Raw genomic sequence first — 57,671 nt, 5'->3', positions numbered from 1 at the left:
GGGGGTGCGCACTCGCCCCCTGCTGCGTGGAGGAGCGATTGATGGCGACGCCGCTGCATCATCTGAAGTCGGACCGTGTCGGCACCTCGGAGCACGCGATGCTGCTCGGCGACGCGCCCACCGAACCGGTCGAGGACTCACGGAGTCCGGCGGAGGTACCGGGGGCCGGAGCGTGAGCGCCTCGGCGGGTGGCGCCTCAGGCGCGCGCGGGCGTGGACTTGTTCACCAGATCCGCCGGATCGGCCGAATCGCGGAAGCGGAACCGGTGCCGCCCGCCGGTCCCGGTGGCACCGCCGCCGACGGCATGGTGGAGCCCTTCCTGCCGGTGACCGGATCGATCCAGGTTCGCCATGTCGACGCCGGCTCCTGCAACGGCTGCGAAGTCGAGATCGCGTCCGCGTTCGGCCCGGTGTATGACGCGGAACGGTATGGCATCCGGTTGGTCGCGTCCCCGCGCCACGCGGACGTGCTCCTCGTGACCGGTCCGGTCACCCATAACATGGCAGACCCGCTTCGGGCGACGTACGAGGCGATGCCGTATCCCAAACGTGTTGTCGCCCTGGGTGACTGCGCACGCGATTGTGGTGTGTTCGCGGGCGGTTTCGGGGTGCTCGGAGCGGTCCGGGAGGTCATTCCGGTCGACCTCGAGGTTCCGGGATGTCCGCCGACCCCCGAGGCCATCGTGGCCGCGCTGCGGCGAGTGTCCGGCCGATGAGCCCGGTCGCCGCCGGTATGGCGATTGCCTTCATCGCGGCCGGAGCTGCCGCCGCGGCGGCCATGACGATGCCCGCTCGTGCGCGCCGGATCCTGGTCGGCCTGCTGACGACGCTCTCCGGTGCCGGTGGTGTGCTGGCGGGTCTCGGCGCTCTGGGGGGCCGGCCGTTCTCGCTGACGCTGCAGCAGGTGCTCCCGTTCGACGGGATCGAGTTGCACCTTGATCCGCTCTCGGGGTTGTTCCTGGTCCTGATCGGCGCGGTCGCGGCCGCGGTCGGGGTGTACAGCGTGGGATACACCAGCCCGGGCGGTCACCGCGGACACCAGGATCTTCCCCCCGGCGGTGGGGCGGGATCGCGCACCGCCCAGACCATGCTCCCGGTGTTCGTCGCCGCGATGCTGCTGGTGCCCGCGGCCGCCAACGTCACGACCTTCCTGGCGGCGTGGGAGTTGATGGCACTGGCGTCGCTGACGTTGGTGCTGGCCGAATACCGCTCACGAGAGCAGGTCGGCGTCGCCGGGCTGTGGTACGCGGCGATGACGCAAGCGGGGGTCGTGGCCATCATGGTGGGCTTCGCGTTGCTCGCCGCGGGTGTCGGCGGGGAGTCCTTCGACGCGATCCGCGAAGGTGCGCCGGACCTCTCCCCGCTCGTGCGGTCCACCGCGTTCGTGCTGGTGTTCATCGGGTTCGGGTCGAAGGCCGGTCTCGTTCCGCTGCATGTGTGGCTGCCCCGGGCGCACGCCGAGGCGCCGAGCCACGTCTCGGCCCTGATGTCGGCGGCGATGGTCAATCTCGGGTTCTACGGCATCATTCGGGTGGGTTTCGACCTCCTCGGTGGCGGTCCCCGGTGGTGGGGGTGGCTCATGCTCGCAGTGGGCACCGTGTCCGCGCTGTACGGGGTGCTGCAGGCGAGCGTCGCGACCGACCTCAAACGGCTGCTGGGGTATTCGACAACGGAGAACCTCGGCATCATGGTGATGGGCCTCGGCGCCGGTGCCGTCTTCGCTGCGGAAGGCAACCGAGTGCTGGCGAGCCTGCTCGTGGCGGCGGCGCTGCTGCACGCACTCAACCACGGCGTGTTCAAGGCGCTGTTGTTCCTCGGTGCAGGATCGGTGATGCGGTCGACCGGAACACGCGACCTCGACCAGCTCGGCGGGCTGGCCTCCCGGATGCCGGTGACCACCGCCATGGTCGCAGTGGGCGCACTCGGAGCCGCCACCCTGCCCCCGGGAAACGGATTCGTCTCCGAATGGCTTCTGCTGCAGGGATTCACCCACAGTCTCGGGATGGACGGTGTGACCGACACGGTGACCACCGTCGCGATGCCCCTCGCGGTCGCCGCCCTCGCGTTGACCACCGGGCTCGCGGTCGTCGCCTTCGTCAAGGCATTCGGGATCGGGTTCCTCGCCCGTCCGCGGACCGCCGAGGCGGCGGCAACGGTGGAAAGCCCGTGGAGTATGCGGCTGGCGATGGGCGCCGCGGCGCTGGTGTGCGCGGGCCTGGCGTGGTTTCCCGCCCTGCTCGGTACGTCGCTGGTGCGCGCGATCTCGGTGCTGCCCAGCGTGCGGGACGGTAATCCGATCGGCCGCGACGGGGTGACGATCCGGTTGGCCGGTATTTCCGGTTCGATGTCGCCCTTCCTGGTGGCGGTGGCACTCGTGGCCGGGATGGCCGCGGCCGCGGCCGGTGCGCGGTGGGCGCAGACCCGGATGCCGGTGCGGCGCGCCGTGCCGTGGGGGTCGGGGCGGCGCAGCCTGACACCGCGGATGGAGTACACCGCCACCTCGTTCGCGGAACCGTTGACCCGCGTCTTCGACGATGTGCTGCGCCCCGAACACGACGTGAACGTGACCCCGCACGTCGAATCCCAGTACCTGATCGAAAGTGTCAGCTTCCGGCAGAAGGTGCCGGACCGGATCGAGGCCCGGCTGTATCCGCCGGTGATCTCCGCGGTGCGCCGGTGGGGCGAGTGGGCGCGACGGGCGCAGAACGGTGACCTGCACCGGTACGTGGCGGTGGGATTCGTGGTGCTGATCGGTGTCCTCGTCGTGGTGGGGGTGACGGCGTGAGCGCCGGCCTGGGTGTCGACCTCGCGGCCGTCGCGATCCAGATCGCGCTGGTGCTCGTCGGCGCACCGCTGCTGGTCGGGTTCATGCGGCAGATCACCGCGCGGCTCGAGGGCCGGGCGGGCGCCGGGGTGGGGCAGCCGTGGCGCGACCTGCGCAAGCAGATGGGGAAGGAGCGGATCACCCCCGAGGGAAGCAGCGTCGTCTTCACCGCTGCCCCGCTGATCGTGTTCTCGACGGTGTTCGTGATCGCGGCGGTCTCGCCGTTTCTCACGACCCGGTCCCACCTGGACGGGGTGGCAGACCTGTTCGCGGTCGTGGGCCTGCTGTTGCTGGGCACGGTCGCGCTCGCGCTCGGGGCGTTGGACACCGGCACAGCGTTCGGTGGGATGGGCGCCAGCCGGGAAGTGATGGTCGCCGCCCTCGCCGAGCCGACCATCCTGGTGGCCGGGTTCGCGTTGTCGACCCGGGTGAACTCCTCCAACCTGGCGGCCATGGTCGAGGGTGTGGTGCATTCCCCCGCCCCTGCGCTGACACCGGCGAATCTTTTCGCCGCGGTGGCGATCGGCATCGTCGTACTCGCCGAAACCGGTCGGCTGCCGGTGGACAACCCGTCCAGCCATCTGGAGTTGACGATGCTCCACGAGGCGATGGTGCTCGAATATGCCGGCCCGCGGCTCGCCATGGTGGAGTACGCGGCCGCAATCCGCCTGACCACCCTGATCGGGCTGTGGGTGAGCCTGTTCCTCCCGTGGGGTGTGGCCACGGCGTCGACACCGGGGGCGGTGCTTGTTGCGGTGGCCGCGTTCGTCCTCAAGGTTGCGCTGCTCGGTGGCGCGATCGCTGTCGTGGAAGTATTCCTCGCCAAGTGGCGGTTGTTCCGGGTTCCCGAACTTCTCGCGGTGTCGTTCCTGTTCGGTGCCCTGGCCGTGTCGACCGCGTTCTTCCTGGGCGGGTGAGGCTGACGATGAGTTCGACGATGTTCAGTGAGCTGCTCGATCTGGCGTGTGGGGCGTTTCTGCTCACCGCGGCCGCGACGCTGTGGCGGCACAACCTGGTGGCGATCGTGCGGCTCACGGCGGCACAGGCCGTCGCGCTGGCCGTGGTGGCGGTGCTGATCGGGATACACGACGGGAACGGCGGCATGGGCGGTGTGGCCGCCGCCATCGGTGTACTCAATGGTGTCCTGCTGCCCACCGCCCTGCGGCGCGTCGTGCGCGAACAACCGTCGCCGGCCGCGCAGTCGCTGGTCAACGTGGCCGCGTCGATGGTCGCGGCCGTGCTGCTGACCCTGCTGTCGTACGCGGTCAGTCGCCCGGTGATCGGGTCGGCCCCCACCGAGACCGCGGCGGTGATCCCGCTCGCCCTGGCCGTGGTGTTCGTGGGGTTCTTCGCCGTGATCACCCGTCGGCCCGCGATCGCGCAGACAGTGGGATTCCTCTCGATCGTCAACGGGGTCATCGCGACGGCGCTGCTGACCACCGGCAGCGCGACCATCGTGACGATGACGGTGAGCCTGGATCTGCTGCTGTGGGTCTGGGTGCGCACCATCGACGATCGGGCCGCATTCGACGGCGCCGACCCGGACACGCTGCGGCAGCTGCGCGACTGATGGAGGACGAGCGAGTGACGTGCGAGGAGGGTGGCCGTGCTGCCCGTGTATGAAGTGGTGGCCCGCGACTGGACGGCGACCGATTCCGCCGCACCGATCGCGTTGATGCTGCTGCCCGTCCTCGTCCCGCTGCTCGTGGCGGGGGCAGCCCTGGCCGGGTGGCGGCGACGTCTCGGATGGATGACGGTCGGGGCGAGCCTGGTGATCGGACTGGGCGGTGTGGCCGCCGCCGTGATCACCTCCGACGGCTCGACGGTGACCGCCGGACCGCTGCGCGCGGACGCCCTCACCGCGGTCATGCTCCTGATCATCGGCGCGGTGGCCGTCGTGGCCACCTGGGCCGGGATCTACCACCTCGACGCGCACCAGCGGGCAGAACGCAGCACCGAGCAGCAGGTTCGGATCCACGGTGCGGGGGTGCCGCTGTTCCTGGCGGCGGCCGCCCTCGCGGTACTGGCCGGTAATCTCGGGCTGCTGTGGATCGCGATGCTCGCGATGACCGTGGCCACCGCCTTCCTGATCGGATCGGCCCGCACCCGCGCCTGCTGGGAAGCGCAATGGAAATACGTGGTGATTGTCTCGATCGGTCTCACGTTGGCCGGACTGGGAACGGTCCTCGTCCATGTCGCCGCGGCACACGGGTCGATGATCGAACACCGTTCGCTGGACTGGGCCTTTCTCTCCGCGCACGCCGCCCAGCTGGACCCGGGAGTGCTGCGCATCGCGACACCGCTGTTGCTGATCGGGTTCGGAACCGCAGCCGGGCTGGTTCCCCTGCACAGTTGGCTGCCCGATGCGCACGGCCAGGCCCCGGCCCCGGTCGCGGCCCTGATGTCGGGGTGCCAGTTGCCGGTGGCGGTGTACGCGTTGCTCCGCTGGAACCGTGTGGTCGCGGCCGGGCTGGATACCGGATTCCTGCGCGCACTGCTCATCGCGGTTGCGCTGGCGTCGCTGCTGTTCGCGATGTCGATGGTGGTCGCCCAGCGGGACTACCTGCGGCTGCTCGCCTATTCGAGCATGCAGTACATGGCGTTGGCGGTGTTCGGACTCGCGATCGGCACCCCAGTCGCGGTGGCCGCGGCCCTGCTGCATCTGCTCGGTCACGGTCTCGGCAAGGCCGTCCTGTTCTGCGGGGCCGGCCAGCTCACCGGCCCCGGCGGCAGCACCGAATTCGATGATCTGCGTGGCCTGCTCAGCCGTCACCCCGCCGCGGCCGGGGTATCGGCCCTCGCTCTGGCCGCCCTCCTGGGCTTTCCGCCCTTCAGTCCCTTCGCCAGCATGCACTCACTGCTGAACGCCGGCATGGACTCGGGACTCCTGGCGGCAACGGCGGTGGTGGCCGCCGCCGTGGTGGTCCTCTTCATCGCGGTCGCCGCCCGGGTAACCCCGATGTTCTTCGGTTCCGCCGGGCAGTCGGCACAGCCGGTTGTGACCGGGCGGGCGCAGAGCGTGCCCTTGGTGCTGGGCCTGATCGGGTTGGCCCTGCTCGGGGTCCTCTCGTTCCCGCTGCACGATCTGCTGATGACCGCAGGCACGTTGGTGGTCGAGCGATGACCGGCAACCTCCCTGAGCGCTTCCCCATGAACCTGCGCAGCAACCGCGGTACCCGCGCTGTCACCGCCGACGAGCTGGTCCCGGTGACCGAAACTCTTCTGCGGCACGGTTTCCGGCTCACTCTGGTTGCGGCGCACGAAGATGCGGACGAGTTCCGGATCGTATACCTGTTCACCGCCGGCCAACCGGACCGGCGGGTCGAGGTGGTGCTGCGGACCGGCAAGACGACCCCCGTGATCCCCACCCTGGCCGCGGCATCGTTTCCTGCGGGCCGGTTCGAACGCGAAATCCGCGACCTCTACGGCATCACTCCGGAGCACCATCCGCTGGCCCGTCGACTCGTGCGGCATCAGCACTGGCCGCAGGGCTGGTACCCGATGCGCGCCGATGCCGGATCCGCTCCCGATTTTGCCCCCGCGGACGAGCCCTACCCCTTCGTCACCGTGGGCGGGCCGGGCGTGTACGAGATTCCGGTCGGACCGGTGCACGCCGGGCTCATCGAACCCGGCCACTTCCGGTTCTCCGTGGTGGGGGAAACCATCCTCAAGCTCAAGGTGCGACTATGGTTCACGCACAAGGGCATCGAGAAACTCGCCGAGGGCAGGAGCCCCGAAGACGGGCTGACCCTGGCCCAACGCATCTCCGGCGACACCACCATCGGGCACAGCCTCGCCTACAGCCTCGCCGTCGAGGACACCGCCGGATGGGAGGTTCCCACCCCGGCGGTGACCCTGCGGGCGATCCTGCTCGAGATCGAACGCATCTACAACCACGTCGGCACCCTCGGCGGCCTCTGCAACGACGTCGGATACGCCATCGTGAACAGCCACGCGATGAGAGTGCGTGAACAACTCCTGCGACTGGGCGCCGAAATGACCGGACACCGGCTGATGCGGGGCGCCGTCTTCCCGGGCGGTGCGCAGGTCCGCACGCTGCCCGATCGGGCGCAGCTATCGGCAATCGCCGCGGACATCGACGCGATCACCGACCTGGCCCTGCGGAACAGCATCGTGCGTGACCGGTTCACCGGCACCGCGGTCCTGGCCGCGCAGTCCGTCCGCGACCTCGGCGCACTGGGCCCCGTCGCGCGGGCCTCCGGTGTCGACCCCGACGCCCGCCGCGATCATCCATTCTTACCCGATACCGCCGGCGTCGGATCGGCGACCCAGACCGCAGGGGACGTGATGGCCCGGTTCCTGGTGCGCGCCGAGGAGGTCACGCACTCGATCGAGTTGCTGCAGCGCCTGCTTCCGATGGCAGCACCCGGCGTCTTTGCGGGTGCACGCCCCTCGCTCGCCGGCCCGGGATCGGGAGTCGGACTGGTGGAGGGCTGGCGTGGCACCATCGCGCATCGGGTGGAGATCCGCGACGCCGCCCTGACCCGCCTCAAGATCGTCGATCCCTCGTTCATGACCTGGCCGGCACTCCCGGTGGCCCTCGCCGAGACGATCGTGCCCGACTTCCCACTGACCAACAAAAGCTTCAACCTCTCCTACGCGGGAAACGATCTGTGATCGAGGAGATAGGTGTGATCGAGGAGATTGGACGAGCAATCTTCTATCGGTATCTCTCCGCCACCTCTTCGTAACGGCAGACTGCACGACAGCGACAAGTCGTACCTGGTGCACAACACTTCTGACCGGCGGAGAGACAGAAGACTTCTGCACGGATCAAATCCGCGAACGGGGGAGTGGTCAGAAACTGGAACGTGCCATGTGGTGTCGGGGGGTGCCCTCCCTATTGCCTCACGTCAAGATGCGCGCGAAGTCTGATTCGTTGACTGACCCGAAAATCCCCTTCACCACGGGCGTACGTCGGTGACCCGGCGTAGCTTGTGGAGCCGGGTTTTATTGTGGCGGTGTTGGCTTCGGTTAGGCGGCGGTGTCGTCGATGAGTGCCTTGCCGTCGCGGATGGTGATCTTCTGGCCGGTGAGCGCTTGCAGCTGGGTGGCCAGGCTGCGGGCTCGGCGCTCGGCGTTGATCCGCGATTGGAAGTGGCCGGGCCCGAGATCGGTGAACCGCGCGGTGGGGTCGGACAGCAGGTGCCAGGCGGCGATGAGCGCGCTGTTGCCGGTGGCCACGACCGCTTTGGGCTTGCCGCGGCGTTTGGCCAGCCGCCGGTAGCGTTCACCGAGGAAGGTGTCGGTGCGGGACAGGCTGAACACGATCCGCCCGACGGTGCCGGCGATCCACGGGTTGCCCTTGCCGCGGCCTTTCTGTTTGGACCTGCCCGCCGACTCGTGCACCTGGGGGCAGGACTTGGCCCACGACACCAGATGCCGCGGGGTCGGGAAGCGCCTCATATCGACGCCGATCTCACCGATCAGTTCGGCGGCCGCGATCGCGTCGACCCCGGGCAGGTCGCACAGCCGCGCCGCCTGCCCGGAGAAAGGGGCGATCGCCACCTCGATCTGGCTGTCGAGTTCGGTGATCTGGGCACTGATGCGGTCGGTGTTGTCCAGCATCATCCGCAGCATGGTCGCGTGGTGGTCGGTGAAGAACCCGCGCAGCGCCTCCTGCAGTTGGACGGTCTTCACCCTGGCCCGCCCCTTGGCCAGCGTGGCCAGCGAGTGCGGGTCTCGCCGCCCGGCGACGAGCGCTTCCATCATCGCGCGGCCGGAGACGCCGTGGATGTCGGTGAGCACCGTGCCGATCTTGATCTGGGCGTCCTCGAGCAGCTTCTCCACCCGCTGCCGCTCCCGGCTGCGGTCGCCGACCAGGGCCCGCCGGTACCGGGTCAGATCCCGCAGCCGCCGGATCTCGGGCGGGTGCACCAACGACGGGCGGCACATGCCCCGCTCGGCTACCTTCGCCAACCAGACGGCGTCGAGCTTGTCCGTCTTGGCCCTACCCGGGGTGTTCTTCACTTCCCGGGCGTTGACCAGCCAACACTCGAAGCCCTCGGCCTCGAGCAGGTAGTACACGCCCTTCCAGTAGTCGCCGGTGGCCTCCATCACCACCCGCTCCACCCCCCACTGCCGAAACCACACCGCCATCGCCAGCAGCTCGGCGGTCGTGGTCGGGTACTCGCGCACCTCCTGCATCCGCCGGCCCGGCCTCGACCGGTGCGGCACCCGCACACACGCCACCAGTGCGGCCTTGCCCAAATCCAGCGCCGCGATCCGCTCCACGTGCAACTCGACCTCGTCGACCTCTTCCATTGACCTCACATCCTCGAATCGTGAACCAACACTGGCGGTGGCCGCCCGCAGGAGCCGACAGGGATCGGGTGTGAGTCGGACCCTCGTGCTCGTAGCGACATTGCGCGGCCCCACAACACGGCTCCCAGGATCAAGCTGACCGACGGGCTCATCCGCGCCAAGAAGACACCGACCTAGCCGAGCGGCCGCACCGATTTTCCCGCATGCGCGGCGTCCCCGGCGGGACTGTCCGGTAATCGGTTGATCTGAGTCTGGCCGACACGCCGAGCTTTGCTTGGCGGGAAGGCGGAATCATGACCGAGACACTCGATCCTATGGATCAGACGAAGATCGATCACCAGAAGTTGGCGCAGCAACTGCTGGCGCAGGCCAAGGCGGACGGCGTGGAACTGGTCGGACCGAACGGACTACTCAACCAACTCACAGCGAACGTGCTCGAAACCGCCCTCGAAGCAGAGATGGAAGAGCACCTCGGCTACGAAAAACACCAGGTCGAAGGGAGGAACGGAGGGAACTCCCGCAACGGCAGACGAGCGAAAACGGTGCTGACGGAGATCGGACCGGTCGAAATCCAAGTACCCCGTGATACCGATGCCTCGTTCGATCCACAGATCGTCAAGAAACGACAGAGACGGCTCACCGGTGTCGACGAGATCATCTTGTCGCTCTCATCGAAAGGCCTCACCACAGGCGAGATCGCCGCCCATTTCGACGACGTCTACGGCGCCTCGGTGTCGAGGGAGACGATCAGCAAGATTCCCCCGAGCACTGCGTGCAGGGAGGTACCCCCACCGACAAAGTTCTCGCGGAGATGGCCGAATGGTCCGTCCGGCCCCTGGACCCGGTGTACCCGGTGATCTTCATCGACGCCATCCATGTCAAGGTCCGGGACGGTCAGGTCACCAACCGGCCGATCTATGTCGCGATCGGCGTCACCGTGAACGGGGAACGCGACATCCTGGGACTATGGGCCGGTGACGGTGGTGAGGGATATGGAACGCGCACAGGTTCCTTTCCGGAGTTTCGTGCTGCTGCCTGAGGTTTTCCCACTGATCGGCGTGTCGTTGATCTTCGAGGTGTAAGCCCGCAAGTTAAGGTACTGCCATGAAACCCCAGGTGTGAGGAAGGTGTGCGGTGGGTGACGGGCGACTGCGGGTGATCCCGGGCGAGGTCGCGCCGGTCGTGGCGACGCGAGATCCGCTGCGGTTCCAGGCCGAATGCGTGGAGGCGTTCGTCGCGTCGTGGACCGTGCGTGGGTTCGCGGACTCGACGATCGCGAACGATGTCGGTGTGCTGGAGCGGATGCTCGCGGGGCTGGGTCGGCCGGTGTGGGAGGTGACCGCCGCCGATGTCGACCGGGTGGTGGGCGAGCTGGCCAGCTCGGGCCGGGCGGTGTCGACGCGGCGGAACTATCTGCAAGTGTTCAAGGGGTTTCACCGGTTCTCGAGGTCCGCAAAGCGGCGGAGATCGAGGCAGCGTTCGGGGTGCGGCTGGCCTGTCCGCTGGACGAGTTCAACGCCGCGCGCCACGTCAGCGACGACGCACCGGCCGCGGAGGCGCCGCCGGCGCCGGAGCGGGTGGCGGCGTTCTTCGAGTTCCTCAAGGCGCGGATTGCGACCGCCCGCAAGTACGGCCCGGCCGCCCGGGACTATGCGTTGTTCCGCACGCTGTATCACGCCGGGCTGCGCGCCGAGGAGGTCGTGATGCTCGACCGCGGTGACGTGCACTTCGGGCGCGGCACGTTCGGCAAGCTGCATGTGCGGTTCGGGAAGGGCGCCAGGGATCCGGGCCCCGGCCCCGGTGGGTGCCGATGTTGGACGGGCTGGATCTGGTTCTGCGTTGGTATCTCAATGACGTGCGTGGCCGGTTCCCGGACAGCTCGGTATTGCTGTGCGACGAGTCCGGCGGCCGGATGGCCGCGGCCACGATCCGCAACCGGCTGCGGCACCTGATGGGTGTGGAAGGACGGCCGGAAGCGGAGTGGTTCAGCCCGCACGCGATGCGCCGTGCCTGCGCCACCCACAACTACGAGCGAGGAGTGGATCTCGTTGCTATCCAACAACTCCTAGGCCACTGGACGGTCGCGTCGACCATGCGGTACGTGCGCCCGTCGGAAACGTTCATCGAAGACGCCTACCAGCGCGCGATCTCGTCGACGCTGACCGAGTTGACCGGACAGGAGTGAGCATGCAGATCAGGTGGAAACTCCGGATGGCCGCCGCTCAACGCGAGGTCTGGACCGGCACCCAGCTGCAACGGTTGCTCGCCGAGAAGGCCGGATTAGAACTGTCCTCGGCGTCGGTGTCGGCGTTGTTCACCAAACAACCCAGCCAACTCAAGCTGACCACCCTGATCGCGCTGTGCACCGCCTTGGACTGCACACCGAACGACCTGTTCGACATCGATACCACCCCAGTCGCACAACCGATCTCGTCGAACCCGGCCAAGATCGCGGCGAACGACACACAGGCGTCGCGGCGAGGCCGGTCGATGCCGCCGATCTGAGCATGACCCGCCGGATCCGGGACTGCCGCCGCTGCGGTCGCGCGGTCGGCAAACCCGATCGGGACCTGTGTGCACGCTGCCACTGGGCGGCCTCGCACGCTCCGGCCAAACATCGTTGCCCAGGCTGCGGTGCCGACCGGGTGCTGCAGCCGGGCACCGGTCGTTGCGTGCGCTGCTCGCGCACCTGCCGACAGTGCCAGGCCCCGGTGTTGTTCGTCGACCGTGACCTGTGCAAGGAATGTCTCCGACGTCAACGGCGAGACGCCGATCGAGCCGACTGCCCACGCTGCAGCAAACGCAGGATCTTGCGATCCGACACCGGCTGGTGCGGCCCGTGTTCACATCCGGGCCGGCCACCAAATCCGGATGCGGCCTGCGTCGACTGCGGCCGGGTCACCCGGCTCTACGGTGCCGGGCGGTGCCGATACTGTTGGGAACGCTCGCCACACAGGATTGCCGTCCGCGCGGCCAATCTTGCTGAAACACTGAATACTCCGCCAGGCTGGCTGTGTGCCTTCGCCGCCTACCTGATCGGCCGCCATCACCCCAGCCGCGCGTGCGCCATGCTCACCCGACTCGGCAAGCACCTGACCAACGATGCCCCGGTGCATCCGCAGGTACTACTGGACGCTGTCGCCACCGATGTGCCCCTCGCGCGGGCCCTCGAGGACTTCCTCACCACGAGCAAGCTGGCTCTGCCGCCGGACCGGGACGAACGCCGCGCCGCCGTCCGCCGACAGTCCCGCATCGACGCGGTCCCCGCACCCCTGCAACCAGCCGTGGCCGGATTCGCCGAGCACCTGGTCGCCGGCCGCGACCGCGCCCGCCGCACCGGCACCCAGCCCCGCGGGCACGCCACGCTCGAAGCGCGCTTGACCGCCCTGCGCGACTTCACCGAGTTTCTGACCACCCGCCGCGGCAAAACCGACTGGGCCGTCGTCGATGTCGGCGACGTCGAAGCGTTCCTGCACGCGCATCCCCGCCGGCGCTCCTTCTATCTGACCGGAGTGCGGCAGTTCTGCCGCTACGCGCTGCGCCGACGGTTGCTGCTCATCGACCCCACCGCAGGGGTGCAAGCGCCGCAGACCATGGCATTCCGCGGACCGACGCTTCCCGTCGACCGCCAGCGCGAATTGTTCCGGCGATGGAGCACCGACCCCGACGTGCACCCGCACGAGGCGTTCGTCGGGCTGGCCGCCCTCCTGCACGGCGCGACCACCCAGGACCTGCAGCACCTCACCGACGACGACATCGACCATGACCAGCGCCGCATCAGGCTGGGGCGTCGACCGCAGCCCACTCCGTTGGACCCGTGGACCTGGACCGCGCTGCACCGCTGCCTGCAGCACCGGCGGAACCTGAGCAGCAGTAACCCCCATGTGCTGATCACCATGCAGACCAAGGCCACCCGCACGGCCGCCTCCGACAGCTACGTCAAGCACACCCTGCGCGCGGTCGATATCCAACCCAGAATCCTGCGCTCCACCCGGCTGGTCGACCTCGTCGGCACGGTCGACGCCAAACTCGTCGCCGCCGCTTACGGCATGACCAACGAGGCCGTCATCGCCTACCTCTTCGACCACGTCGACACCGCCCGCCTGGCGAACCCGTGACAGTTCAGGCGCCACCTCGCACACGTTCGCGCGAACATGTGCGCTTTCGCGAAGTTTTGGCTCGCCGTCCTCACCGAGCTCAAGCATCGGGGTGTCGCCGATGTGTGCATCGTGGTGTGTGACGGATTGAAGGGTCTGCCGGACGCGATCACCGCGGTGTGGGATCGAACGATTGTCCAGACCTGTGTCATTCACCTATTGACTGAACTACCGCCGGAGTTCTTGCAGGTCATGGCCGGTGCGGATACGGTTCGTTGCCATGATCGAATCCGATGGCAGTCCGCGGGATCTGGCCGCGCTGGTGGTGGGTCGCCGGGGTTCACTGATGGAGACCGGCGAGGGGTGGCAGCCGTGGCGGCTGCTTGATCCGGACGGAGCGCCGGTCGCAGCAGTGACCGCATTCTTCAGCGACTTGAGCGCAGCGGGCCGATCGGCGGCGACGCAGCGGTCGTATGGGATGGCCTTGCTGCGCTGGTTCCGGTTTCTGTGGGCAGTCGAGGTGCCGTGGAACGAGGCGACCCAGGTCGAAGCCCGGGACTTCAGCATCTGGATTCGATCGTTTGACAAGCCGAGTCGGCGAGAGCGCGCGCCGGAGCCGAAACCAAACCCTGTGACCGGCAAGGTCGGTCCGGGACGCAAGTACGCGTCCTCGACCCGAGCGCATTCGGAAACGGTGCTGCGCAGCTTCTACGAGTTCCATCGAGAAACTGGCAGCGGACCGATGATCAACCCGTTCCCGTTGTCGCGGGGGCGAAGCCGGGATGGTCGCGCGAATGCGCATCATAATCCGATGGAGCCGTATCGGCGTGAACGCTCGGGGCAGTATCGACCGCGGCTGGTGCCCCGAATCCCGCGCAGCATTCCGGATTCGTGCTTCGATGAGCTGTTCGTGCGACTGGGATCGCATCGCGATCGGGCGTTGGTTGCGTTCTGGGTCTCCACCGGTACCCGCGCGTCGGAGCTGCTGGGCTGCAAGAGAGCCGACGCCGACACGGGGCGACAGCTGATCACTGTGGTGCGCAAGGGATCACGGGTGCTGCAGCAGGTTCCCGCATCACCTGACGCATTCGTGTGGTTGAGGCTCTACCAGCAGCAGATGCACGGCCTGGTGTCCGCCGGAGGCGATGACCCGTTGTGGTGGACGCTGCGCAAGCCCTTTCGGCCGTTGACCTACCACGCGGCCCATCGCATGTTCACTCGGGTCAACGCGCTGCTGGACGCGAATTGGACGCTGCACGACCTCCGTCACACCGCTGCCTATCGGATGGCGCGTGATCCCTCGATGCCGATCACCGATGTCCAGTGGGTGCTCGGCCACGCGTCGCTGACCACGACGCAGATCTATACCAACCCCGTCCCGGAAGACGTGATCGCCTCGGTGCTGGCCCACCACGTCCGCCGCGCGAACCCAGACGACCAACAACGTGCCGGCGACGACACGTCAACCCAGCGATACCGACCCGAGTCGCTGGACGTGCTGTTCGGCAGAGGCGTCCGGTGATCGAGCCGTTCATCGCCGCACCGCCGCCGACCAGAGCCCTGCCCGATCCACGCTATAAGCCGTCGAGTCTGCAGACGGTCCCTCAGCTGCTGCACCAGTTCCCACCGCGACCGCTGCCGGTGAGTTGGGACGCGACACGGGACTCACGGGGCGAGGTGCTTGCGCGGGCACTTGCGCAGCCGCTGCTCGACGCCGACCGGCACGAGCAGTCACGACATCACCGTGGTCTGCTGGCGGTGCTGGATTGGCTGACCGAGTTCGCCGGCGTCACCTGGCAGGAACGGTTCCTCGACAGTATTGAGGCGCCTGCGGATAACCAGGGCTGGAAACACGCTGCAGCGCACTGGTGGTCGAGCACGCGACCAGAACCGACAACCGTCAAGAACGGCATCAATATGATAGCCATCGGCACCGCCTCGTTGATCTGCGCGGACGTGCTGCGGCCCCCGGTGGACTGGTTGATGAGCCCCAGAACGCCGAAAAACCTGGCCATGCGTCTGGAGCAGGCGCGTGATCCGCACGGGTGGGCGGCCTTGCGCGCAGCCTGCGACGCTGACCCGGCCGGGCGCTCCACGAAGACGAGGGCGCAGTGTCGGATCGCGGTCATCATGGCCGCCAAGGGCGGCACAGTCGCCGACATCACCGTCGGCGACTGCCTCGAGTTGCTGCAGGCCATCCAGCGGATCGGGGGCGGCAAGACCACCACCAGCGGCTATTTCTATCACTTGCTGCGCACCATCGGCGTCCTCGGCGCAGACGCTCCGTCCACGGTGCGGGTGTTCGGCACCACCGGGCAGGTCAGCGTCGAACAGCTGATCGACCGATACGGCATAGCATGCCGCCCCGTCCGAGACCTGCTGGTCGACTACCTGCGCGAACGCCAATCCACTGTCGACTACGTGACCCTGCAACGACTGGCCGGAACCCTGGGCAAATTGTTCTGGGCCGACCTCGAACACCACAACCCGGGCATCGACTCGCCGCGACTGGCCCCCGAGGTCGCCGCGGCCTGGAAGCAGCGCGTCCTCACCCGGGAGTCGGGCCTGTCCACCCTAGCGATGGTCCGGGCGTTCTATCTGGATATCGCGCAATGGGCGATGGAAGAACCCACACGATGGGGTCCGTGGGCAGCGCCGTGCCCGATCCGCAGCGACGAAATGTCGCGGACGAAAACCCTGCGGCAGCGCAAATCCCGCATGGATCAGCGCACCCGCGAACGACTTCCTGTCCTGCCCAACCTTGTCGCCGCCGTCAACACCGAGCGACGCCAGGCAGCAGAGTTGCTCCACGCAGCCCAAGCTGCTCGCCCCGGCGACACGTTCACCGCAGCCGGGCAGACCCTGCGCCGCAGCTTCCTGGCCGCCCGCGACGGTGGCGCGAAGATCTGGTCCGAGGATCCTACCGGCGGGCCCCGACTCGACTTGACTTTCCAAGAACACCAAGCGTTCTGGGCATGGGCAGTAGTTGAAGTGCTCCACCACACCGGGCTGCGCATTGAAGAACTCTGCGAGCTCAGCCACCACAGCTTCGTCCAATACACCCTGCCCGCTACCGGAGAGCTCATCCCGCTACTGCACGTCGCGCCGTCGAAGACCGACTGCGAACGGCTGTTGGTCATCAGCCCCGAGCTCGCCGACGTCCTATCGGCCATCGTCTGCCGTGTCCGCGGCGACGACGGCGCGGTTCCGCTGGTCGCCGCCTACGACTACCATGAGAAGGTCTGGAACCCGACGATCCCGCTGCTCTTCCAGCGGCACTACGGCGGCGAACGCCGCCCCATCACCCCACCGGCCGTCCGCCGACTGCTCAACGCGGCGCTGGTCAAAACCGCTCTCACCGACACCACCGGGCAACCACTGCGGTTCCTGCCGCACGACTTCCGCCGGATCTTCATCACCGACGCCATCATGAACGGCATGCCACCTCACATCGCCCAACTCGTCGTCGGCCACCGCGACATCAACACCACCATGGGCTACAAGGCCGTCTACCCCGAAGAAGTCATCACCGGCCACCGCGCCTTCCTTGCCCGCCGCCGCGCCCTGCGGCCCGGCGAGGAATACCGCACTCCCACCGACGCCGAATGGAACGAGTTCCTTGGGCATTTCGAGCACCGCAAGGTCGCCCTCGGAACCTGCGGGCGCGCATACAACACGCCCTGCATTCATGAGCACTCCTGTCTGCGCTGCTCGCTACTGCGACCGGACCCCCAGCAACGCGGCCGACTCACCGAGGTCCGCGACAACCTGCTCGCCCGTATCGACGAAGCCCACCGCGAAGGCTGGCTCGGCGAAGTCGACGGACTCCGCATCAGCCTCGCCGGAGCCGAACACAAACTCGCACAACTCGGCGAACTCACCACCCGCGCAGCTACCGTCCACCTTGGACTACCCCACTTCTCCCACCTCGTCGGCCGAACGGTCCGATGACGAACAGATCCCAAGCAAAACGGTCGTAGTTCAGAGAACATCTGCTCCGTAACACGTTTCGGTACGCGTCCCGAAGATATTGGGAGGAGATGTCACGGGATCTGCGACCGATCTATACCGCTGCCAACGAAGCTGCGGCGCGGGAGCGGTTCGACGAGTTCACCGGCAAGTGGGGCTCGCGGTATCCGGCGATCATCCGGCTCTGGCAGAACGCCTGGGCGGAGTTTATTCCCTTCCTCGACTAACGACGTCGAGATCAGGCGAGTCATCTGCTCGACGAATGCCATCGAGAGCCTCAATGCCCGGTACCGGCGGGCGATCCGGGCACGCGGGCACTTCCCGACGGACCAATCGGCGCTCAAGTGTCTATATCTCGCGACCCGGGCACTGGACCCGACCGGGAAGGGCAGAGCACGATGGGCAGTGAGATGGAAGCCGGCACTGAACGCATTCGCGATCACGTTCGAAGGCCGGCTCACCCCAAGTGAGAACTAAACCGATGTGCCAGATCCAGATCCACCGAATAACTGATAGTCCCTCCCCGGCAGGGGACCCCGGAGCTGACCCGAAAATAACGTGGTGAGTGGGCAGGCGACAGCACCCGGCGGAGCTTGCGGAGCCGGGTCATGTTGTAAGACGGTGTATTTGGCTATGCGGCGGGTTCGAGGGTGACGTGGTAGCCCATTGCGGTGAGTCGGGCGATGTGGTTACGCATCCTGCGTTCGGTGTTGATGCGGCTGGTGTGATAGTCGGCGCCGAGGTCGCAGAAGCGGGCAAACGGGTCGGTGAGCAGGTGCCAGACGATGACGAGGAGGGAACGGGCGACCGCGACCAGAGCTTAAGCTTGCCACGGTGTTTGAGAAGGCGTCGGTAGCGTTCGCCGAGGAAGGTGTCGGTTTTGGCGGCCACGGCGGCGGCCTCGCCGAGTGCGCCCTTGAGGTACGGGTTGCCCTTGCCGGTCTTGCCGCCGCGGGTGACGGGCCCGGACTGGACGGTGCGCGGGCGGAGTTTCGCCCACGAGACCAGGTGCGCGGCGGTGGGGAACTGGGTCATGTCCAGGCCTATTTCGGCTCAATGTCATCCTGGAGAGGTCCGGTGGGATTCGTTCGCTATTTCGCTGCCCCGGCTCGCGGGCTGGTGGCTTGTCCTGATGTGCGGTCCCACCCGGCCCGGAGGGTCGTTCGTGTGGCCTGATAGAAGCCTGCCGCTAATGCCCGATTGAGGCCTGCCCGCGAACGCACCGATCCGACGCCCAATAGCCCATCAACCGGATTGGAGTCGCCAGTGTTCGTGATCGGAGTCGACGCCCACAAATCCACCCACACACTTGTCGCTGTCGACGACATCGGCCGTCAGGTCGGGCAGCGGACCGTCAAGGCCACCACCGAGGGTCATCTGTCGGCGATCGAGTGGGCCGCTCAGTGGCCGCAGGTGCAGTTCGCGCTCGAGGACTGCCGCCACGTGACTCGGCGGCTCGAATCGGATCTGCTGCGCCGGGGCCACGCGGTCGTGCGCGTCAAGACCCAGTTGATGGCCCTGCATCGGCGTAGCGCCCGCCAGCCGGGAAAATCCGACCCCATCGACGCGCACGCCGTGGCGATGGCCGCGCTGCGTGAGGAGAATCTGCCGATCGCCCAACTGGACGAACCCACCAGGGAGGTCAAGCTCCTGTCCGATCACCGACGCAATTTGGTTTGTGAGAGAACGAAACTCGTCAACAGGCTTCGCTGGCACCTTCACGAGCTGGATCCTGAACTGGTGATTCCCGTGCGGGGGATTCGGCGGTACTGCGTCATGGATGAGCTCGCCGAACGGTTGACTGCGTTCACCGGTGTGGTCGCCCAGATCGCGGGCGATCTCCTCGACCGGTGCCGGCAGGTGACCGAGCAGGTCAACGATCTCGAGCGCCAGATCCGTGACCGGGTTCGGCGGATCGCGCCGTCGCTACTCGCGATACCCGGGTGCGGGGTTCTCTCCGCCGCCGTCATCATCGGCGAAACGGCCGACGCTCGACGGTTTCCCTCGAAAGATGCTTACGCGAAGTTCAACGGCACCGCTCCGATCCCGGTCTGGTCGGCCCACGAGCGGGTCCGCCTCAATCGCGGTGGCAACCGTGCCGTGAACTCCGCGCTGCACGCGATCGCCACTACGCAGGTCGCGCGCGGCGGCCCGGGTAAGGACTACGTGGCCAAGCTGCAGGCGGCGGGAAAGACGAAGCGGGAGGCCGTGCGCCTGCTCCGCCGACGTGTTTCCGACCGGGTGTTTCAGGTCCTGCGCACCAACGAATCTTCAATCGAAAACCGTTCACAAGGACCACTTTCGGCGGCGGCTTGACATAGAAGCATCGAGGATGCTCTGCGCCCCGGCCCGGCCGATGCCGGGGATTTCGGCGAGGCGTTCGACCGTGCTCGGCCCGGTGGCCGCGGTTTCGTCGGTCACGACGCCGCCGTCGGCGTCGGCCTGCGCCAGCAGGTGGTCGATGTGGGTGGTGGGGGTGCCGATCTGGCCGGACAGCGTGTCGATCTGATCGAGCAGCATCCGGGCCAGTTCGCCGTGGTGGTCGTCGAAGCGGCCGTGGAGCGCCTTGATCAGTGCCGGTCGTTTGGTCTTCATCCGGCGGCCCCGGGCCAGGTCGGCGAGCCGCCGCGGATCACGCTTGCCCGCGATCAACGCCTCGATCATGTCCCGTGCCGACAGCGTGTCCAGGGTGGACGCCACGGTCGACACCTTGATCAACGCGTTCTCGAGCAGTTTCTCGAGCGGCTGCCAGTAGCGGGTGCGTTCCCGGGTGAGATCGACCCGCAGCCGGGTGTAGTCCCGCAGCCGCCGGATCGGTGCCGGCGGCACGAACGAGGGCCGCAGCAGCCCCTTCTCGGTGAGCTTGGCCAGCCACACCGAGTCGAGCTTGTCGGTTTTGGGCCGCCCGGGCACGTTCTTCACGTCGCGGGCGTTGACCAGCTGCACGTCCAGCCCGGCCGCTTCGAGCAGGTAGTACCAGATCCGCCAGCAATCGGAGGTGGACTCGACGGTGACCTTCTCGATCTCCAACTCCACAGCTGTTCGGCGAGGTCGGTGCCCGCACCGGTGGTGGCCTCCACGTCCCACACCTTGCTGACCCGTCGACGCTGCCGCGGGGTCCGCACGCACACCTTGCCCGACGCCTTGGCCACGTCGATGGCACACACCCGCTCGATCACCAGCTCGTGATCGGCGTCGGGAATTTCTTCCGGCGTCGGTCCGTGTATCGGTTTCGCTCTCACTGCACTTGTCCTCCCATCGAGTCCACACATCTCACGGGGGCCGCCCGGGGGCCTCGGTCAAGGGAACCGAAATTCTGACCGGCGTGCTCGAAGCAACAGTGCGTGACCCTTCCAGGTCGGGCCCCGGCGCCAGGCTCATTCGCGGGCTAGCAGCCCAAGGAAACGTCGGCGTCGGACAGGCGACCCAATGCCATTTTCACGCCTGCGAGGCGTCCCGGGAACGGAACGGGGGGCTCATGTGCAATGTGTACCTGCACCGGCTGGACCGGGCATGGCGTCCCGCATACGGGACGCTGTCCCGTTACGCGGACGATGCGCTGGTGATGTGCCGGTCGAAGGGGCAGCCGGTGGCCGCCTTGGCGCGGTTGACCGCTCTGCTGGCCGACCTCGGTCTGCAACCGAAGGCGGCCAAGACCCGGATCGTGCAGCTGACGGTCGGGGGTGAGGGAGTGGACTTCCTCGGCTTCCATCATCGGCTGGTTCGGTCTCGGGCCGTCCACGGTACCGGTGACGTCGTCTACCTGGCTCGATGGCCCTCACGCAAGGCAATGCAGCATGCCCGAGACCGTATCCGGTTCATGACGATGCGGGCGCGGCTGGCTGCTCCGGTCGAGCAGGTCGTGCAGGAGATCAATCTCTTCCTGCGCGGCTGGGCGGGCTACTTCCGATACGGGAATTCCGCCCACGCCTTCGACAAGATCAGACGCTACGCGTTGATGCGACTGGCCCTGTTCATCGGGAAACGGCATCAACGCGGCCGCGGCTGGGGTTTCGTCCAGGTCTACCGATCACCGGACGAGCTCGGTCTGATCTCCCTCAATGGAATCGTCGTCGCACCCAGGGCACATAAGCCCTGGCGGGAGAAACCGAACACCGCCGGTGAAGGGCGTCGGTGAGCCGTGTGCGGGAGAACCGCACGCACGGTTCGACGGGCGGGAGCTGGAAACGGAGCACCCTGGCCACGGACACGGAGAAGAACACCCCGGAGGGAAACCCCCTGGGCACCAACGGCTCCGCGACCTACCGCCAGTACGTGCCACCGCGCCAGTTCCCGACCCAACCATCCTCCGACGGTCCTCAATCGCCCTTACCGCGGACTTTGCTCGGTACTCGCGACGAAATGTCCAGGACCGACCACGACGAAGGTGGCCGCGGCCGACCCTGCCTTCCGACCGGTGTCGTCCCATGCATCAGCATGGAGTAGCAGCCGACGTCCTTCGCGCTGGGCGACATGTGCGCAGAATGTGTAGGGATGGTGCAGCCGGAACGGCGCTTGGTACTCGATGGTGAGGCTGCGCGTGACGGCGAGCGATCCGACCGTGTATAGGGCGAATCCGAAGAGGTCGTCGAAGGCGAGGGCGACCGCTCCCCCGTGCGCGATGCCAGGGGCACCTACCTGGGCGTCGGAGAAGCGGTGGACCGCCTCGACGCCCGTCGTGGTGCGCACCACGTGCAGATGCAGGCCGGCGGGATTGTTGGGCCCGCACCCGGCGCAGTCCGGGGAGTGTGGTGGCAGCCTCTGGCCGATCTCAACCGTGTCCTGACCGGCGAGGTGCTCCGTCCACCGAGAGATCACTCCCCCATCGCCGGGCACGTTCCCTTCGCCACTGCCGGCGGGCGCCTGCTGGTCGCCGTGGTCGTGTGCTCCCGCCACGCGTGTCACTCCTCTTCTTCCGTCCTGCCTCAAGTTCTTCCAATGGAGCGAGGTTTCTCAGTCTTCGATGACGGCCAGCTCGCCGTCGGCATGCAGGGAGCGCAGGCGCTTCTTGTCGAACTTGCCGACCGAGGTCTTGGGCAACTCGGAGACGAAGCTCCAGCGCTCAGGCAGCCACCACTTGGCCACCTTGTCCTCGAGGAACTCACGGAGCTGAGCAGGCGTGATTTCCCTGCCCTCGCGTACGACGATTACGGCCAGTGGACGTTCTTGCCACTTCTCGTCTGGGACCCCGATCACGGATGCCTCCAGAACGTCTGGGTGGCCGGCAAGCAGTAGCTCGAGCTCAACGGAGGAGATCCACTCTCCGCCGGACTTGATCACGTCCTTGGTGCGGTCGGTCAGCGTTACGAAGCTCCGGTCATCGATCCGACCGACGTCGCCGGTGCGCAACCAGCCGTCCTGGAACTTCTCCCCGTCATCCTCCTCACCGAAGTACGAGCCGGTGATCCAAGGCCCGCGCACCTGCAGCTCACCGACCGTCTCACCGTCGTGCGGCAGCTCGTGGCCCGCGTCGTCGACGATTCTCAGCTCCACTCCTGCGACCGGACGTCCCTGGGTGGCGCGTAGCCGCCATCGCTCCCGCGGTTCGAGCGTGGCGGGCGGACGTGCGATGGCGGCCAACGGGGAGGTCTCGGTCATGCCCCAGGCCTGGACGATCTGGACGCCGTACTTCTCCTCGAATGTCTGCATCAGGTGCAGGGGCACCGCGGAGCCACCGCAGGCGACCAAGCCGAGGGAGGAGACGTCGTGGCCCGGGTTCGACTCCAGGAAGTTCAGGACGTCGTTCCAGATCGTCGGGACCGCGCCCGCGATCGTCGGCTTCTGGGCACTGATCAGCTGCACGAGCGGTTCGGCCTGCAAGAACCGCTCGGGCATGAGCAGGTCGGCGCCAGCCATGAATGCGGCATAGACCAGACCCCAGGCGTTGGCGTGGAACATCGGCACGATGGTGAGGATGCGGTCATCGGAGGTGACCCGGAGTCCGTCTGCGGCGCAGGCCGCCATCGAGTGCAGGTAGGTCGACCGGTGGCTGTAGGCCACGCCCTTGGGGTTGCCGGTGGTGCCGGAGGTGTAACACATGGCTGCTGCAGAGTGCTCATCGATCTCAGGCCAGTCGAAGGTCTCGGGCTGAGCGGATATGAACTCCTCGTAACCCACGACTGTGACCCCGTCGTGGCGCAGCGGGGCGAGGTCCACGTCGCCGGTCACGACGACGGTGTGCACGCTGGTGATCTGCGGCAGCACGGGCGCCAGGAGGGGGGCCAGGCTGCCATCGAGAATCACGACCTGGTCCTCGGCGTGGTTGCCAATGTAGACGAGCTGTTCTGAGGTGAGCCGAGGGTTGAGGGTGTGCAGCACCGCGCCCATCGAGGGCACCGCGCAGTAGGCCTCTACGTGTTCTTGGTTGTTCCACATGAAGGTCGCGACCCGCTCATCGCTCGTGATCCCGCAACCTCGGAGCGCGTTGGCCAGCTGGGCTGATCTCTGTCCGACCTCAGCGAACGTGCCGACCTTCACGGTCCCGTCGGGCTGCAAGGTCCGCACGGTCGCCGAGCCGTGCACGCTCGAGCCGTGGCGCAGGATCGCCGTGGTCGTCAACGGAACGTTCATCATCGTGCTCTTCATGGCATTCCTTTGTTCTTGAGTGCATTCGATCGGGCAGCGAACCGGAGGGAATCGTCAGGCGTCTAGACAACGGCGGGCGGTCAGTGATCTTCGGCGGTCAGGGAGGTTGCGGCGAGTTCCAAGGACTCGACCAGACGCAACTCGACCTCTGGTAGACGACTGGCCGTCAAGGCCACGGCGTCAGCTCTGGTTCGTGCCTCAGCGTCGCGCTGGATCGCGGCGCGTGCGGTGTCGGTCCACGTCTGCGCACAACGTGTGGCGGCGACGGCCAGCTCTGCGGTGGCACGGTCACCAGTCAGTCGTGCGACCTCGGCGCAGCCATCGGCGAGCAAGCGTCGGAACAGCCCGCCGCCGGTGCCTGCCTTCTCGATGAAAGCGCCGAGGCTGAACAGGAGGATCTCGAGATCATCTTCCGGAAGATCGGCCCAGATCCGAACGTCAGCGGCCAGCTCCGCGGCGGCGGCCAGGCCCTCGGCACCGACCCCTGCTGCGGTGGGATCGGCGATGCTGGCCCGTGACGGGCGGCGCATGTTGGCCGCGGACTGGCGGAACGCCGCTGCCGCAGCGTCAGCAACTGCAGGGAGGTCGCTCGGCCAAGTGATGCGGTAGGTGCAGTGACGCGTCGGCTGTGGGAACGACGTCGAGGACCTTGCCCGAGCTAGCGCGTCGAGGGGGACCTCCTGCACCTCGGCACGGTCGTTGTCCACGACGAAGGCAACCCCCGCAGTCTCGTCATAGCCGATCACCACAATGTCGTGCCGGCTCATTTGCAGCTGGACCCGCAGGTAGGGCAATTCGGCGATGTCGCCCCACACGAGGCTGGGGCGTCCGGCGTCGACCTCGTCGCGAACCCAGGACCATCCCTCCCGGGGATCGTCGGTGGTGAGAACTTGGACCTGCCCGCCGAGCCGGTGGGGTAAGTCGATTTCGAAATCGGCGCCTCGTCCCACCAGGTACAGCGGTGGCACGAGGTCGCTCGATCGGAGGTACGACAGCCCCAGAGCGCCGCCAAGCGCGAACACCAGGCCTTCATCAGGCGGTCCGTCCCACCCCAGACCGTGCCAATGCAGGAGATCACGCATCGCACCCGAACCACAGTGCCCGCCCATCCGATGGGGGTAGTCCTGAATCAGGGTCCTGCGGGGCATGTATACGTCCTTGGAGTAGGTCCGGTCCGACGGGTCGGAGGTCGGAGGTCGGAGGGTCAGCTGTTCCGGATTCGGTCCAGGTAGGCCTGACGGGCCCCCATGTCGACGTCGTCGAGGAACACCGAGTCCGTGCCCAGGGCCGAGCCGAGCCCGGAGGCCACCCGTCCGGGCACGAACTTCATCGCCGCGACCACGCCGCCGGCGAGGCGGGTGACGCGCACGAAGGGACGTGGACTCTCGATCAGGTCGGCCGTCGCCCGAGCAATCTCCTCGGGCTCGGCGTTGCGCAGTCCCTTGGCTCCGGCCGTTCCGGCGACGAGCTCAGTGTTGGTGAACGTGGGCCGGACTGTGGACAGTTGGACCCCGGACTTGCGGTATTCCTGGCGTGCTGCCTCGGTGAACCCGATGACGGCGAACTTGGTGCCGCAGTAGGTCGCGAGACCGGGCACGGCGAGCTCGCCGGCCAGCGAAGCGGTGTTGATGATGTGCCCGGCACGCCGCGGCAGCATCCGCTGCAGGGCGAGCTTGGTCCCGAAGATGACTCCGAGGACGTTGATCTCGACCTGCCGCCGGGTCACCGCGTCGTCTTCCTCGTGAACGTGCCCGGTGGGCATGATGCCCGCATTGTTGATCAGTACATCGAGGGGGCCGAGGTGCTCCTCGACCATGTCGAGGAAGTTGCGGCAGGAGTCGGGGTCGGTGACGTCGAGGCGGGTGACAACTTCCACCCCGAGTTCGTCGGCTGCCTCCTTGAGCCGCGCCTCGTCGACGTCGCCGATGGCGACGCGGTGGCCTCGTCGGATCAGCTCTTTGGCGGTTTGATAGCCGATGCCGCGGGCTCCGCCGGTGATCGCCACGGTCTTGGCGGCGGTACGTGTGCTGCTCGTCCTCACTTGCTGTGCTCCTTGTTCAGGCCGAGGCGTTGCCGCAAGCCGCGACCGGCTGCCGCGCGCAACATTCTTCCGGCGATGGCCGTACGCCGGGAGGAGTACGGGTACCACGTGAGTTCTCGCGCCAGGACGGGGATCCGCGGCTCGGTCACCGCCTGAACCCGGCAGTACTTGTGCAGCCCATAGGCGCCTCCGAGCCGGGCACCGATACCCGAGGCCTTCCACCCACTGTGTGGCAGTGTCATGGCGAAGAGGTTGCTGAAGACATCGTTGATGTTGACCGCACCCGCATCCAGGCGTCGAGCGATGCGCCGCGCGCGAACGTGGTCGCGAGTCCACACCGTCGCGGACAGGCCGTACGCCGAGTCGTTGGCCAGGCGGATGGCCTCGTCTTCATCGGCGACCCGCATCACCGGGATCGTTGGGCCGAAGGTCTCCTCGGTCATGCATGTCATCGTGTGGTCCACGTCGACCAGGACGGTCGGAGCGTAGTAGTTCCCGACCGCACCCCGAGTGCCGCCGGCCATGACCTGCGCACCGGCCGCCACCGCCTCGCTGACGTGGCGATCCGCGATCTCGACCTGTGTCGAGGTGACCATCGCGCCGACTTCGTCTCCTGGCGCTGCGCCCTGGGTCAGGGACCGCACCCGCTGCGTCAACCGGGCCACGAATTCGTCGTAGATCTCAGAGACCACATACACCCGTTCGACGGAGATGCAGACCTGACCCGCGTTGAACAGACCGCCCCACGCGATCCCCTCCACCGCGCGAGCAATGTCGGCGTCCTCGAGCACGATCGCCGGATCCTTGCCGCCCAGCTCCAGGCTCACCGGCTTCAAGTGCTCAGCACAGCGGATCGCGACCGCGCGCCCCGTGGCTGTGGAGCCGGTGAACTGCACGAAGTCAGCGGCGTCCACTACGGCGGCACCGGTTTCGCCGGCACCCACGACATGCGCCAGAACCGGGGGGGCGCCGATCTCGTGCCAGCCCTCGACGACCCGCGCACACGTCAGTGGCGTCTCCTCCGAGGACTTCGCCAGGACCGCGCAACCGGCAGCCAACGCGGGCGCTGCGTCCATGAGGAAGAGGGTGATTGGGAAGTTCCACGGCGTGATGAGCCCAACCACCGGGTAGGGGTGGTAGGTCTTGGACAGCCGCTTCGGCAGACTCAGCAGACCCGAGGACCTGACCTTCTCGCCTGCAAGAAACTCCTCGGCATGATCGGCGTAGTAGGTGATGAACTCGCACGACGCCGTCGTCTCCACCAGGGCGTCAGGGCGCACCTTGCCTGTCTCGGCTTGCAGCAGGTCGGTGAGCTCATCGGTGTGAGCCAGGATCCAGTCCCGCCATCGATGCAACCACCTGGCGCGTTGCCGCGGGCCAGTTTCGGCCCACCCGACCTGAGCGCGACGGAGGTCGTCGACGATGCGGTTCACGGCCTTGTGATCATCCACGGGAACGGTTGCGACCAGGCGTCCGTCGGCTGGGTTGCGCACGTCCAGAGCGCCTGCGGTGGTCGTCGTGCTCATCGGGCCTCCAGGGGTGAGTCAGACCTGCGGGAGATCCCGTCGGGCTGGGTCTGGCTGGTGGGTGTGTCGGTGAAGGCGTCGGCGATCGCGTGCGCGGAGGCACCCATCAGCAGTCCATAGGTATTCCGAAGCTCGGTCAGGATCGCGATCAAGGGCAGGTCGTCGAAGACGCCGCGCTCGCGAACGTATTCCATGTGTTGGGTTCCGTCGGCGGTGAAGGCGTGCAGGAGGGCGTCGTGCTCGCCGTCGAACTCCACCGGAGGTACACCGAAACGCGCACACAACTCGGTGTTGAAAGCCGGCGTCGCCTTGAGCCACCTGCCGTCGATGTAGAGATTGCTGTAGCCGTGATAGACGAATAGGTCCGTGCCGCCCATGAGCGCTCGCAATGATTCGGTCTGCAGATGATTGCGGACGTCAGCAAAGCCCAGCCGCGCCGGAATACCGGCCGCACGGCACACCGCGGTCAAGAGGACCGCCTTCGGGACACAGTAGGCGCGGCCGGCTTCGAGGACGAAGCTCGCACGATAGTGGGCGGGATCGTCCGAAACCGTGTATGGGTTGTACCAAACCTCGTCGCGGACAGCGGCGAAGAGGCGCTTTGCCTTGTCCCGGTCGGTGCTCGCATCTCCTATCGCGGCCGCGGTAAACGCGCGGACGGCCTCGTGCTCGATGTCGAGGAAGTCCGTCGCCACCAAGAACGACGCTGGCGCCTGCCTCACCTGCGCTCCAGTGTGATTGGCAACCCGTCGACAGGAATGGGTAGCGAGGTGTTGTCCCATCTTGCTTCGTAGTGGTCGGGGACCGTCCAGGTGTAGTTGCGAAGCATCTGGTGCAGGATCGCCTTGACCTCAAGGGTCCCGAAGTGAAGACCGATGCACTTGTGTACCCCTCCACCGAAGGGAATCCACCCAAAGCGGTGCTGCTGGTCCTCACGCCGCGACTCGCTGAAGCGGTCAGGGTCAAAGGTGTCGGGATCGGTCCAGCACGACTCGTCGAAGTGGTTCCCCGCCGGAGCCACGGCCACCAGGGTGTCCGCCGGGATGTGGTGTCCGGCGATCTCGACAGCCTCGACCGTCTTGCGCATCACGATCGGCACTGGCGCCACCAGACGCAGTGTCTCCTTGATCACCAGATCGAGAGTCGCCAGCGACTCCAGGTCGTCGATGTCCGGGGCCTGTTCACCGAGTTGGTCGGACTCGGCTCGAGCCCTTTCCTGCCACATCGGGTGCTTGGCGAGGAAGTAGGCGGCGGCAGTAGTGATAGTCGAGGTGTCGTGGGCGGCCATCATCAAGAAGATCATGTGGTTGACGACGTCCTCGTCGGTGAAGGCCTCGCCTTCAGCCGTGCGCGCATGGCACAGTCCTGCGAAGAGGTCGTTGCCCTGGGCGCTGCGGGCCGCGGGCAGGTGCCGCGCAAAGTAGGCCTCGAGGAGGGCCCGCCCGCGGACCCCGGCTCGCCAGCGGGTCCCCGGCAGCGGGATGCGGACGATCGAGCTCGCTGCGCGGACGGTGGCCACGAAGGCGTCGTTGATGGCGTCGGTGTCCTCGCTTCCGCCCCGCCCTGCCATGAAGACCTCGGTTGCGATGTCGAGAGTCAGGCTCTTCAGCAGGGGGTAGATGCGCGTGGACTTGCCCGTGGGCCACCCGGGGATGCTGGACTCGAGGGTCGGTCCGAGCTGGTTGACGTAGCCGGCGAGCCGGTCGCGGGTGAACGCCTCCTGCATGATGCGTCGATGCATCTGGTGTTCGTCGAAACTCATCAGCATCAGGCCCCGGTGGAAGAAGGCGTCGATGAGATAGGTCCACCCGTCCTGGGAAAAGGACTTTGCCTTGGTAGTCAGTGCCTTCTGTGTGGCATCCGGGCCGGCCACGACCACCATTTTGGTGCCGAAGGCGCCCATCCAGGGAGACCGGTCCGAATCGCTGGTACCTGGCACGAGTGAAGTCCGAGCCGAACCGGAGGTAGTCCAAGGTGTGCCCGAGAAGCGGAAGGCCGGCGGTCCCATGAACCGGCTTGAGCCCGGACCCAGCCGGGGTCGGGGCGAGCTCCTGGACCGGCCACTGGTCACTGGCCCCACGCAGGGCAGTGTCGACCCGACTCGGCAGGGGCGCCAGGAGCACCGACGAGAGCCGCCCGCGCCCCCCTCGGCAACGGGAGCTGGAGGACGTTCGTCACTAACGTTCCTTTCCGAAATGCAGGTCAAGATCGCTGTCGTCGTACCCATCGCCCCAAGGACCCGTCTTCTCAGGCGGAGCCGGCGAGCACCAGTTCGGCCCGGTCGATGGGAAGTTGCTGTGTGATGGTCCGCTTGCTGAACATGAAGTCGCGGGGGCGGTTGATGCAGTCGGCGGCGATGAGCACGCCGGCACGGAGGTAGAAGCAGGTGAAGTCGCGGTCCCGCGCGGGGTCGCCGCTGAGGACGACTTCGTCGTACCCGGTGTTGAGGCCGGCGATCTGGAGCTTGAGATCGTATTGATCCGACCAGAACCATGGAAGCGCCGCTATCTCCTTGGGCTTCCCGCAGACGGTCGCGGCGGCAACTTTGGCCTGCTCGCCCGCGCTCGGCACGGACTCCAGGCGAATGCGACGGCCGTAGCGGGCCATCTCCTGACACGTGCAGTCACCGGCGGCCACGATGTCCGGGTCGCTGGTGCGCGCGTGGGAGTCGATCAGCACGCCGTCGTCTACTACCAGGCCCGCGGCGGCGTCGAGCTCGGTGTTCGGCTCAACGCCGATGCCGACAATGACGAGGTCGGCTGGGATTGATTCGCCGCCGGCCAGGACCACTTCGCGGACCTGGCCGTCGCCGGACAGAGCCTCGACCAGTGCGCTCGTCCGGATGTCGACCCCCTCGCTGCGGTGGATCCGGTCGAAGAACGCTGAGACCTCGGGGGCGGTGACTCGTTCGAGGACGCGATTGGTCGCCTCGAGGACGGTGACCTCCAAACCCAGGGCACGCAGGGAGGAGGCCGTCTCCAGCCCGATGTACCCACCACCCACGATCACGGCCCGACGCGCGGCGACGGCGGCCTCTCGGATCAAGTCGACGTCCGCGGCGGTGCGTAGGTAGTGGACTCCTGGTAGGTCGGCTCCCGGGGTGGGGAGCCGTCGAGGGCGGGCGCCCGTGCACAGGGCGAGCTTGTCGTAGGGCAGCGCGTCGCCTGTGCTCAGCAAGAGGTGGCCTGCCGAGCGGTCGATCGCCTCCACCGTCGCGTCCAGGAGTTGGATTCCCTGCTTGGTGTAGAACTCCGCGCTGCGGATCGCCAGCTCGTCGAGTGTACTCTTGACGGCCAGGTAGGCCTTCGACAGCGGAGGGCGCTGGTAGGGCAGCGCCGACTCGTCGCCGATGACGATGATCTCCCCCGTCCACCCTTCCTGGCGCAGACTGGCCGCGAGTTGAATCCCGGCATGGCTGGCCCCGACGATGACGACTCGCTGCAAGGTCATGCGCCGGTGTTCGGGGTGAGGCGGACCATCATTTTGCTGATACCCCTCACGAAGTTGGACTGCACGTACTCAGGCTCACCGACGACCTCGACGTTCTCGAAGCGAGGAAGCAACTCTTCCCAGAGGATCCGCAACTGCAGCTCGGCCAGCCGATTGCCCATGCAGCGATGGACGCCGAACCCGAAGGAGATGTGGTTGCGTGCGTTGCTCCGGTCGATGATCAACTCATCGGGCCGATCGAACACCCGCTCGTCTCGGTTGCCCGAGGCGTACCACATCACGACCTTGTCGCCCTTGCGGATGAACTGGCCGTTCAGCATAGTGTCGGCCTTGGCGACCCGGCGCATATAGGCGAGCGGTGTCTGCCACCGGATGATCTCCGAGACCATGTTGGGGATCAGGTCGGGGTTCGCCTTCAGCTTCTCGAACTGGTCCGGGAACTGGTTGAGCGCCAAGACACCCCCACTCATCGAGTTGCGGGTCGTGTCGTTGCCCCCGACGATCAGCAACACCAAGTTGCCCAGGAACTCCATCGGACGGTCGATCAGGTCCTTGGTGTCCTCGTTGCTCTGCAACATGGTGATCAGGTCGTAGCCAGGTTCCTCGCCGGCAGCTGTCCGGGCCGCCTTGTCGTGCCACAGCGCGCTGAGACCTCGAACCGCGTCGCGCATGCCGTCAAACACCTCGTCGTTGTCCGATGGGCCGCCGTTGGCCTGCTCCATCGAGGACGCGAGATCGGACCACTCGACGAGCTTGCGCCGCTGCTCGTAGGGAAAGTCCAACAGAGTCGCAAGCATCCGCGCGGTCAACTCGATCGAGACGTTCTGCACCCAGTCAAACGGCTGATCCAAAGGGAGGTCATCCAGCACGTCTCGGACGCGTGACCTGATCAGACCCTCCATCTCACGCAGGTTCTTCGGCGCGACCACACCCTGGACAGCCTGCCGCTGCAGGTCGTGTCGTGGCGGGTCCATCGCGATAAACATCTCGATATCAAGGAAACGCGGCGGGGTACCAATGATGATGAACGGCTCGGCGGAGAACAGCTCGTGGTTCTTGTCGACGGCCACGATGTCGGCATGCCGCGTGACCGACCAGAACGGACCGAACGGACTGTTGGGCTGATAATGGACCGGCGCCTCGTTGCGCAGGCGCTCGAAGTAGGACTGCCAGCGACCCTGCCGGTAGAGGAACGGATTGCTGAGGTCGATATCGGCAAGCTCGACGTCCTCGACCGGCGGGATCGGGGCCTCGACGAAGAGCTTCACCCCGTTCGTGCCAGTCGCCCATCGCCGGGCCTTGTCGTACAAATGTGCGCCCTGGATCTGCAGCTCCATGGGGATGGTCGACTGAACTTTGGCGGTGATTGCCGCAGGAATCTTCATCACGTCTTATCCGTCTCTCTCGTCGTCACATCTGAAACTCAGGCAACTGGACGATCAAGCCGTCCCACCCCGCGGAGACCGCCATCTGGCAGGACAATCGGGAGGTCGGCTGACGCTCGGGGTTCATCGCGAGCATCTCCTCCTCCTCCGCGCCGGAAAGCCCCACCAGTTCCGACCACTGCGGATCGACGATCACGTGACAGGTCCCGCACGCGGCTTCGCCGCCGCAGTCGCCATCAATGCCGGGCACCGCATTGTTGAGCGCAACCTGCATCAACGACTGGCCCTCCTCCAGAGACGCCTCGTGCTTCTCGCCGTCGTGGGAGACAAAGGTGACAACTGCCATAGCCAACTCCTGATGCGGTGCTTCGGTGTGGGAACTTAGTCAAAGCGTCGTCGACGATGACCGCTGCGGCTATGCTCGCCGAGGTCAGAAAGTTGTGAGTTCGGCTCAGAGGAGGAGCATGTTCAGTGAACCTCATTGAAGCGGGTGTGCCCCCGCTCGCGTTCGTGCAACTGATCCAAAGCCAAGCACTCGACCCAGACGCCGTCGCGCGGTTTCGCAACCTTATGGCTCGCGCAGGAACCAACGAGGCGGCGCTGGTTCAACGTGACGTCCAGGTGCCGTTACGGTGGTTTCGGGAGGTTTACCCCGAACTCGACGTCGACCAGGCAACCTTGCTCGGTCGCGCGTTCGCTGAACAGGCCCAGTTGACATCTTTCGGCCCGCTGAGTCTCCCGCTGGTCAGCGCAGGGTCGGTAGCCGAGATCGTGGAGCTGCTCACGTATCTGCCGTTGATCTCGACGGCCCTAAGTCCACAGTTTCATCCAAGTGACCACGGGCTCATGGTCGGGCTTACCGGACACGCGGTTGATCCGGATCTGGACTGCCTGGTGGTCACTTACTGCGGCTCGGTCCTACTGCGATTGCTTGACATGCTCGTTGAGGACGTGTCGACCGTCACGCTTCACCTGGGTTGGCCAGCGCCGGCCTCTCTGGCTCAGGATGAGGACGCCCTTGCCAGGCGCCTGTTCTTCGACGCCCCGATGTCCTTCCTCCATGTTCCCGCTGACACGCTCGACGAGGTCTGCCGGTTCTCCGATCCCCTGGCGTATCGACTCGCCATCGTCGATCTGCAGCGAACTCTCGACCAGTGGAGCGGGAACACGTCGTTCTCGGAGAAGGTGAGGCGGTTGTTGGAGGAGGATCCCGGACAGAGAAGTAGCCAGTGGGTCGCAGACGAGCTGTCAATATCCACTAGCACACTCAAGCGGCGCCTCTCCGAAGAGGGAACCACCTTTCGCGAGTTGTGCCAGTCATTCCTGCGCGAGCGCGCGATGCTGCGGCTACTCGACCAATCAATGTCGATAAGTGAGATCGCCACGGATCTCGGATACAGCGACCTCACCAACTTCTCACACGCCTTCAAGCGATGGACCGGCCGCTCTCCGAGCGAGTTCCGGCACGCATAACGCGGTTGGTGTGTTCTGTCCCGCGTCAAGGAGTTGGCAGCAATCCTCGATGACATCTTCGCCCGGACACCGCCTGTTGACCGTCTCTGGGGATGACGACCACGGGGTGGTGAATCGTCACTGGGTTTGCCGATGGGGTGGTCGGCACCGGGGTGTGGGTTGCTCTTGATCGTCTGCACCGTCAGTGTGACGAGCAACTGATGAGTGCACGGCACCCCCGCCGGCATCCGGGAAGATTCTGCGGGGGCGCCGTGCCGAGTGCGAAGGCCACCCAATGGTCACGGTAGAGGTCGATCCTGTCCGCGTCGAGTCGCGCTTGGCGGCGGGTGAAATAGGGTGCCCGTGCTGCGGTGACGGCGTGCTCGGCGGATGGGGTCATGGTCGGCCACGGGTAATCGCGGGGACCGATGAGCGGGTCCGGCCGAGGCGGAGTCGCTGCCGCGACTGTTCGGTTATGTGATCTGTCAAGGTGTCCGTTGAGGTGACTGTCTCATACGGATCTCGGCGTCATTCGAGTGGTGTCTCATGCTCGACCGTGGTTTGGGAGTCGTTGCGTGCGAGTTGGCTCCGCGGCGGGGCGTTCGTCGAGGCCGGGTGGCGGAGGGACCCGGCCTCGACATTGGCGGTTCGACGTCGGGTGCTGAGAGGTGTGGCGTTGTCGTTGACGCGGTCCGTCTGCTCGTTGTCGTGCTCGAGTTGGGCCACCCGCAGGGTGAGGGCCTGGATCTGGTTGGCGTAGGTCTTGATGGTTTGCTTGAGTTCGCGGATCTGGGCGGCGTGTTCGCTGCGCAGGGCTCGCTCGGTCTTCTTCAGCTGGCTGACCTGGTGACGGAGGTCTTCGAGTTCGGGCCGGGCTGTTTGGGGTTCATCGAGCCGTCGTTTGATTTCTGCCGCTTGGGGTGAGCGGTAGTACGACGCGCGGGATACTCCGGCTTCGATGCAGATGTTGGACACGGTGAGCTTGCCGTCGGTGATTTCGGGATGACCGGCCAGCAGCCGCTCGAAAAGCTTCGTTGATCTTGCGGTCGGTCTCGGTCATGCTGGCTCCGGTTCTGTGCTGTGGATCTGGGTGATGAGGTGCTCGAGCTGGGCGAGGTGGTTGGCCAGGGCGGCCTGTTGCAGCGGTGGGAGCGGTTTGCCGTCGGCGAGTTGCAGGGCCCCGCGGGCTTGATCACGGGCGGTGGTCAGCCGCGGCAGGTGAACGGCCGATCGCCGGGCGTTGGGGCAGGTCGAGCACATGTCGAGCAGCGGGAGGGGGCGTCCCAGGGTGCTGGCGCGCTGGGCGCAGAGTGCGGTCTCGCGTTGGTAGAAGCAGTCACCCAGAATCCCGGGGTGCAGCGTCTTGGTCAGGTGAGCGAGCATGGTGCGCAGCCGGGAGGGGCGGGCGACCACCCCGGGCAGATCACCGAGCTCACGCCGGATCCGGTCGAACTCGGCGTCGACGCGTCGGGCCGCGCCGCCGCCGGAGCGACCGCCGTCGTTCCAGTCGCGGTAGAGGTCTTCGAGGTAGTCCAGCTGTGCCACGGCTTGTTCGGCGGCGACCTCGGCGGCGAAACCGGAGTCCGAGGTGCCGGCATATCCTTGGAATACCGCGATTTTCGCGTGTTTCTATCCGACACCGCACCGGTGCCGGGGCGGCGGACACGGTGTCGGTCACACTGAATACCATGGACCGCCGCAGCCTGAACCCCGAACGCTGGAACGTGCGGGTGCGATCCACCGCGGCCGCGGTCCTCGCCGTCACGGTGTGCCTGCTGCTGGCCGGTGGTGCACTTCTGTTCGTGCTGTACCGCACGCTCGAACACTCCGCCCGAGGCGCCGCCGACTCACGGGCCCACCAGATCATCGAGCAACTCCACACCCAACCACCCCAGGAACTCGACCCATCACTGCTCGCTACCGACGGTCAAATCGGGGCCATCCAAATTCTCGACAACCACGGAAACGTGCTCGCCACCTCGACCGGGATTCCGTCGTCACCGGTCCTCGCCTCCCCGCTGCCACCCGGCGAGTCCGCCTACCTCGGAAACCTCCACTTCGGGCACGACCGCGACTACTGGGTGGCCGCCCACGGCACCATGTCCCCGAACGGGCCCGTCACGGTCGTCACCGGCGCCGACCGCGAACCGGTCGAAGGTGTCCTGGCCACCGTCGCGGCACTCCTCGCGATCGGTGCCCCGATCGTCGTCGGCTTCGCCGCCGCCGCCACCTACCGGCTCATCGGCGCAGCCCTCCGCCCGGTGGAGCGGATCCGCGCCCGTGTGGCGGCGATCTCGACCGATCAACTCGACGAACGGGTCCCCGTGCCCGCGGCTCGGGACGAAATTGCCGATCTCGCGGTCACCATGAACAGCATGCTCGCGCGGCTCGAGGCCGGGCACCTGGCCCAGCGGCGTTTCGTCAGCGACGCCTCGCACGAACTGCGCAGCCCGCTGGCGACCATCACCGCCGCACTCGAACTCGCACAATCCCGCCCCGACTTGATCGACACGGCCCTGGTCGACGAGTCGTTGCTTCCCGAAGCCCGACGAATGCATGCGTTGCTCGAGGACCTTCTCCTGCTCGCGCGTGCCGACGAAGACTCACTGACCCACCTGCGCGTCGACGTCGATATCGACGATCTGATCCTGGCCGAACGCGCCCGCCTCCGGGGCCTTCCCGGCATCGCGGTCGCCGCCGCCGTCGACCCTGTCCGGGTGGCCGGGGATCCGGAGCAGTTGGCCCGATTGGTCCGCAATCTCGTCGACAACGCCGTCCGCCACGCACACACCCGAATCGCCCTCGCGTGCCGCAGGTGCGAGGGAAGCGCCGTGATCGAGGTGGTCGACGACGGGCCGGGCATCGCTCCGGCGGACCGGGCCCGGATCTTCGAACGGTTCGTCCGCCTCGACACTCCCCGAACCCGCGCATCCGGGGGTTCCGGACTCGGGCTCGCCATCGCCGCGGAAATCGTCGCCGCACACCACGGCTCGATCGAGGTCCGCGACCATGAAGGCGGGGGTGCACACTTCGTCGTCACCCTTCCGATCGGCGACGACAGCTACTCCTCCGACCGCATCGAATAGCCCACGCCGCGGACCGTGTCGATGCTCGCCGTGCCGAACGGGGCATCGATCTTGCGCCGAAGGTAGCCGACGTAGACCTCCACGATGTTGTCGTCGCCCTCGTAATTGGCATCCCACACTGATTGCAGGATTTCGTGTTTGGTGACCACCGAGCCGGCGTGACGCATCAGGAACTCGAGCACACTGTACTCACGGGGAGTGAGCTGGAGGCGGGTCTCCCCGCGGGTGACCCGCCGCATCGACGGGTCCAACGAGAGTCCGGCAACACTCAGGACCGGCGGCCTCGGCGGGGCGCCGCGCCGCACCAGCGCCCGCAACCGGGCGATCAGCACCACGAACGAGAACGGTTTGATCAGATAGTCGTCGGCACCGAGGTCGAAGGCATCGGCGAGGTCGTACTCACCGTCCTTGGCCGAGAGCATCAGCACCGGCGTCCACACCTGCTGCCGACGCATCTCCCGGACCACGTCGTACCCGTGTTTGCCAGGCAACATGATGTCGAGGACCACCACATCAAAGCCGCCACCTGCCGCCGCCGCCAGCCCGGCGACGCCATCGTGTTCGACCTGCACGGTGCACCCGTCAGCCACCAAACCGCGGCGCACCGTCTCGGCCAGGCGCGTTTCGTCCTCGACCAGCAACACCCGCACCGCCGCCTCCTCCACAACATTCCCGCAACCAATGGACCCCAACGGTACGACCGGGGTACCACCATCACATGGTCCCTCCAGCGCCGGTGTCAGCGCGATCGCCCGGGTCGGCTCAGGTCCGCACCCGGGATACGTCGACCCTCTGGGCGAGGTCGTCCCGGGCTGCGCCGGGTGCCATCCGACGGTCGCCAAACCCAGTAGCACCCCGGCCAGCGCGAGCACCAGCGGTGCGGTCGCCGGTGTACCACCGCCGAATTCAACTGCCCTGGCCATCTTGTGGCGGATCCGGACGACACCGCCGGCGGCGGCGTCAGTCAGCCAACGGTGTGCGCCCTCGCCGAGGGCGAGGAAGTCGATCTCGGCCGCGGTCCGCGGGCGGGGTTTGGGCAGGCGCAGCACCGATCCGTCGTCGGGGTGATGCGGGTAGTGCCCGGCGACGATTCTTGGGTTCCCCGGGGTGGACAGTTGGTGGCGGGCGATCTCCGCGACACCGGTTCCGGTGCGGGCGACGATCACCAATTCGTCGCCGGTGACCCGGCACCACACCTTCGCCCCTTGGTGCCCGTCCGGGGTCGAGTACCGCACGTTGCCCCAGCTGACGGTCTGGTCGAAGCCGACGAGGCGCTCCTCGCCGAGGGCGAGCAGATGCGGGTCCTCGGGCAGCACGTGCAGCCGGCCGAGTTCGGTGGCCAACCGCTCGGCCGGGGCCACCGACCGCGCGGTGCGGGCGTGCGTTGACCTTCTCGCACCACCGCTCACATGCGTCGACGAGTTCGCCGAAACTCGGGTAGTCCTCGAGCAGGTTCGCCTTGGTCGGCACGAGATCGGCCTTCGCGATCTTGACCGTGTACTCGGCGCCGCCCTTCGATTCCGGGTCGAACGGTTCACAGGTGTGCACGACGCAGCCGTAATGTCTTCCTGCGAGACGATGTCGGGGTGGCGGACGGGGATGCCGGCGATCCGGTCCATCGTGACGGTTCGGGGATTGTCGGTCAGCAGATACGTCGGTGCCCCTCCGATGCGGCGCAGTGTGGTGTCCAGGCAGGCGATCAACGTCGGGAGCTGCTGGTCCCACGCTGGCACCACGACCGTCGAACCTCGACCACGACAACCATGCGCAGAACAGTTGGGTTCGCCGGCCACCGACCCGTGGGCCCTCGCCCCAATCGAACTCCCGGCCACATGCCCGGCTCCGGGATCCTCCCCCACTGCGTGGGAGGTGCCCCCAGGCCGATACTTTCGGCGGTGCCCGGCCCGGTAGGTCGCCTTGAGCTCGGCGACCGCGCGGCGGGTGGTGCGGTCGGTGCCGTCGAAGCCCATCGCGGTGAGCTTGTCGTGCACCACGTCCGCCCGGATCCGGCCCTGTGAGGCCTCCACCAGCTCCTCGATCTTCCCTAGGAAGGGGTCGATCGAGCGTGCGCGGCGCACTCGGTCGGCCGGGTCGTGGCCGGTGTCGCGGAGCTCGACATACCGGGCCACCGTCTTCTCATCCGCACCCGACCAGCGGCGCCGCCAAATGCGCACACTGGGTCAGGTCGTAGGCTTCCAAGATCTCCATCACTTCCCTGGCACACTTGGGTCTCGGGGTTCCTTCGGTCGGTTGGTTTGCGCGGCAAACCAAGCCAACTCGGGCGAAGGAACCCCGCCCGGGTATTTACGCCAGCGTGTCAATCAGCTGTTTCGTGGCCGCCGACCCGGGAATTCTCGTGTCCACTGATCCGGAGAAACCGTGTCCGCCCAACCGGAGCGAACTGACCGCCTACAAGGATTCTGACGTGTCCGTTGGCACGCGGTCGGTACGCGTCCACCCTCGGTTCGTGTGTAGGACGTCGTTCCCGCTGGTGTGGTTCAGGTGGGGGGAGAGGATGGCGCTGTGGTCGGCGATGATGCGGGCGGCCAGGTCGCGGCCGGGGCCGTGGTCGAGTGGCAGGGGTGTGGTGGTGGGGTCGAGGGTCAGGTCGGGGTGGGGTGTGAGTGCGGGGTTGGTGGTGAGGATCCAGGCGAGGGTGTCTTCGTTGTGCCGGGGCCGGTAGGCGAGTCCGTCGAGGTCGGGGTCGGCGGCGCGGATGGCGTGCGCCCACCGCCTTGTGGTGACGTAGTGCCGGGCTTCGCATTTGGTGAGCCAGAGGTCTTGTCCGACCGCGGCCAGGTGCGGGCCGTGTAGTGCGGCGACGGTGAGGGTGCGGGTGACGGTGAGGGCGGTCAGGGTGCGGCCGGTCACGGCGGACGAAGGAACGATCCGGGCGATCGAAGGGTCCAAGGGCAGGTCCCGGCAGAGGGTTTCGGCGATTGCCCCGTCGGGGCTGTCGGCGATGTAGAGGTAGGCGTAGCTTCCGTCGAGGGAGTCGAACCGGCCGCCGGCGAGTTCGTCGGGTTGCGGGGTCGGGTTGGGGGCGTGCGGGTCGCGGTGGCTGCTGTGTACCCGCCACACCACCGTTCCGGCGGTCAGCACGGTCTTATGCGCCGGCCGGAGTAACCCTGCGGCCGGTGGTTCGATGTTCGGCATCAGTCGGGCAGCACCGCGGCGGCGAGGCGCTCGAGCTTCTGACCGGCCGCGGGGTCCGGGTCGGCGGCCAGGTCGGCCGGGGTCTGCCCCTCGGGTAGGCGGGTAGAGGGGGTCAGCCACCACGACGCCACCCCCCACGGGTCGGCGGCGGCACCGAGGGCCGTGTTGACGGCGGCGACGGTCTCGCGGACCGCGGCGGTGGCCTTGTCGAACTGGAACGCCGGGTACCGGTAGCTGTTGCCGACGGGCAGGGCCACGACTTTGCCGGTGGTGCGCAGGCGGGAGGCGACGGTGCGATCGGATGCGGGCCGGTGCAGGACGGCGGCGACTTGGCCGGCGGTGAGCATCGGGTGGTCGAGGATGTGCCGGCGGGCGGCTTGCTCGATCTCGGCTTGGGCGATGGCGTCGTCGACGAGGTCGGCGCCGATCCGGGCGGCCTGGGTGCGGTCGGTCAGCGTCGGTGCCATTGCTAGCAGGGCGGTCACCTGGTTGCGGACCAGGTGCATCTCGGGGCGGGCAGCGAGTTCGGAGGCGACGACGTCGATCAGCTCGGGCGTCGACAGATCCGACAAACGGTGCCGTTCGTCCGGCGACGGAGTGCCCTGTGGGCGGTCGCCGGCACGCGTGTAGCGGCCGGTCAGGGTGTCGAGGCGCAGGCGGTAGCCGGCGAGCTTGTGGTGTCGCCGGGGGGAGATCGATCGGTGGGTCGACATGAGCACTCCTTGCTACGTTTGCACCGTAATCTTACATCGTTGCTTTCGTTGCGGCGAGGTGTGAGGCCCGTGCAGTTGTCACCCGGATGTCTTCGGTCATGAATCGATCGCCGCCCACTCAGGACAGGATGAAACCGTGAGTGACCGAACCGCTACAGAGTTCGAGCGTGAACTCGCCATGCTCGCCTACGTGCGTGACCGCCTCCGGGCTTCGGAGGGCAACGACTTCCGCATCCCGACCACCGCCGTCGACCAGGTTCTCGACGAGCTCAACAGGCTCGAACGATCACCGTGGGATCCCACCTGATGCCGTGCAGGGCCCGAAATACTGGTCACCGGTGTGAAGGGGCGGCGGGCACGGGGTTGGTCGCGCCCCGAGGACGTCACCGGGGCCGGTATCCGCTGCCACGTCACCCGCGTGCCTGGAAACCAGCCCACGTTTCCGGGTCAGGGCACAGTCCATGCCCATCCCCGGCCGCGCCGGCGGTGAGGTTGCGCCAATGCACGGTCCCGGTGCATCCGGTCTCCATGCGGAAGTACGTGAGACCCGGTGTCGCGGTGTCGGTTCGCGCGATGACGCGGCCCTGGCAGATGCCCATCCACGTCGCATACTGAAACGACAGCGTGTTGCCGGCCACCGGCACGGGCAGAACCGTATCGACCGGTGCCGCGGACACTGCAGGTGCTCCGATGATCGCGGCAGTCAGCGTCGCCAGGGTTGCGATTCCGGCCGCGAGAAGGCGCGGCAGACGGGGGCGCGATGAATCCTTCAGGACCGGTCCTCTCGGGCGATGTACGGCCATTTTCGGTCGGACATCCACCACGGTTTGCCGGAATCGCGGACTCCAGTGGCGACGTCGGGGTGTGCGCGGCGACGTGGGTACGAGCAGAGACGGTGATCGATCGTGGGTGGGATAGCTGCAGTGCGCGTATCTTCTCCGTGGTGCGCCCGGCCGGGAGCCGCGCGTTGAGCCCGCGGTTGTCGGATTGCCGCCACTCCGGGGCTCACTTCTGCTGGTTTGCAGTGTCATTCACGCAGACGACAGCGGGCGACTGGAGACGATCGGCGCGTTGATGCCCACCAACCCGCCGGTGGGAGATGTTTGCCAGGTGATGCCCGAGGGTGAAACGAACCGATTAGTATGCGCAGTTGATGCGACGGACGTCGGTAACCGGGCTTCGGCTCTTGTCCGGCCGCGCAGGTTGGTGCGGTTTCGGGTCGAGCGAGGGTGGTTTCTGGTGGAGTTTCCGATGCTGTCCAAGGGGCAGAACTTGTCGCTGCCTACTGAGGTGGAGCAGATCGATGTGGTGCTCGGGTGGACCGAGTCGGAGGTCGAGGTCGATGCGTCCGCGCTGTTGTTGAACGCGGATGGGAAGGTTCGCTCGGACGAGGATTTCGTGTTCTACAACCAGCCCGAGTCGACGGACGGGTCGATCCGGTTCCTGGGTACGAGCGGCACCGAGGAAGGTGGGCAGGCGCGGATCGCGATCGAGTTGTCCGCTGTGCCGGCGGACGTGCACACCGTGGCCTTGGTCGGCAGTGTCGGCGAGGGCAGGTTCGGTGATCTCGGCAAGCTCGCTCTGCGTGTCGTCGACGGCGCCGGGTACACCCTTGCCGAGTATGTCACCGCCGATGCCACGACCGAGTCGGCGTTCGTGTTCGGCGAGGTCTACCGCCGAGGTGGGCAGTGGAAGGTCCGGGCGGTCGGGCAGGGTTGGGAGTCCGGACTGGCAGGGTTGGCCACGGACTTCGGTGTCGACATCGACAACGAGCCGGAACTCGAACCCACCACCGGTGATACTTCGTCCGACCCTGCCGAACCCGCTGTGCCGCCGAACAGCTCCGCCGGTGACGCCACGCACCTGGTGCCCGAACTGCCCACCCCACCCGTCGCACCGGCGACACAGGCGAAGGCGAGGACCCGGGGTGTCCGCACCGCCAAGCGGGCGGTGAAAAAGTCGAAGCCGGTCGAATTCACCCTCGCCGAACAGGATACCTGGCAGCCGGCGCGGTTGTTCTCGGTCATCGGCGTCGGGACCGGGGAGGAACAGGAACGGCGGGCCACCTCGGCGTTGATCGCCACCATGCAGGCGGTGCGACCCTTCGCACGCGCGGTGTGCGCCCGGATGGGGGCCCCGGTCGGTGTCTTCGAAGGTTATGTGGAGGTGGCGTACGAGCGGGGTGAGACGAAGGTGATCCCCGACGCGGTGCTGAAGGTCTCCCGCGGCACCAGGGTGTGGACCGGCCTGCTCGAGGTCAAGACCGGCAACGGCCAACTCAAACGAGAGCAGCTCGAAAACTATCTCGACGTGGCGCGGAAGAAGAAGTACGACGTGGTGGTCAGCCTGTCGAACGACGTCCCCGCCAGTGCCGGGGAGTTGCCGGTGGAGGTTGACCGCCGCAAGCTCGCCAAGGTCGCGCTGCGGCATCTGTCGTGGGCGGAAGTAGGCCATGAGGCACGGATGTTGCTTTCGCACGGCGGTATCGACGATGACCTGCAGGCCTGGATGTTGGCCGAGTTCCTGCGCTACCTCGATCACCCCCGCTCGGGGGCGGCCGAGTTCGTGGACATGGGCCGGCACTGGGTGACCGTCCGCGACGCGGTCACCGCCGGCACCCTCCGTGCCGGCGACCAGAAAGCCGCCGCCGTGGCCGACACCTGGGTGTCCCTCTCCCGCCATCTGGCGCTGCGGCTGACCGCCGAACTCGGGGTCACCGTCAAACACATCCTGCCCCGCAAGCTCAGCTCCGACCCGGCGGCCCGCAATGCGGCGGTGGCCGAAAGGTTGGCGACCGACGGGGTGTTCGAAGCGGTGCTGCGGATCCCAGAAACGGCCGGTGATCTGGTGGTGATCGCGGATGTGCGGACCAACAAGATCCGCTGCCGCACCACCGTGGAGGCACCGAATGAAGGCACATCGGGGCGTAGGTTGTCGTGGCTGCTCAGGCAACTCGAGGACGTACCCGGCGACGTTCAGGTCGAAGCGGTGTTCTCCGAGCGGGGCAACGAAGCCTGCGAGCACCTCGACACGGTGCGAGCGGATCCGAAGGTACTGACCAATGGGCGCTCCGGGAACATCGTGTCCTTCTCCCTCGAACAAACCTTCCCGATGGGAGGCCGGCGGTCGGGCACCGCGGCGAGCTTCATCACCAGCGTGACGTCGTCGACCGACGCGTTCTACGGCACTGTGGTTCAACAACTGCGGGAATGGGTGCGGGCAGCGCCGAAACAGAATGAACCGCCGAAGCCGGAGACCGCAGAATCCGAGGGAGAGTAACCCTCGGTATCCGCGTCCGACCCGGCGCGCCCCTGGCCTGGCATGCGGGGCACGTGCACGGGCGGATGCAATGGCGCGGTGGTTTGAGGGGTCGGTGAGGCTGATGTGGCTGGACTGATATAATGATGAAGGATTCGTTGCGTGTGGTTTGGGGCTGGAGCACCGCCTACGGTGTTGGAGGCCTTGATCGTGTGCAGTGTTTTTGGTCTTTTCACGATCGTTATTCCCCTGTTGGAGTCAGTCAGAAGCGGCGTTGCAAGTGACCGCAAAGGATCCGACAAAGGAAGCACGAGGTGGACGCGTATGGGCGTAAATTCCTGGAACGCAATCAAAAACATCGGTCATGGCGTCACGGGATCACTCCTGGTCCAGTCCAGACGCAACGAATCGAAACCCCGCTGAGGTTCGGACCGTAGCGGTGGTTTTGTTGATCACGGAACCAACGTCGGCCATTAAGAATTGGTCCCCTCGGGTGTGCAGATCCGAGGGGTGTGCCCACCATTTCACAGCGTCCGCAGGTGGTCAATCCGGCTCACCGGGTTCGAGCGGCGGGGCTATCGCGACTCCCGAATCAAATTTGCACGAACATCTCGGGTAACACGCCGACCGCGTCGGGGTTCGGTATCGGTACCGACGCGGGCAGGACGAGCGTGCCGAGATGTTGGTCGAGCCTGGCATGCGACCGACCATCTATATCGATGCCTCCTTCGACCTCGCCATCTGGGTGGGGGCGTGTCCTCGTTCGTGGTTCGCTCTCGCGGGATTTCGGGCCGGTGCTCAATGCTCCGTAACGCCGAGCCCTGAACCCTGCAACCGGCTTCCGTTGGCGAATTCAGTGGACAACCTCCGCGCCGCACTATCGCCTTTGGTGTCATTCATGTGAATTAACCCGCCGCCGAGACGGTTCGGGCGGCGTGAGCGTGTCGGTGCGTCCGGATATCGTCCTTTGTCCGAGGACAGTTGCTCCCCGAACGAGGGGCAGAAATGGGGATTCAAAGTGCCACAGTTGACGAGCCAGTTCCGTCAGGCCCTCCGCGCGATCGAACCGACCGCGGCGGACCGGGACAACGCCCCGAAAGCGCACAACGAGGTGCGCGAAGCGTTGCTCGCGGATAGCACCCTCAGTGACTGGGGCTTGGATCCCGTGCTGATCGGCAGCTATAAGCGGCACGTCAGCATCCGGCGGATGAAGGACGTCGACGTTTTTGGGCGCCTCAATGATGTGCCGCGAGATACCGCGCCGAGCGCTTTACTCAACAAATTTGAGAAGGTCCTGACGGCTGCATTCGGCGACGAACGGATCGAGCGACAGGCCCGCAGCTTCCAGGTCGCCTTCCCCGAACTGGACGGGCTCTATGTCGACGCGGTCCCGGCCCGCCCGTGGACGAGCCCTTACGGCGAGTCCGCGTGGCAGCTTCCCAAGCGCGGCGAGGGTGGTTGGCAGGCGACGAATCCCGAGCGGCTCACCGAACTCACTACCGAGATGAACGAACAGTTCGACAAGCTGTACGTGCCGGTCGTGAAGCTGCTGCGGCAAACGCGCCGCGCGTTGATGGGGCCGAAGAAGCCGGGCGGGCTGACGATAGAGATCTCCGCGCTGCTGGCATTCCAGTCGGGCGCGGTGAGCGGTACCACCATTGGCGAGGTCTACGTGTCCGCCCTGCAAAAGACGGGTGAGGTGCTGCACAATGCCTTTGTCCTAGGCCACGACCTCGCCGACCCCACTCTCACGGGGGAAGTGCTGTACGTGCGCGGTGAGGACGCGGACAAGAAGGCTCTTGCGCGAGCATTCGTCGACGCGGGCGCGCGGGCACAGACGGCGATCGACGCCGACGAAGACGACAAGTGCGCGGCAGCAAAGACGTTTCGAGACATACTCGGCAGGGCGGTCGACGACCAAGGTGATCAGGACTACGTCTTCCCGACTCCGGATGATTGCAACGTGGACGGGAGCCGGAAGAGCTTCGCGCGGGTGCGGGCTGGAGACCGGCAGATCGTAGCCGGGGATCGCCGCTTCGGATGACGTACGAGCAGGATGCTAGTGAGGCGCTGCGCCTGTCCTGCGTCGAGGCAACCGACCGGCTCATCGACGCGCTCGCCGTGCGCGGCTTCCAGCAGGTCGACGACGTCTCCGAAACATGGCGCGGCGTGCTGCACATCGACGTCGACCCCGATGGTGTCGACGTGCATACATTGATCGACGTGCAGATTCCTGCGGACTACCCATACGCGCAACCGAAGATCACACCGCTGTCGAGCGCGGCTGCCATGACGCGAGCGGGATCTGACCTGTCCCGTTACTACGAGGCGTCCTCCACCTGGCACCGAGAGCCGAGCGGTCATCTGTGCCTCTTCGAGCACGCCGATCACAGCCGCCTGCCTTGGGCGGATGCAGGGGACCTGCTTGAGCAGGTCCAAGCTTGGCTGCGGGAGGACCGCGCCGGGTGGCCTACCGGCGCGCCGGCACTTGACCTCGAGCGCTACCTCTCCTCGACGGGAGAGGTGGTGCTATTCGACGACCCACGTAGCGTGGCCGGCAAGGTCGTGCATCTCAAGCGGCGCGGATCAGTCTGGGTGGTCGATCTGCCCGCGAAGGTGCCGCGTGGCCGGCGTGGGGTGAAAGCTCGGTGGTCACCTGGTGTCGCGCTGGTTCTCGACGTGGGAGAGCTCGATCGGCCGATCCGCGACTGGCCATCGCTACTCGACGCGGCTGGCGAACAAGCACACCACCTCCACCGTGAGGTCGCATCCGGAATACGTGAGCTCGTCCTGACATACCGGCGTGGAAGTGCCGCGGGTGTGCTCGCGCTCCGGCTCCGGCCGACCGCTTCCGGTTGGACAGTGAAGGCGCACACTGCAGCTCCCCGCGACACAGCATCCCTGACACGGCGTGCCCACCCCAAACGGAATATTCTCGCGCAGCTCGCAATCACCGTGGTCGGGGTCGGGGCGATCGGGTCAGTTCTCACCGACCTCCTCCACCGTAGTGGCGTCGGACGTCTGCACCTCGTCGACCCGGACATCGTCCTACCCGGAAACGTGATCCGCCACCTGGTCGGCGCCGACCAGGTGGGAAAGCCCAAAGTCACCGCAGTGGCACACACGGTGCGCTCCGCACGGCCGGAATCAGACCAGAACGTGACCACCGAACACGGACGCATTACCTCGTTGCAGGCCGCCCGCGACCTATTCCGCACGTGCGACTTGGTCGTCGATGCAACCGCCGATTCCACGGCATCGACTCTGATCGGCGCCGCCGCGCGCGCCGGCGCTGGCAGAGCGATCAGTGTCTGCGTGCTCGCGGACGGATACGCTATCCGCGTCGATCACTGGCCTGAGCCGTCCACCGGCACCCTTGCGGCACCGGTACTGCCGCCAGTTCAATCCGGAACCTACGAGACCGGCTGTAGCAGTCCGATCAGCACCACACCACCCGCCGCCGCATGGGAGGCGGCTGCACTCGGAGCGCGACATGCCATCGACGTCGTCCTCGGAATCTCAAGCCGGGCTAGCGAACAGCGCATCCTTCACGCACAGGGCACATTACGATGACCGACAGCCCACCGGTCATCGTGGCCCACGACGCGATGGCGACAATGCACGCCGCCGGAGCTGCTGCGCTGCCACGCGAAACCGGCGGCATCCTCATCGGCTTCCGTACCGAGGACCAGATCGTCGTTACACGAGCGATTGTGATTGCCGACGAACGAAGCACTCGACGCGCCTACCTGCGCCGAGAACGCCGCGCTCAGCTCGCGCTCACCAGCATCCTCGCAAGTGCCCACTCGGTGATCGGGTACGTCGGCGAATGGCACACCCACCCCGCAGACCAGCCACCCAGTCACACAGACATCGAGAGCCTCAAGCAGATAGCCGCCGCTACGTCAGATCTGGTCGCACTCATCGTCTTACCGTTTGAGGTGGCGGAGCCAAGACCACCACATGCATACGTCGGAGTGCACCAGAGACCAGAGTCGCCCCGAAGCAGCCGAAGAACCCGCACATGGCCAGCCTCGATCGCGATGGCTACTACCAGCGCCGACGAGCTCGAACGATGGGCCGCCGCCACACAACTGGAACCGAAGGAGCCTCACCAAACATGACCGACCCAACGCCTGTCTTCAGCTTGGCGGACGCATTCAAAACCACGACCGAGAACATGCTCACCACCTTCCGCAACGCCGGACGCATGACACGACATGCGCCCACGGTAGGCGACGGCAGCGAGAACGAATGGAAGCAAACACTCAAGCAGTTCCTTCCTCGACGCTACGACGTGAACACAGCCTTCATCGTGGACAGTCGCGGCAACGAGAGCGATCAGATCGATCTCGTCATCCACGACCGGCATTTTTCGCCAATGTTCTGGACGATGGGCGAGACGTTGTTCTTGCCAGCTGAATGTGTCTTCGCAGTCATCGAGGTCAAACAAGAGATAAACCGGTCGACCATCGAGTACGCAGCACACAAGGCGGCCAGCGTCCGACGTCTGCACCGCACGTCCGCACCAATCACGCAACTCGCCCAGAGCGCAAGGCCAGTCGAACCTAAGCGCATCCTCGCGGGAATCGTGGCCGGACGATCTGGATGGACCACAGGACTCGACGGTCCGCTCATCGACTCGATGGGTGGTCTGGACGAGGAACATCGGCTCGACTTCGGTTGCGCCCTCGATTCAGGGATGTTCGAGCTCCCCGAGGGCGCAACGATCGACCAAATGCAGAGATCCGACTCCGAGGTTGGACTGGCCATGTTCGCCATGCGACTTGTCGCTCGTCTCAACGCTGTCGGCACCGTCCCAGCCCTCGATTTCGACGTGTATACCTCCGCTCTGACACGCCGGGTGATCGAAGATTGACGCGTGACGCGACTGCCGTCCGTAATGAATAGCATCCCGAACTGCCCAACCGCCTGATTGTCAAACAGGAATCCGTGATCGAGAGTGTTTGTACGCATGCGGCGCGCAGACGCCCCACCGCAGTCCCCGGCTGCCGGGTATCTAGGGTGAGAGGGTGCGGATTTGCCGTTCTGGCTGCACACCACTTCGTGCCTAGCTCGGGCGCTGGGACTACCGCGGTGCTGAGCAATAGGACGTCTGTCGCGCATGGCTTGAGGACAAGGCGGACGCTGCGACGTACACCGGGGTCGGCGGTTCGACGGAGTCGGCGTCCGACCGCGGCCCTCGTCCGCCTCCTCGCCCCAATCACGCCGGGCAGAACGTGGGGGTGGGGAAGTCCCCGGCCAGGAGATCACCTACGAGGTGACCTCCGATTCGTCAGTCCTCAAATCGAAGGTGTGCATCTGCGGCCTGGCTCGGATCGGCGCCGCGCACCGACGAGCAACGCTCGGAACTGGCGATGCTGCTCACGAGTGAGCCGCGCCCCGTGTTGCGGGTGATGCGCGATCAAACGACCGCGCTGACGTTGCGGACCCGGATCGTGGCCGACGAGGTCCGCGCCGCCCGCACCGAGCACGGGTTGGCGTCGTGACCGTGTCTCGGGTGTGGGAGATCGAGATGACCGCCCGGGCCCCGATCTCGCACATCTGAGCGAGGCTCTGATCGGGACGACCGCGATCGGCCGGCGCATGAAGATCATCCAGCCCGACGGGTCGGTCGAGCTGGTCCCGGTCATCTCCGGCAACTCCTTCTGCGGCGTCCTGCGCCGCCTGAGGGAGCAGATGCTGCGCGACGTCCTCGACTACGAAGGCCGGCTGCCGTTGGCGGTCGAGCACACTCTCCGCAACGGCGGCGCGATCGTGAAACCCAGGCGGAACCGGTCACCGGCCGCCGCCTGCACCAACTCTGTGAGCTGATCCCGCAGCTCAGCGTGTTCGGCGGCGCGGTCGGGGCTGCCCCGATCGACGGCTGCCTGCAGGTCGGGCATGTGGTGCCGATCGTGGCCGAAGCACCGCCGATCCTGCGCCGTGAGCAGCCGGGCCCCTTGCCGTCCCGGTTCGACATCGAGCGCTTGAGTGCTACTCGCACCTCGACGACGTCACCACCGGCCACGCCGTCACCACCGTCGGCCGACGCCGGGGCAGAGTCGCCGGTGATGCGGTACGACATCGAAACCCTCGTCCCGGGCACCCGTTCGAGTCCTGGGTGCAACTGATCCGCGGCTCCGACCTCGACCACGCATTCGCCGCCGACGTCTTGGACGAGTTCACGAGGTCGGGCTGGCTCGGTGGCCGCACGGGGATCGGGCACGGCCAGATCGCCACCACTCACCGAATCCTCCGATGGGCATCGGTGGTCAACTGGCGGGAGATCGTCGTTTCGCGGCGCGACGAGGCCTTGCAAATGCTGCTCTCGCTCCCGGCATGACCCTCCAGATCGGTGCTGGGATGGTGCCGCTGATGATCCCGGCGAAGATGACCGGCGGTGTCGCGCACGGGTTGCCACGGGGTATCAGCCTCGACGGGCTCCTCGCCTCGGAAATCCGGGAGAACACCAATGCCGCGGCCAGGGCGGCTGACACCGACTACAACCCCTACAGCCCCGGCTCCATCCTCGAGGACATGGACCTGCCGCTGGCCTGCTGCACGGCAGCCGGGGTCGACGGGTGGCGTTGGGCAGCGACGTTCGCCTGTCCGGAGGACGAGGTGCCGGGTCCGCAAGTGCAGTACTGGTCCGCCCGCCCGGATCAGCAGGTCCTCACCACATGTCGGCGGAGCCACCGGCGTTGGTGTCCGAACTCCAGGGCCGCTACCGGCCGCGGGTGATGCCACTGCCGCTGACGGTGTGCCGACACCTGGTGTGGCGGGCGGTCAAGGACCCGGTCGCGGTCGTCGAGCTGCTCGAGCCCATCATGTCGATCGGGAAGAAACGAAGAAACGAAGAAGGGCAGTGCCGGGCACGGTCACGTCCTGTCCTGGAGATCACCGAACAGCCGGACGCCGATTCGTGGGCGCTCGCGCACTTGCACCCCGACGGCGGCCTCGGGGCGGCACCGCGCCTGCGGCCTGTCCGCACGGCGCCGACCACATTTGGACGGTGATGGACGGATGGGGTTGCGGGCGCGGTACATGCACCCCGCTTGCCAACTCCCGTTGGGCTGTCCGCCAGGTAACCCGGGCCTTGTCGGTGGTCGAGAGTTCACTGTGGAACGCTCCAGGCTTGGTAGATCTGCTGAGCGGACGATGACACCGGCAGGTGAGCACACCGGTCGGATCAGTGAGGACCGATTCCACCGAGCACGCAGGCGATCCGTTCCTCACTGCCGCGTATGGGGCACGGCGGTTCGGTGCTCTCGACGGACCCCCTCACGCACGGGAGTCGACCGCCGTCAGTGGTTCCGCCGAGGCTCGGCGGCTTGTACTGATTCTCCAGTCTCTCCCTGAAGCGAGAGTGGAAGACGATGCCGTTACTGTGCACTCAGCGATTGGGGTTAGCAAAACCAAGGAGTCTGGATGGCGGCGGCGGATAGTGATGAGGGTTCGGCAAAGCCTGGGAGCATAGCCAGCGCGAAGGAGGCGCCCGCGAAGAAGGCGCCCGCTGCGAATAAGACTAGGCTGACGAGCAGCAAAGGGCCGGGCTGGGTACCTCTGAGCGCCGACCCGATTGATCATCCGGTGGGGCCAGGACAGCCAAGCATGCGCCCGAAGGGCGACTACTTGGATCTCAATATCGGTTGGGACCGATTTGAGAAGCTTGTGCTGGCGGTGAGCCGAAACCTACTCGGGATCGAAGACATCGAGGTCCGCCGATATGGCACTCCAGGACAGCAACAACACGGAATTGATATTGCTGGGCGAGAGCCAGACGGCAGCTACAGCGTGGTGCAGTGCAAGGACTACAAGTCCCTTACGAAGGCCAAGCTGAAGAATGCTATCGGTAAGTTCGCCGAAGAACGGGAGAACCTCCCGTTCACCCCATATCAGTTCGTTGTCGCAACAAGCTTTTCCGGTGATTCGAAGCAGCTCAACGACGAGTTGGCTACTCAGCAAGAGAAGTATCCGGATCTCGAACTAAAGCTATGGGGCGCCACGGAGATTAATGACGCTCTGCTGATACGGGCCGATATAGTCGCACGGTTCTGGACGACCGAAACGGCGGAGAACTTCTGCATAGTCCCGATTCCGGGAGTACCAGTACCTCCTCCTGATCGGGCACTCCAGGCAGATCAAGTGCTCGTGGGCCCACTGAAGATGGAGGAAGTCGCCTCGCGAATGAGGGAGGCGAAGTCCGAATCGATTGATCCATCGGCGGCCGCAGAAATCTTTGATTCAGTCGCGTCAGAGCTCGAGGCCGGGAAGTTTAGGGCCTATGCCTTCTCCGTACGCGATGACCAGATTGATGCCCTAGTCGAGGCTGGATCGGTCGAGGCCGCCGCTGCTCTTGCTGGTCGTCTCGCAGCGATAAGTCTTTATCACAGTGATGACGATTCGGCATACCGTTTGAGTAGGCGACTCGATAAGCTCACCGGGGACGACATCGTCTCGCGCGCGACCGGCGTGCCCCGCACAAAATCGCCCGAAGCTAAGCGCCACGCTGAGCTGATTCGAGCGGCCGTCAATGTAATGAGACATCCGTTCGGGGCTACGGAGGAACTCGTCGACGTCCTGAGCAATCCCCCGGGGCAACTGCCCGTGCCGGAGTACCAACATCTCCTCGTCCTCCTGCTTGCTGAGTTGATGCTGGTGGACGAGTCACACAAGTTGAGCGACCTCGACGATCTAATACTGAAGGCGCATGACCATGCAACGACGGACCCTATTGCGGGCGTGCCAAACGACGTCGGTGTCCGCTTGCGGCTGATACGTAGCGAATACGACGAGGACGAGCGACAGAGCTTGGCTCGAGACGCAAACACTCATGCCATCCCGAAGCGGCACAAAGCGCTCGTGAAAGCGCGTCAAGCCCGCAGACACGCGCTTTCCGCTGCCAGCAGATCGGCACACAACAGCTGGCTTGATGCCATCAGTGACGGGATCCACGATAATTTTGCAGATGATGCGGCCGACTGGCTGTTCGCGATTCGGCGGCTGAAGTACGCCTATGGACCGTGGGCCTTCGGACCTGACGAGGAATTTGGGCGAGCACAGGCCCTACGGTTAACCCCAGGTGACCACCTTCTCCCCCGATACAGAAACGCCCGGGAAGCCGCTCTTACCGAGGTACTAGCAAAGCGCGCGACTTCCGCAATCGTGGCCACACGGCGATGGCTGGTTGACAGCATCGTGACCGGGCACTGGGCAGACGAGGCCCAAGCGCTCGATCTGCTCGGCGACCTGTATGCGGAAAATTCCGAGCCTGACCGCGCGGCTGTCTACTACGAGAGATCCGGTGGGAAAGACAAGCTGACCGAGCTCATAAAGTCGATCGGCGACCACGCTCTTTCCGTGGGCCCGCTCCGTGACGCGCCGTGGTGGGAGATTCGGGCGCGGACTCGGATCCTCGCGGAACAGGCAGATCTCATCGACGATGAGACCGCAGCGACCCGGTTGAGCGAACTTACCGAGCTTGCCCAGCAAGGACGCTCCGGAGCGTTGATCGAAGACCTACAGCGTTCGCTCACACTCGACGCAACGAGGGGCGCCTGTGCACTCGCAGCACGAGGTTCGGCGGCGCAGGCCCTTGAGGTACTCGACATGCTCGCGTCTGATGTGCACCGTGAAGCGAATGCGTACCGACACAGTGACCCTGCGCACGCCAAAGCATGCGTGGCGATCGCAACGGCACACGCTGACCTCACGCTGCGAGCGCTGGAACGTCTCTTCGATCTCGCAGACAATGACACATTCGACGCCCTTGTGGAACTAAACGATCCTGACGTACTCAGACTGCTCGGCGCTGACCCGTACGACAGACCGATCGGAGTACCGGACCACCTTTCTCCGCTTACAGATCGTGAGCGCGCCGACCTGCGGGACCGGGTGCGTCGATTGGTGACAGCTGGTCGCTATCTGTCAGCTGACATCTTGCAGCAGGTGGAACCCGACAGTCCCGACTTGCATGCCTCCGCGGACATCGCTCGAAATCGGATCCTCGGGCGTCCAGAACCTGATCCGAGCAACGCCAACTCGGGAATCGGCCTGATCTCCGACGCATCGCTAGTGCGGGGGCTTCACCTAGATGTCCAAAAGAATTGTCTGGACAAGCTTCTCGAGATTGCGCGAGACTCGAGGGAAACCGCAGACAATCGGCGCCAGGCACTCATCGGGGCCAGCCTTCTCGTTCGGAACCAACCACACGAAGTCCGAGCAGAGGTTTTCGAGAGCTGTCGGAGCTTCGTCAGCGGTGAAAGGGACGGTAGCGCGTTCGATGAGATGACCGGTGCTCCCCACCCTCTCAGCACCTTCAAGGTGAATCTCGGGCCGTCGTCCTTGCGGAGCGCCGGACTGACCCTCGCCCTCGGCGCAGCCGACGACAACGACCAGTACGCTTGGATCCGGGAGGAAGCATTCGTGCTGTTCCGAAGTACAGAAGACAGCGACGTCAGTAGGGCTGCCCAGCTCGTCAACGAGCTACCGAGAGAGATCACCGCCAGCATCCCGCCTGCTCTGATTGGCAGTTCCCCAAACGTCAACGTTCGTCAGCTCGCGGCCGTACTGTGCATCCGGTCTGCTGACCAGAACGCAGCACTTGCTATGCAGCTCGCCCGGGACCCCGATGTCCGAGTGCGACGCACCCTGGCGGGCGCACTTTCCGTGGCTGAGGTCTCGGATGCGGTTGACCAGATAAGGGCGGAGGTCCAGAACGACATTCGCTACAGCGTGCGCCGGCGGCTAAACGCATAAGGGCCATCGCGCGCTCGGCTGCGGCGTCTGCAGATTTACGGCGGGACTGAGCGGAAGCTACTGAAACCGGCCTCTATTGCGGTGGCCAATCAATGGGATAAACATTAGAGGGCTTTAGTGAAAAGTCATCATTCCAATCAAAAATCATGCCCTCCCATGCAAGGGGATCTTTGAAGGTTGCGGTGCCGTTGAACGTCGCGAATTGGAAGTCGCCTGATCTGCGAAACGCGGGATATTCGAAGTCGACATTCGCTTGGAACTGAGCGTTCGTGAACTCAGTAGTGTCCTCGAAGTTGCACTGTGTGAAATCCGCTCGACCGTGGAAGACTGCCGATCTAAATAATGTGCGACCGGTGAAGTTCACCTCGCGGAATGAGACATCGCCCATAAACTCGACCGGCTCAGGGGGGTCCTCAAGGATGGGCGTAAACATAGTCGTACTGCCGAAGGTTATGTCCGAGAAGGTGGCTGTTCCACCAAATCTTACCCCGTCGAAGTTCACCTGCTCAGTGAAGGTAACGTCACGGAAAAACACAGATTCTTGGAATTCCGTCCGATTTGGACGAGTCTTTATTGGTGATCCGAATGCCGCGCTGGCCCCGAAGATGGCATGATCCCAGGTTGCGCCCTTCTTGAAGCATGTGGCAACGAACCAGGCGGCCTCGTCAAATTGGATCGGCGTAGATGATCCGTAGTCTTGCGCGAAGACGGCATAATCGTTGAATGTTGCTCCAGTAAAGTTTGCAGTGTGTTTAAAGCGTGTGCCCATGAAAACGGCAGCGCCGAAGAATTTGGCTCCGTCGAATTTTACGCAGCGATTAAAGACGCAAGTTTTGAAGTTGGCATCCTGCAAGGTGGCGTCAGTGAAATCAAATTCTAAATCGCTCCAGGAGGGTTCAGTGTTCGGCTGGAGTCGTCCGTTAATGATGCGAATAATCGTATTCCGAACTTCGTTGTCGTTGTACCTAAGCCGATATTGGTCGGAAATTGAAAGGTTGCCGTCCGATTCGTCCGTGTGAGTCCGCGTCTGCTCGACCAGGTTATTGTGCGAGTAGGGATCGTGTGGCATGCGGAGATAGGCGCACAGCACGTCGACGCACTGCTGCTGCCATTGAGATTTCGGAGAGTCGTCGACAAGGGTTGCCATGGCGTAAACCCCAGCAAGTCGTACGGCTGGGTCGACGTCTCCGAGTTGCGCGGCCGCAGCGCCGAATCTTTCCACGAAACGGTTCGCTTCAGTGTCTCGTTGCTTGCGGTACGCCACGACGAGAGCCACGCTGGCGCCCACGCCACCAGCAATCGTCAGTGCGACTTTAGTTATTTCCACTGACTGAGGCGGTGTGTCGCTTGTTCCGAGCAGGATGCTCATGAGCCACCAGGCTCCCCCGACCAGAGCTAGTGCAACCACGAGCATGGCGAGTACTGACCTGAGTAACGACCATTGCCTTAGTGGCTGGAAGAGGCTTCGCCGAAATCTGTTCGCTCGCCGGGTCCGCACGAATACCTTGCGCAACCTGTCTAAGGGGCTTGCCGATGGATGCCCAGTTCTTTTGACCACCAGATGAAAAATTATCAGCACAGCACCGACCAGCAGCCCGACGATAAGTCCTGGTCCCCAGATGTGTGCCACCTTGCCCGTAAGATCGGACCGTCCGAGGTCCTGCGCCCGACTACTGACCCATCGAAGGAAACCTTCGGCGAAGGCACCAATAGCGCCGAAGGTGAGGAGGACAAAGGCAGCAGCTAACCCGCTGCGGGCCCACCGCGGAAACCGGTCCCAGCCCGCACGTGCATTCTCCGCCATGTCGAAGATCATGCCCGGTGCTTCCTTCAGGCGGTGGATGTATCACGACGATCGGAGGTGACGGCGGGAATCCGATGGCGGGTCATCGATCATTCGAGCCACTGGTTTCAGTGGCCTCGTTTACCCACTTCTTCTCATAGCTGCCAGAGAAGTGCGGGTGAATCCGGGTGAAAGCAGTCGACGTTTCCGGTGCTCAGAACGCATCCTCTCAGGAACCGGTTTGCCGGAGGAGGTCTCCGCGCTCCGCGTGTTCGATGTGATCGCCGGCTAGATGGTGATCGACGTCGAGTCCCATGAGTGGGCGCTCGAGCTGACGGGTGAGTTGTCCGCGGCTCCGGGTGCGGGTGGCATCTCCTCGTGCCCGAGCAGGGCCGTCTGGCGCAGGCTGCCCTCGAGGACCTTCTTCGTCTTCGCCGGTGTTCGGGATGTGCCCTGCGGCCGGGCGGATCCCGCCAGGTGCGCTGACGCCCCATGAGGTCAGCGCTGCCGCTCCGGGGCCGCCGGCGTCGAAGATCCCGACCAGCAGGTGTTCGGTGCCGACGGAGTTCTGGTGGTGTGTTCGGGCGGCGCCGGCGGCGAGGACGACCACTTGTCGGCTTGATCGGAGAATCTCTCGAACACCACGACGCGCTCCCTCTCCAGGCGTCGCCGCGAGCGACGCGAACCGCTGCTGCCCATTCTGGGCGGTGTGCAGGTGGTTATGGGTGGAATCGATGCGACCTCGGCAGCCTTGGGCGTAATGGTGCTGTGACCTGGAGTAATGGCACGTGCCCGGTTTGTGATGTGGGGTTCGACGACCTGCTGGGGAGTGCCGGCGCCGGGGTGTCGGCGGGCGCGCGAGTGCCTGTTGAGCCGGTTTTGAGCCGGTTTGAAGATGTTGATTTGCAATACGTTTCGGTAATTAATTGGAGAGTAGGTCTTTACGTGTGTTGTGCACAAACGCCGAGTTGTAAGGTTCGTAATCGGTTATTGATCAACAGTTTTGGGTGTTTTTAGATTTTTGACTGTTTTGGGTTGCGTGAAGGCGGGGTGGTATGCTGTGGGTATGACATGGAGCGGTGCGGGAAGGCGAGCTGGCGGCGGGGTCGGCCGCACCGGCCCGTCTCCCCAGCCTCGTTGGGGCGTGGGGGACCGGATCAAAATATGCCAATGAAAAGCCCAGGTGAGAGCCTAATCTCGGAAATTCAGAGGAGCGAAGCGACTCGATCGACAGCAACGGGAATGGACCCACTGCGAGCCGCGCAGCTCTTGGCGGGGAGCGCAGCGACTCGCCCCGTCTC

47 protein-coding genes and 7 pseudogenes are annotated in these 57,671 nt (G+C 65.8%); 33 read left to right on the top strand and 21 right to left on the bottom strand.

Annotation, left to right across the window (positions count from 1 at the left end; genetic code table 11):
- The first annotated feature begins 41 nt into the window (after positions 1-41).
- The 7 genes from HYG77_RS40845 to HYG77_RS36930 are packed head-to-tail and all read left to right on the top strand — an operon-like array spanning position 42 to position 7,461.
- Positions 42-176, top strand: coding sequence for a hypothetical protein (locus tag HYG77_RS40845; protein ID WP_268962678.1), 135 nt, complete (start codon positions 42-44; stop codon positions 174-176).
- Positions 173-715: an NADH-quinone oxidoreductase subunit B family protein gene (locus HYG77_RS36955; RefSeq protein ID WP_159929418.1), complete on the top strand. Its 543-nt coding sequence runs from the start codon at positions 173-175 to the stop codon at positions 713-715. Before HYG77_RS40845 ends, HYG77_RS36955 begins: the two co-directional genes overlap by 4 nt.
- The gene (locus tag HYG77_RS36950) at positions 712-2,784 is read left to right on the top strand and encodes a proton-conducting transporter membrane subunit (protein ID WP_201453715.1); all 2,073 of its coding nucleotides are present in this window, start codon (positions 712-714) and stop codon (positions 2,782-2,784) included. Before HYG77_RS36955 ends, HYG77_RS36950 begins: the two co-directional genes overlap by 4 nt.
- Positions 2,781-3,740, top strand: coding sequence for an NADH-quinone oxidoreductase subunit H (locus tag HYG77_RS36945; RefSeq protein ID WP_159929419.1), 960 nt, complete (start codon positions 2,781-2,783; stop codon positions 3,738-3,740). Before HYG77_RS36950 ends, HYG77_RS36945 begins: the two co-directional genes overlap by 4 nt.
- Positions 3,741-3,748: 8 nt before the next feature.
- Positions 3,749-4,393 carry a hypothetical protein gene (locus tag HYG77_RS36940; RefSeq protein ID WP_159929420.1) on the top strand — a complete coding sequence of 215 codons (645 nt, stop codon included), beginning with the start codon at positions 3,749-3,751 and terminating at the stop codon, positions 4,391-4,393.
- A 36-nt stretch (positions 4,394-4,429) separates the two neighbouring features.
- Positions 4,430-5,947, top strand: coding sequence for a proton-conducting transporter membrane subunit (locus HYG77_RS36935; RefSeq protein ID WP_236603717.1), 1,518 nt, complete (start codon positions 4,430-4,432; stop codon positions 5,945-5,947).
- The gene (locus tag HYG77_RS36930; protein ID WP_159929421.1) at positions 5,944-7,461 is read left to right on the top strand and encodes an NADH-quinone oxidoreductase subunit C; all 1,518 of its coding nucleotides are present in this window, start codon (positions 5,944-5,946) and stop codon (positions 7,459-7,461) included. Before HYG77_RS36935 ends, HYG77_RS36930 begins: the two co-directional genes overlap by 4 nt.
- Before the next feature lie 357 nt (positions 7,462-7,818).
- Here HYG77_RS36930 and HYG77_RS36925 read toward each other — a convergent pair whose 3' ends face one another.
- On the bottom strand, positions 7,819-9,108 hold the full coding sequence (locus HYG77_RS36925; protein WP_159929422.1) for an IS110 family transposase: 1,290 nt from the start codon (positions 9,106-9,108) through the stop codon (positions 7,819-7,821).
- Positions 9,109-9,401: 293 nt separating this feature from the next.
- Here HYG77_RS36925 and HYG77_RS36920 point away from each other — a divergent pair.
- From HYG77_RS36920 to HYG77_RS36880, 8 genes and pseudogenes are all read left to right on the top strand, one after another.
- A pseudogene (locus HYG77_RS36920) lies at positions 9,402-10,099 on the top strand (transposase); the annotation flags it as partial.
- A 143-nt stretch (positions 10,100-10,242) separates the two neighbouring features.
- Positions 10,243-11,293 (top strand): annotated as a pseudogene (locus HYG77_RS40385) (tyrosine-type recombinase/integrase).
- A 2-nt stretch (positions 11,294-11,295) separates the two neighbouring features.
- Entirely contained in the window at positions 11,296-11,613 is a 318-nt protein-coding gene (locus tag HYG77_RS36905) for a helix-turn-helix transcriptional regulator (RefSeq protein WP_208964141.1), read from the top strand.
- A gap of 563 nt (positions 11,614-12,176) precedes the next feature.
- Positions 12,177-13,226, top strand: a complete 1,050-nt coding sequence (locus tag HYG77_RS36900) for an integrase (protein ID WP_244461510.1) — start codon at positions 12,177-12,179, stop codon at positions 13,224-13,226.
- A gap of 48 nt (positions 13,227-13,274) precedes the next feature.
- Positions 13,275-13,427 (top strand): annotated as a pseudogene (locus HYG77_RS36895) (transposase); the annotation flags it as partial.
- Between the two features lie 58 nt (positions 13,428-13,485).
- Positions 13,486-14,727 (top strand): tyrosine-type recombinase/integrase, encoded by a 1,242-nt coding sequence (locus tag HYG77_RS36890; RefSeq protein ID WP_159929423.1) that lies wholly within the window; start codon positions 13,486-13,488, stop codon positions 14,725-14,727.
- On the top strand, positions 14,724-17,156 hold the full coding sequence (locus tag HYG77_RS36885; protein ID WP_236603718.1) for a site-specific integrase: 2,433 nt from the start codon (positions 14,724-14,726) through the stop codon (positions 17,154-17,156). The genes HYG77_RS36890 and HYG77_RS36885 overlap by 4 nt, the downstream gene beginning before the upstream one ends.
- Positions 17,157-17,194: 38 nt before the next feature.
- Positions 17,195-17,651, top strand: a pseudogene (locus HYG77_RS36880) (transposase); the annotation flags it as partial.
- Between the two features lie 129 nt (positions 17,652-17,780).
- Here HYG77_RS36880 and HYG77_RS36875 read toward each other — a convergent pair.
- On the bottom strand, positions 17,781-18,209 hold the full coding sequence (locus HYG77_RS36875) for a transposase (RefSeq protein WP_328799863.1): 429 nt from the start codon (positions 18,207-18,209) through the stop codon (positions 17,781-17,783).
- Positions 18,210-18,440: 231 nt separating this feature from the next.
- Here HYG77_RS36875 and HYG77_RS36870 point away from each other — a divergent pair, with 231 nt between their 5' ends.
- Positions 18,441-19,490 carry an IS110 family transposase gene (locus HYG77_RS36870; protein ID WP_159929424.1) on the top strand — a complete coding sequence of 350 codons (1,050 nt, stop codon included), beginning with the start codon at positions 18,441-18,443 and terminating at the stop codon, positions 19,488-19,490.
- Here the strand turns inward: HYG77_RS36870 and HYG77_RS36865 are convergent.
- The gene (locus tag HYG77_RS36865) at positions 19,461-20,210 is read right to left on the bottom strand and encodes a transposase (protein WP_328799864.1); all 750 of its coding nucleotides are present in this window, start codon (positions 20,208-20,210) and stop codon (positions 19,461-19,463) included. The two genes, HYG77_RS36870 and HYG77_RS36865, sit on opposite strands and share 30 nt — an antisense overlap.
- A 442-nt stretch (positions 20,211-20,652) precedes the next feature.
- Between HYG77_RS36865 and HYG77_RS36860 the strand changes: the two genes are divergently transcribed.
- Entirely contained in the window at positions 20,653-21,312 is a 660-nt protein-coding gene (locus HYG77_RS36860) for a group II intron maturase-specific domain-containing protein (RefSeq protein ID WP_159929425.1), read from the top strand.
- A gap of 191 nt (positions 21,313-21,503) precedes the next feature.
- Here HYG77_RS36860 and HYG77_RS36855 read toward each other — a convergent pair whose 3' ends face one another.
- From HYG77_RS36855 to HYG77_RS36810, 10 genes and pseudogenes are all read right to left on the bottom strand, one after another.
- A complete protein-coding gene (locus HYG77_RS36855) occupies positions 21,504-22,070 on the bottom strand; it encodes a PaaI family thioesterase (protein WP_159929427.1) in 567 nt (188 codons plus the stop codon).
- Between the two features lie 57 nt (positions 22,071-22,127).
- Positions 22,128-23,759, bottom strand: a complete 1,632-nt coding sequence (locus tag HYG77_RS36850; RefSeq protein ID WP_159929429.1) for a fatty acid--CoA ligase — start codon at positions 23,757-23,759, stop codon at positions 22,128-22,130.
- 80 nt (positions 23,760-23,839) lie between these two features.
- On the bottom strand, positions 23,840-24,907 hold the full coding sequence (locus HYG77_RS36845) for a BtrH N-terminal domain-containing protein (protein WP_159929431.1): 1,068 nt from the start codon (positions 24,905-24,907) through the stop codon (positions 23,840-23,842).
- A 56-nt stretch (positions 24,908-24,963) separates the two neighbouring features.
- Positions 24,964-25,800 carry an SDR family oxidoreductase gene (locus HYG77_RS36840; RefSeq protein WP_159929433.1) on the bottom strand — a complete coding sequence of 279 codons (837 nt, stop codon included), beginning with the start codon at positions 25,798-25,800 and terminating at the stop codon, positions 24,964-24,966.
- Positions 25,797-27,326 (bottom strand): aldehyde dehydrogenase family protein, encoded by a 1,530-nt coding sequence (locus HYG77_RS36835; RefSeq protein ID WP_159929435.1) that lies wholly within the window; start codon positions 27,324-27,326, stop codon positions 25,797-25,799. Before HYG77_RS36835 ends, HYG77_RS36840 begins: the two co-directional genes overlap by 4 nt.
- Positions 27,323-28,048 (bottom strand): transglutaminase family protein, encoded by a 726-nt coding sequence (locus HYG77_RS36830; RefSeq protein ID WP_159929437.1) that lies wholly within the window; start codon positions 28,046-28,048, stop codon positions 27,323-27,325. The genes HYG77_RS36835 and HYG77_RS36830 overlap by 4 nt, the downstream gene beginning before the upstream one ends.
- Positions 28,045-29,504: pseudogene (locus tag HYG77_RS36825) on the bottom strand (cytochrome P450). The gene HYG77_RS36830 and the pseudogene HYG77_RS36825 overlap by 4 nt, the downstream one beginning before the upstream one ends.
- A gap of 69 nt (positions 29,505-29,573) precedes the next feature.
- Complete coding sequence (locus HYG77_RS36820) at positions 29,574-30,776, bottom strand: FAD-dependent oxidoreductase (RefSeq protein WP_208964458.1); 1,203 nt, start codon at positions 30,774-30,776, stop codon at positions 29,574-29,576.
- Entirely contained in the window at positions 30,773-32,161 is a 1,389-nt protein-coding gene (locus HYG77_RS36815; RefSeq protein ID WP_159929526.1) for a cytochrome P450, read from the bottom strand. The genes HYG77_RS36820 and HYG77_RS36815 overlap by 4 nt, the downstream gene beginning before the upstream one ends.
- Positions 32,162-32,186: 25 nt before the next feature.
- Entirely contained in the window at positions 32,187-32,507 is a 321-nt protein-coding gene (locus HYG77_RS36810; RefSeq protein WP_159929443.1) for a 2Fe-2S iron-sulfur cluster-binding protein, read from the bottom strand.
- A 125-nt stretch (positions 32,508-32,632) separates the two neighbouring features.
- Here HYG77_RS36810 and HYG77_RS36805 point away from each other — a divergent pair, with 125 nt between their 5' ends.
- Positions 32,633-33,634 carry an AraC family transcriptional regulator gene (locus HYG77_RS36805; protein WP_159929445.1) on the top strand — a complete coding sequence of 334 codons (1,002 nt, stop codon included), beginning with the start codon at positions 32,633-32,635 and terminating at the stop codon, positions 33,632-33,634.
- Positions 33,635-33,908: 274 nt separating this feature from the next.
- Positions 33,909-34,010, top strand: a pseudogene (locus HYG77_RS40380) (helix-turn-helix domain-containing protein); the annotation flags it as partial.
- Positions 34,011-34,141: 131 nt separating this feature from the next.
- On the opposite strand, the gene HYG77_RS36800 reads toward HYG77_RS40380, so the two are convergent.
- A complete protein-coding gene (locus tag HYG77_RS36800; protein WP_201453716.1) occupies positions 34,142-34,588 on the bottom strand; it encodes a hypothetical protein in 447 nt (148 codons plus the stop codon).
- Between the two features lie 81 nt (positions 34,589-34,669).
- Positions 34,670-35,158, bottom strand: coding sequence for a hypothetical protein (locus HYG77_RS36795; RefSeq protein WP_159929447.1), 489 nt, complete (start codon positions 35,156-35,158; stop codon positions 34,670-34,672).
- Between the two features lie 122 nt (positions 35,159-35,280).
- Here HYG77_RS36795 and HYG77_RS36790 point away from each other — a divergent pair, with 122 nt between their 5' ends.
- Entirely contained in the window at positions 35,281-36,699 is a 1,419-nt protein-coding gene (locus HYG77_RS36790) for a HAMP domain-containing sensor histidine kinase (RefSeq protein WP_159929449.1), read from the top strand.
- On the opposite strand, the gene HYG77_RS36785 is transcribed toward HYG77_RS36790, so the two are convergent.
- From HYG77_RS36785 to HYG77_RS36770, 3 genes are all read right to left on the bottom strand, one after another.
- Positions 36,675-37,349, bottom strand: coding sequence for a response regulator transcription factor (locus HYG77_RS36785; protein WP_159929451.1), 675 nt, complete (start codon positions 37,347-37,349; stop codon positions 36,675-36,677). The two genes, HYG77_RS36790 and HYG77_RS36785, sit on opposite strands and share 25 nt — an antisense overlap.
- Positions 37,350-39,108: 1,759 nt before the next feature.
- Entirely contained in the window at positions 39,109-39,855 is a 747-nt protein-coding gene (locus tag HYG77_RS36775) for an RES family NAD+ phosphorylase (RefSeq protein WP_208964457.1), read from the bottom strand.
- A complete protein-coding gene (locus HYG77_RS36770) occupies positions 39,855-40,568 on the bottom strand; it encodes a hypothetical protein (RefSeq protein ID WP_159929457.1) in 714 nt (237 codons plus the stop codon). The genes HYG77_RS36775 and HYG77_RS36770 overlap by 1 nt, the downstream gene beginning before the upstream one ends.
- 136 nt (positions 40,569-40,704) lie before the next feature.
- Here HYG77_RS36770 and HYG77_RS36765 point away from each other — a divergent pair, with 136 nt between their 5' ends.
- The gene (locus HYG77_RS36765) at positions 40,705-40,875 is read left to right on the top strand and encodes a hypothetical protein (RefSeq protein ID WP_201453717.1); all 171 of its coding nucleotides are present in this window, start codon (positions 40,705-40,707) and stop codon (positions 40,873-40,875) included.
- A 103-nt stretch (positions 40,876-40,978) separates the two neighbouring features.
- Here the strand turns inward: HYG77_RS36765 and HYG77_RS36760 are convergent, their stop codons facing one another.
- Positions 40,979-41,245 carry a hypothetical protein gene (locus HYG77_RS36760; RefSeq protein WP_244461583.1) on the bottom strand — a complete coding sequence of 89 codons (267 nt, stop codon included), beginning with the start codon at positions 41,243-41,245 and terminating at the stop codon, positions 40,979-40,981.
- Between the two features lie 562 nt (positions 41,246-41,807).
- Here HYG77_RS36760 and HYG77_RS36755 point away from each other — a divergent pair.
- From HYG77_RS36755 to HYG77_RS36715, 12 genes are all read left to right on the top strand, one after another.
- The gene (locus tag HYG77_RS36755) at positions 41,808-43,847 is read left to right on the top strand and encodes a TerD family protein (protein ID WP_159929459.1); all 2,040 of its coding nucleotides are present in this window, start codon (positions 41,808-41,810) and stop codon (positions 43,845-43,847) included.
- 1,006 nt (positions 43,848-44,853) lie between these two features.
- The gene (locus HYG77_RS36750; protein WP_236603720.1) at positions 44,854-45,870 is read left to right on the top strand and encodes a hypothetical protein; all 1,017 of its coding nucleotides are present in this window, start codon (positions 44,854-44,856) and stop codon (positions 45,868-45,870) included.
- On the top strand, positions 45,867-47,399 hold the full coding sequence (locus tag HYG77_RS36745; RefSeq protein ID WP_208964456.1) for a ThiF family adenylyltransferase: 1,533 nt from the start codon (positions 45,867-45,869) through the stop codon (positions 47,397-47,399). Before HYG77_RS36750 ends, HYG77_RS36745 begins: the two co-directional genes overlap by 4 nt.
- Positions 47,396-47,950, top strand: coding sequence for a Mov34/MPN/PAD-1 family protein (locus tag HYG77_RS36740; protein WP_159929465.1), 555 nt, complete (start codon positions 47,396-47,398; stop codon positions 47,948-47,950). Before HYG77_RS36745 ends, HYG77_RS36740 begins: the two co-directional genes overlap by 4 nt.
- Positions 47,947-48,705 (top strand): DUF6602 domain-containing protein, encoded by a 759-nt coding sequence (locus HYG77_RS36735; RefSeq protein WP_159929467.1) that lies wholly within the window; start codon positions 47,947-47,949, stop codon positions 48,703-48,705. Before HYG77_RS36740 ends, HYG77_RS36735 begins: the two co-directional genes overlap by 4 nt.
- 499 nt (positions 48,706-49,204) lie before the next feature.
- On the top strand, positions 49,205-49,336 hold the full coding sequence (locus HYG77_RS40840) for a hypothetical protein (RefSeq protein ID WP_268962679.1): 132 nt from the start codon (positions 49,205-49,207) through the stop codon (positions 49,334-49,336).
- Positions 49,337-49,349: 13 nt separating this feature from the next.
- Positions 49,350-49,661 (top strand): hypothetical protein, encoded by a 312-nt coding sequence (locus tag HYG77_RS40375; RefSeq protein WP_244461582.1) that lies wholly within the window; start codon positions 49,350-49,352, stop codon positions 49,659-49,661.
- Positions 49,662-49,744: 83 nt separating this feature from the next.
- The gene (locus tag HYG77_RS40370; RefSeq protein ID WP_236603722.1) at positions 49,745-49,960 is read left to right on the top strand and encodes a hypothetical protein; all 216 of its coding nucleotides are present in this window, start codon (positions 49,745-49,747) and stop codon (positions 49,958-49,960) included.
- Positions 49,951-50,172, top strand: coding sequence for a hypothetical protein (locus HYG77_RS40365; protein WP_236603723.1), 222 nt, complete (start codon positions 49,951-49,953; stop codon positions 50,170-50,172). Before HYG77_RS40370 ends, HYG77_RS40365 begins: the two co-directional genes overlap by 10 nt.
- Positions 50,169-50,570, top strand: coding sequence for a hypothetical protein (locus HYG77_RS40360; RefSeq protein WP_236603724.1), 402 nt, complete (start codon positions 50,169-50,171; stop codon positions 50,568-50,570). Before HYG77_RS40365 ends, HYG77_RS40360 begins: the two co-directional genes overlap by 4 nt.
- Positions 50,534-50,845 carry a hypothetical protein gene (locus HYG77_RS40355; RefSeq protein WP_236603725.1) on the top strand — a complete coding sequence of 104 codons (312 nt, stop codon included), beginning with the start codon at positions 50,534-50,536 and terminating at the stop codon, positions 50,843-50,845. Before HYG77_RS40360 ends, HYG77_RS40355 begins: the two co-directional genes overlap by 37 nt.
- A 412-nt stretch (positions 50,846-51,257) precedes the next feature.
- Complete coding sequence (locus HYG77_RS36715; protein ID WP_159929469.1) at positions 51,258-54,587, top strand: hypothetical protein; 3,330 nt, start codon at positions 51,258-51,260, stop codon at positions 54,585-54,587.
- A 73-nt stretch (positions 54,588-54,660) separates the two neighbouring features.
- Here HYG77_RS36715 and HYG77_RS36710 read toward each other — a convergent pair whose 3' ends face one another.
- The gene (locus HYG77_RS36710; RefSeq protein ID WP_159929471.1) at positions 54,661-56,403 is read right to left on the bottom strand and encodes a pentapeptide repeat-containing protein; all 1,743 of its coding nucleotides are present in this window, start codon (positions 56,401-56,403) and stop codon (positions 54,661-54,663) included.
- A gap of 503 nt (positions 56,404-56,906) precedes the next feature.
- Positions 56,907-56,980 (bottom strand): annotated as a pseudogene (locus HYG77_RS40350) (Clp protease ClpS); the annotation flags it as partial.
- Positions 56,981-57,671: the final 691 nt, after the last annotated feature.

The sequence above is a fragment of the Rhodococcus sp. ZPP genome, assembly GCF_017656075.1.
GTDB classification, from domain to species: Bacteria; Actinomycetota; Actinomycetes; order Mycobacteriales; family Mycobacteriaceae; genus Rhodococcus_F; species Rhodococcus_F oxybenzonivorans.
Note: the sequence above shows the minus strand (reverse complement) of the source record. Positions and strands in the feature narration are given on the sequence as shown.

Coding starts and splice junctions, on each gene's coding strand:
- HYG77_RS40845 (WP_268962678.1), top strand. CDS start 42: ATGGCGACGCCGCTGCATCATCTGAAGTCGGACCGTGTCGGCACCTCG.
- HYG77_RS36950 (WP_201453715.1), top strand. CDS start 712: ATGAGCCCGGTCGCCGCCGGTATGGCGATTGCCTTCATCGCGGCCGGA.
- HYG77_RS36940 (WP_159929420.1), top strand. CDS start 3,749: ATGAGTTCGACGATGTTCAGTGAGCTGCTCGATCTGGCGTGTGGGGCG.
- HYG77_RS36930 (WP_159929421.1), top strand. CDS start 5,944: ATGACCGGCAACCTCCCTGAGCGCTTCCCCATGAACCTGCGCAGCAAC.
- HYG77_RS36925 (WP_159929422.1), bottom strand. CDS start 9,108: ATGGAAGAGGTCGACGAGGTCGAGTTGCACGTGGAGCGGATCGCGGCG.
- HYG77_RS36905 (WP_208964141.1), top strand. CDS start 11,296: ATGCAGATCAGGTGGAAACTCCGGATGGCCGCCGCTCAACGCGAGGTC.
- HYG77_RS36900 (WP_244461510.1), top strand. CDS start 12,177: ATGCTCACCCGACTCGGCAAGCACCTGACCAACGATGCCCCGGTGCAT.
- HYG77_RS36890 (WP_159929423.1), top strand. CDS start 13,486: ATGATCGAATCCGATGGCAGTCCGCGGGATCTGGCCGCGCTGGTGGTG.
- HYG77_RS36875 (WP_328799863.1), bottom strand. CDS start 18,209: ATGACCCAGTTCCCCACCGCCGCGCACCTGGTCTCGTGGGCGAAACTC.
- HYG77_RS36860 (WP_159929425.1), top strand. CDS start 20,653: ATGTGCAATGTGTACCTGCACCGGCTGGACCGGGCATGGCGTCCCGCA.
- HYG77_RS36850 (WP_159929429.1), bottom strand. CDS start 23,759: ATGAAGAGCACGATGATGAACGTTCCGTTGACGACCACGGCGATCCTG.
- HYG77_RS36845 (WP_159929431.1), bottom strand. CDS start 24,907: ATGCCCCGCAGGACCCTGATTCAGGACTACCCCCATCGGATGGGCGGG.
- HYG77_RS36835 (WP_159929435.1), bottom strand. CDS start 27,326: ATGAGCACGACGACCACCGCAGGCGCTCTGGACGTGCGCAACCCAGCC.
- HYG77_RS36820 (WP_208964458.1), bottom strand. CDS start 30,776: ATGACCTTGCAGCGAGTCGTCATCGTCGGGGCCAGCCATGCCGGGATT.
- HYG77_RS36815 (WP_159929526.1), bottom strand. CDS start 32,161: ATGAAGATTCCTGCGGCAATCACCGCCAAAGTTCAGTCGACCATCCCC.
- HYG77_RS36810 (WP_159929443.1), bottom strand. CDS start 32,507: ATGGCAGTTGTCACCTTTGTCTCCCACGACGGCGAGAAGCACGAGGCG.
- HYG77_RS36775 (WP_208964457.1), bottom strand. CDS start 39,855: ATGCCGAACATCGAACCACCGGCCGCAGGGTTACTCCGGCCGGCGCAT.
- HYG77_RS36770 (WP_159929457.1), bottom strand. CDS start 40,568: ATGTCGACCCACCGATCGATCTCCCCCCGGCGACACCACAAGCTCGCC.
- HYG77_RS36745 (WP_208964456.1), top strand. CDS start 45,867: ATGACGTACGAGCAGGATGCTAGTGAGGCGCTGCGCCTGTCCTGCGTC.
- HYG77_RS36740 (WP_159929465.1), top strand. CDS start 47,396: ATGACCGACAGCCCACCGGTCATCGTGGCCCACGACGCGATGGCGACA.
- HYG77_RS36735 (WP_159929467.1), top strand. CDS start 47,947: ATGACCGACCCAACGCCTGTCTTCAGCTTGGCGGACGCATTCAAAACC.
- HYG77_RS40840 (WP_268962679.1), top strand. CDS start 49,205: ATGCTGCTCACGAGTGAGCCGCGCCCCGTGTTGCGGGTGATGCGCGAT.
- HYG77_RS40360 (WP_236603724.1), top strand. CDS start 50,169: ATGACCCTCCAGATCGGTGCTGGGATGGTGCCGCTGATGATCCCGGCG.
- HYG77_RS36715 (WP_159929469.1), top strand. CDS start 51,258: ATGGCGGCGGCGGATAGTGATGAGGGTTCGGCAAAGCCTGGGAGCATA.
- HYG77_RS36710 (WP_159929471.1), bottom strand. CDS start 56,403: ATGATCTTCGACATGGCGGAGAATGCACGTGCGGGCTGGGACCGGTTT.